This is a genomic window from Paracraurococcus ruber (genome assembly GCF_004353985.1).
Taxonomy (GTDB): Bacteria; Pseudomonadota; Alphaproteobacteria; order Acetobacterales; family Acetobacteraceae; genus Paracraurococcus; species Paracraurococcus ruber.
This window is the reverse complement of record NZ_SMOA01000004.1, coordinates 1-56,640: the sequence shown is the minus strand read 5'-3', so window position 1 is coordinate 56,640 and position 56,640 is coordinate 1. Positions and strand designations below refer to the sequence as shown.

The following is a 56,640-nucleotide window of genomic DNA, read 5'->3' as shown; positions in this document are numbered from 1 at the left end:
ACGCTCTGCGTCCCTTCCCGCGTCGAAAGGCCGCGGGACCAGTCGCCTGCCGGCGGTTCCACCTTCACGACGGTAGCGCCGCAGGCGGCCAGCAGGCTGGCGCAATAGGGCCCGGCGATGCCCTGGCTGGCATCCAGGACGAAGAGGCCCCGGTAGGGCTCGGGCCGGTCGGCCATGGCTGTTTCCTCCTGACGCGTCGCGCCTATCCTGCCGGGAATGGCGGGAAGGGGAAGGGACCGCATGCGTGCCCTGGTCTGCGAGAGCTGGCGCGAATTCGATGCGCTGGAGCTGAAGGACATCCCGCCGCCGCCGCTGCGGCCGGGCGGCGTGGCGATCCGGGTGGAGGCGGCCGGCGTGTCCTTCGCCACCCAGCTCGTCGTCGCCGGCAAGTATCAGCGCAAGCCGCCGCTGCCTTTCGTGCCGGGCACGGAGGTGGCCGGCACGGTGCTGGAAAGCGCCCCCGACGTGCCGGACCCGCTGCCGCCGGGCACCCGCGTCTTCGCCGTGCTGGACTGGGGCGGGCTGGCGGAACAGGCCGTCGCGGATGCCATCCATGTGGTGCCCATCCCGGACGGATTGCCGCTCTCGCCCGCCGTCGCCATGCCGATCAGCTACCCCACCGCGGCCAGCGCCCTGATCTGGCGGGCGCGGCTGGCGGCCCATGACTGGGTGCTGGTGCATGGCGCCGCGGCGGGCGTCGGCCTGGCGGGGGTGGAGGTGGCGAAGGCGCTCGGCGCCCGGGTCATCGCCCGCTGCGGCGCGGCCAAGCGCCATGTGCCGGAGTCGCGCGGCGCCGACCTGGTGCTGGACAGCGCCGCGCCCTTCCGCGAGGCGGTGCGCGAGGCGACGGGCGGCGCAGGGGTCGCGGCGGTGCTGGACACGCTGGGCGGTCCGGTCTTCGACGACAACCTGCGCTGCCTGGCCGATGGCGGGACCCTGGTGACGGTCGGCTTCGCCGCCGGCGGCATCCCGACCTTGCCGATCAACCTGCTGCTGCTGAAGAACATCGCGGTCGCCGGGCTCAACTGGGGGACCTATGTCGGCTGGTCGCCCGGCGACAACCGCGCGCTGCATGCGCCACGCGCCCGGGGATTGTGGCAGCGGCTGGTCGCCTGGTGGGCCGAAGGGAAATTGCAGCCCGAGGTGCATGCGAGCTTCCCGCTCTCCGGCTTCCGCGAAGCGATGGCGGAGGTGCGCGGGCGCCAGGCGATCGGCCGCGTGGTGCTGCGGCCCGGCGAGGCGTGACGCAGGGGGCACGGAGGGGGCTCTGCCCCCTCGCGCTCCCCCCCACCGGGCCACCGCCGTGGCCCGGACCGACCCAGGTGGTCGCCACCGACGGGGCCTTGCCCGAGGCAATCGGACTCTCGCCGGGGTCCGGGGCCTCGCCTGTGGCCCCGGCTGGGTGGTTCCTGGAGGGGCGGTGTCCATCCCGCCACCGGTGCCGGGCTGACCGATTTGCAATGCGGCATCGGCGCCGCGGCCGTTCCCGGCGCGCCGCCATGGGACTAGTTTGGTCGCATGACCACCATCGGCGGGGCGGATCCCGCCCAGCCCCGCAAGGCCGACCCCCGCCTGGTCGCCGCCATCGTCGCCAGCGCCTTGTTCATGCAGAACCTGGACAGCAGCGCGGTGACCACCGCCCTGCCGGCCATGGCGCGGGACCTGGCGGTGGAGCCGGCGCGGCTGGGCGCCGCCATCACCGCCTACCTCGTCGCGCTGACGGTCTTCATCCCGGTTTCCGGCTGGGTGGCGGACCGGTTCGGCGCCAAGCGGGTCTTCATGGCGGCAATCGTCGTGTTCACCACCGCCTCCGTCCTGTGCGGTCGCGCGACCGGCGTGCCGGAACTGATCGGCGCCCGCGTCCTGCAGGGCGTCGGCGGCGCCATGATGGTGCCGGTTGCCCGCCTGCTGCTGCTGCGGCAGATCCGGAAGGAGGAGATGCTGGGCGCCATGGCCTGGCTGACCATGCCGGCGATGATCGGGCCGATCAGCGGCCCGCCGCTTGGCGGCTTCCTGACCGATGCCTTCGGCTGGCGCAGCGTCTTCCTGATCAATGTCCCGATCGGCGCGCTCGGCCTGCTGCTGGTGGCCTGGAAGATCCCCGCCGTGCCGCCCGGCAATCCGGGCCCGCCGGACCGGCTCGGCCTGTTCCTGCTGGGCACCGCGCTGGCGCTGTTCATGTTCGGGCTGGAGACGATCGGCCGCGGCGTGGTGCCGGAGGGCATGTCGCAGGCCGGGCTCGTCCTCGGCCTCATGTTCGGCTGGGCGGCGGTGCGGCATTGCCGGGTGGCGGAGCGGCCGGCCCTCGATCTCTCGCTGCTGCGGATCGAGACCTTCAACCAGTCCACCCTGGCGGGCAGCCTGTTCCGCATCGGCGCCGGCGCCACGCCCTTCCTGGTGCCGATGCTGCTGCAGGTGGGCTTCGGGAAATCGGCGTCCGAGGCGGGACTGGTGTCCTTCGCCACGGCGCTCGGCGCGCTGGCGATGAAGCCGCTGGCGCGGCCCATCCTGCGACGCTTCGGCTTCCGCACGGTGCTGATCGGCACGGCGTTGCTGTCGGCGGCGGGCGTTGCCGTCGCCGCCTTCTTCACGCCGGCCTGGCCCTTGCCGGTGATCTTCGGCCTGCTGGCGCTGGGCGGGCTGTTCCGCAGCCTGCAATTCACCTCGCTGAACACGCTCGCTTTCGCCGATGTGCCGCAGGCGCGGCTTTCGGCCGCCACCAGCTTCTCCGGCACCGCGCAGCAATTGGCGCCCGCGCTCGGCGTCGTGCTGGCAACGACGACGCTGGAGGCGAGTGCGCTGATGGCCGGCCGGCATGCCCTGGCGGTGCCGGATTTCGGCGTGGCCTTCCTGGTGGCCGGCGCGGTGGTGGCGGCATCCGCGCCCTTCTTCGCCCGGCTGGCACCGGATGCGGGGGCGACCGTCAGCGGCCACCTGGCCGTGCCGACGGCGAAGCGGCTGCCGGCGGAATAGCGGCCCGCCACCGGGCCGGCGCGGCGGCGGGCCGCCCCAGCCCTGGGTGGGCCGACGGGTGAACGCAGTCAGCGAGCGTCCAGCACATGGCCGCAGCGGGGCCGGCTGGCGATGCTGCCCGGGTCGTGGCTCGGATGGGAAAGGGCTGCCGCTGGAATGCGTATGTGCGCGGTTGCCCGCAGCGGGCTCGGCACCGGCGGATCGGACCGTGCCGCCGCGCTGCAATCAAGCCGCTTGAGCGGCCGGATTTCAGTCCTGGCCGCGGCGCCGCATCGCGGCGGTCCGCAGGTCCTGGATGCCCGGCAAACCGGCGCTGCGCGGAATGTGCCAGGAGCCCGCGCGGTGCAGTCCACCCACTGGCCGGAGCACCTGCCCCGGGCAGCCGGGTCCGGATCAGTCCACGATGAAGAGCTTCGCCCCCGTGCGGGTCGAGGACCGGTGGGCAGCGTCGCCGAAGTCGGAAACCTGGTAGCTGGTCCCCGGCCGCAGCGTGAAGCGGCGGCCATCCCGCAACTCCGTCTCCAGCTCGCCTTCCAGCACCAGCAGCACATGGCCGCGGTCGCACCAATGATCGGCGAGGTAGCCCGGCGAGTACTCCACCATGCGGACGCGCAGGTCGCCGACCTCCAGCATGCGCCAAACCGCTTCCCCGGTCTCGCCGGGATGCCGCGTGGCGGGCACCCCGGACCAGTCGGTGACGGTGAAGGGAAGGGTGGGGATCTTCATGCCGGGAATTCCGGGGCTGATCCCCCCTTATCGCGCCGGCGCCGCAATGGCGCCAGCCCCGGCCCGGCGTCGCGCGGGGCGACACCGGCATGACCCTGCCGGTGCGGGCGCCGCCCGCACCGGCCCGATCCTCACTCCGCCGGCGCCGTCGCCGGGGCTTCTGGGACCCGGCCGCGACCGAAGCTGAGCCGCCGCGCCAGGCTGTCGAAGCCGAGATAGAGCACCGGCGTGACGAACAGCGTCAGCACCTGGCTGACCGCCAGGCCGCCGACGACCGCAAGGCCGAGCGGCTGCCGTAACTCGGCCGCCGCGCCCCATCCGGCGGCGATGGGCACCGCGCCGGCGCCGGCGGCCAGCGTGGTCATCAGGATCGGCCGGAAGCGCAGCAGGCAGGCTTCCCGCACCGCCGTGAAGGCGGGCGATCCGGCGCGTTGTCGTTGCAACGCGACGTCCACGATCATGATGGCGTTCTTCTTCACCAACCCGATCAGCAGCAGCACGCCGATGACGGCGATGACCGATAGGTCCAGGCTGAAATAATGCAGAGTGAGGAAGGCGCCGAGCGCCGCCGCCGGCAGGCCCGACAGGATCGTTAGTGGGTGGATGAGGCTCTCGTACAGGACGCCCAGCACGACATACATGATGCAGATGGCGGCGATGACCAGCACGCCCTGGCCGGCCAGCGCCTGCTGGAAGACCTGCGCCGCGCCGGAGAAGCCGGTGACGATGGTGGGCGGCATGCCCATGTCGCGCTCCACCGCGCGGATGGCGTTCACCGCATCGCCCAGCGCCACGCCGGGCGGCGTGTTGAAGCCGATGACGACGGCCGGCAGCTGCCCCTGGTGGGAGACGTTCAGCGGGCCCGAGCGCCGCTCGATCGTGGCGACGGCCGAGAGCGGCACCAGCTTGCCGGTGACCGAGCGGAGATAGAGCTTGGCGAGGCCGGTCTCGTCGCGTTGGTCCTCGGGCAGGGCCTCCAGGATCACCGGATAGGCATTGGCCTGGCCGTAGATGGTGCTGATCTGCCGCGCGCCGAAGGCGGAGAACAGCGCCTGCCGCACCTGGTCCACCGTGACGCCGAGGGTGGTGGCGCGGTCGCGGTTCACGTTCACCTGCACCACCGGGGCGTCGAGCTGCAGGTCCGTGTTCACGTCCTGCAGCTGCGGCAGCTTCTGCAGCCGTTCCTCCAGCCGCGGCGCCCAATCGTACAGCTCCTCCAGCTTCAGGCCTTGCAGCGTGTAGAGGTACTGGGTGCGGGTCTGGCGGGCGCCGAAATTGATGTTCTGGATCGGCTGCATGAAGACCCGCAGGCCGGGGAAGGCATTCGCCGTCCGCCGCAGGTCCTGGATCACGTGCTCGACAGCCGGGCGCTCGCTGCGCGGCTTCAGCTCGACGAAGAGGCGGCCCTGGTTGATCGAGATGCTGCCGCCGACCGCGCCCAGGTTGGACACGACATTGGTCACATAGGGTGTCTGCCGCAGCGCCTCGACCAGGCGGTTCTGCACATCGGCCATCGCAGTCATGGATGACCCGCGCGGGCCTTCGGTGTTGACCAGCAGGAAGCCGGTGTCCTCGACCGGGAAGAAGCCCTTCGGGATGTGCACCGCCATCCAGCCGGCGGCGATGCAGGACGCGATGAAGGCGCCCCACACCACCATGCGGAAGCGGAGCGCGAGGTCGAGCATCCAGGCATAGCCGCGCTCGATGCCGACGAAGCCGCGTTCCAGGGCGCGATCCCACAGGGGCGGCTTCTTGTGCAGCGAATGCCCCTTCAGCCGGCTGGCCATCAGCGGCGTCAGCGTCAGGGAGACGACGCAGGAGGCGATGACCGCGAGCGAGACGGTCGCCGCGAAGGCGTTGAAGACGCGCCCCACGACGCCGCCCATCAGCAGGATCGGCAGGAAGACGGCGATGAGCGACAGGGTGATCGAGAGGACGGTGAAGCCGATCTCGCGCGACCCGCGGATCGCCGCCTGGATCGGCGACATCCCCTCCTCGATGTGGCGGACGATCGCCTCCAGCACCACGATGGCATCGTCGACCACCAGGCCGACCGCGATGGTGAGGCCCAGCAGGGTCACGTTGTCGATGCCGTAGCCCATCACATACATCAGGGCGAAGGCGACGCAGAGGCTGATCGGCACCGCGATGGTCGGGATCAGCGTGGCGGTGATCCGCCGGAGGAAGAGGAAGCACACCAGGATCACCAGCCCGATGGCGATCAGCAGGCTTTCCTGCACGTCATGCACGGCGTCGCGGATCGAGAGCGAGCGGTCGAGCGTCACGGTCAGCCGGGCACCCGGCGGCAGGGAGGATTCCAGGGCCGGAAGGGACGCCTTCACGCCATCCACGACCTCCACCGTGTTGGCGTCCGGCTGACGCAGCACGGCGAGCACCAGCGCCCGCTGGCCGTTCCGCCAGGAGGCAATGCGCTCGTTCTGGACGCCATCGGCGACCTCGGCGATCTCGTTCAGCCGGATCGGCGCCTGGGCCCGGCCGCCGACCACCAGCCGGCCGAATTCCTCGGCGCTCTGCGGCTGGTCGTTGGCGCGGAGCGTGAGCTGCTGCCGCTGGCCGTTCAGCAGGCCGACCGGGGTGTTGGAATTCGCCTGGGCCAGGCTCTGCTGCACGGTGTCGAAGGCCAGCCCCATGGCGGCGATGCGGTCCGGGTCCAGCCGGACGCGGACGGAATAGAGCTGCTCGCCGAACACCTGCACCTGCGCCACGCCGGGCACGCGCGACAGGGCCGGGCCGATGATCGTGCTGGCGATGTCGTTCAGCTTGTAGAGCGGCGTCTCCCCGCCCGACAGCGCCAGCAGCACCACCGGGGCATCCGCCGGGTTCACCTTGCGGTAGCTCGGCGGGATGGTCATGTCGATCGGCAGGCGCCGCTGGGCGCGGGTCATCGCCGCCTGGACGTCCTGCGCCGCGGCGTCGATGTTGCGGCCCAGGACGAATTGCAGGGTGATCTGGGTGGTGTCCTGCCCGTTGATGGAGGACATGGATTCCAGCCCGGCGATGGTGCTGAACTCCCGCTCCAGCGGCAGGGCCACGCTGGTCGCCATGGTCTCGGGGCTCGCGCCGGCGAAATTGGCGAAGACGGTGATGACCGGGAAGTCCACCCGCGGCACCGCCGCGACCGGCAAGCGCAGATAGGCCACGATGCCGATGACCACCGCCGCGATCGACAGCAGCGACGTCATCACCGGCCGACGGATGCAGAGTTCCGAGATGTTCATGCGTCCCGCTCCTGTCCGTCGGCTATTGCAGGGCCGAGACACGCTGTGGCGTGGGCGCGACATTCCGCTCCACCGCCCGGCTGCCGTCGGTCACCCGCTGCGCGCCATCCACGATCACCTTCTCGCCCGCCGCCAGCTCGCCGCGCACCACGGCGCGGTCCCCCGCGGTGCGCAGGAATTCCACCGGCCGGCGCCGCGCCGTGCCGTCCTGCGTCAGGACGAAGACGAAGCGGCCCTGCTGGCCGGTCTGCACCGCGGCCGAGGCCACCGTAATGGCATTCGGGTCCACCCGCGGCGACATCATCACCTGCACATACTGGCCGGGCCAGAGCTTGCCGTCGCTGTTCTGGAAGCGCGCCTTCAGCAGGATGGTGCCGGTCGTCGTGTCGACCGCGCTGTCGACGAAGACAAGCTGCCCCTCCACCCAGGGGCCAGGGTCGGATTCGGCATGGGCGCGCACCACCGGCGGATCCCCGCGCAGCGCGGCACGGATGGTGGGCAACCAACGTTCCGGGACCGCGAACTGTACGAGAACCGGGTCCACCTGGGTCAGGGTGGTGATGGCCGTGTTTTCCGCCTGCCGGACGAAATTGCCGGCCCGCAACGGGATGGCGCCAAGCTGGCCATCCATTTCCGCAGTTATCGTCGCAAATTCGACATTCAGCCGGGTCTGGGTGATGAGCGCCTCGGTCGCCCGCACCGTGGCCGCCGCGGCCAGCGCATCCGCCTGGGCCTGCTCGAACCGCTGCTGGGATGCGAAGCTTTCCCCTCGCAGCGACTGGTAGCGCTGCGCATCGGACTGCGCCCGGGCGGCCTGTGCCCGATCCCGCGCCAGCTGCGCCTCCTGCTGCGCCAGCAATGCCTGGTTCTGCCGGCTGTCGAGGATGAACAGCGGCTGGCCGCGCCGCACCATCTGCCCTTCATTGACCAGCACGCGCTCGATCTGGCCATCCACGCGGGTCCGGATGGTCACGACGGATTCCGAGGCGACGATGCCGTTGGCCAGGATCTCGACCGGCACCGGCCCGATGCGCACCTGGTCGGTGGTCACCGGCACCCCGCCGCCGCCGCTTCCCTGCGCAAGCGCTGCCCCGGCCGGCGCAAGCCCCAGGATCGCGGCACAGAGGAACCGCCGAAGCGGCGAGAGGCGTGGCATCATCCGTTCCGTTCCCCGGCAAACCCGTCGCGCGCCCTCTGCGTGAGGGCCGTCAAGCATCCTGATACGGCCGACTATCGGCTACCCCACGCGTCCGGTCGATCACAGAACGAATGGGGCGGTGCCTCCCCGGTGGCGGTGGCCCAGGGGCGGAGCAAGCTGCATGCCAAATGATCGCGGTATCTTCTTCCCGCAAGGGTCGCATCGGGCGGGCATGTCATCGGTGCCCGGCGCCGGCCGTGCCATGCTGGCCATCCGAGACTTCCCACCGCGAGGCTGCCCGCCCATGCGCCTGATCCTCCTCCTGCTGGCCCTGCTCGCCAGCCTGCCCCAGGCCCGCGCACAGGATTTCGACCTGCCGGGTCTCGCGGGCGACGCCGCGGCCTATCAGCGGGACCTCGGCCGCCGCTTCCCCGCCGGCGCCACGCCGCAGCAGCGCCAGGCGGCCGAGACCCGCGCCGCGCAGGCCGAGCGGCAGCAGAACTGGGCCGCCGCCGCCCAGGCCTGGGAGGAGCGGGTGGGCGGCGGCGAGCCGCGACCCGAGCATTGGCTCGCCCTGGCCCGCGCCCAGCTGCAACGGACCCCGCCGGAGCCGGCCCGCGCCCTGCAGGCCGCCTGGACGAATTTCCAGATGGTCCCGGCCGGCGCACCGGAGATCCCCTCGCTCCTTCTCATGGCCGAGGCCTTGCAGCGGCTCGACCGCCCGGCGCAGCAGCTGAAGGCCCTGCAGGCCGCGGTGGAGCGGGCGCCGGAGAACCCCCGCTACCGCCAGATGCTGGCCGAGGCCCGCCGCGCCGCCGGCCTGCTGGTCGCCGGCATCAATACCGAGCCCGAGGCGGAGCCGGCCCGCGCCTGCCTGTCCTTCACCGTGCCGCCGGCCCGCCGGACGGACTGGCAGCCCGGCGACTGGGTGCGGACCGACCCGCCCGTGCCTGGCCTCGCCGTGCTGCGGGAGGGCGACCAGCTTTGCCTGGCCGGCCTGCCGCATGGCCAGTCCACCCGCATCCTGCTGCGGGCCGGCCTGCCGGGGGAGGATGGGCTGCGGCTGAACCGGGAGGCGTCGCTGCGCGTCGCCATGCCCGACCGTGCGCCGCGCCTCGTTTTCGATGCCAGCCGCTTCATCCTGCCGCGTGGCCAGGCGCAGCAGGTGGGCCTGGCCACCGTGAACCTTTCCGCCCTGTCGCTGAAGGTGGTGCGGGTGACGGAGCGCAACCTGGTCCCCTTCAGCCGCCAGGCCTGGACGCCCGGCGAGGGCATCCAGGGCTGGGAGGCGGAGACCCTGCCGGACAGCTGGGGCCGCACGGTCTGGGAAGGCCGCGCCGAATTGCCGCGCTTCGAGGCCAACCGGACCCAGCGGCATGTGCTGCCCTTGCCGGAGGCGCTGCGGACCGCCGGCCCCGGCCTCTACGCCCTGGTCGCGGCGCCGGCCGATGGCCGTCGCGGCACGCCGGTGGCCTTGCCGGTGATCGTCACCGACCTCGCGCTCACCGCCTGGCGTGGCCCGCAGGGCCTGGCGGTGCAGGCGCGCGCGCTGGGCGCCGGCCGGCCGCTGGCGGGGGTGCAGGTGCGGCTGCTGGCCAGCGGCAACGACATCCTGGGCGAGGCCATGTCCGGCGCCGATGGCGTGGTCCGCTTTGCCGCCCCCCTGCTGCGTGGCCAGGGGCCCATGGCGCCGCGCGCCCTGCACGCCGTGCTCGGCGACGACCTCGTCTCGCTCGACCTCGACTCCGCTTCCTTCGACCTCTCCGACCGCGGCGCCGCCGGGCTGCCGCATCCCGGGCCGATGGATGCCTTCGCCTGGCTCGACCGCGGCATCTACCGCCCGGGCGAGACCGTGCAGGCCGCGGTGCTGCTGCGCGACGGCGGCGGCGCGCCGCTCGACATCCCGGCGCGGCTGCGGGTGCGGCGGCCGAATGGCAGCGTCCTGGCCGAGAGCGTGCCGGCGCGGGAGCGCGGCGCCGCCTTCCTCTGGCCCATCCCGCTGCCGGCCGGCGCGCCCGCCGGCGTCTGGACGCTGGAGGTGCTGGCCGACCCCGATGCCCCGCCGATCGGCCGCGCCGAGTTCCGGGTGGACGCCTTCGTGCCCGAGCGGCTGGAGGTGACCGCCGGCCCTGCCCCCGGCCCGCTGGTGCCGGGCCAGCCCCTGGTGGTCCCCGTCACCGCCCGGTTCCTCTATGGCGCGTCCGCGGCGGGTCTCACGGGCGATGCCGAACTCCGCCTGCTGGCCGATCGCTCCCCGTTTCCGCAGCACAAGGAGTTCCTGTTCGGGCTGGAGGACGAGCAATTCGCCCCTGACCTGCTGCCCTTCGAGATCGAGGCGCTGGACGACCAGGGCCGCGGCAGCCTCACGCTCGCCCTGCCACGGGCCCCCGACACCACGCGGCCGCTGCGGGCGGAGGTCGCCGTGTCGATCGACGAGCCGGGCGGCCGTGCCTCCCGCACCACGCTGTCCTTGCCGGTGCGGGCCGACCATCGGCTGATCGGGGTCCGGCCACTGTTTCCCGACCTGGCGGTGGATGCTGGCGCGGAGGCGGGCTTCGAAGTCATTGCCCTGGATGGCGCCGCCAGCCCGGTCGCCGCCCGGCTGCGCGCGCGGCTGGTGCGGGAGAGGCCGGACTGGCGCGTCGTCATCCGCGGCGCCCAGGCCCGCTACGAGACGGTCTGGCGGGACGAGGCGGTGGACAGCGCCGACCTGGCCGTCGCCGCCGGCACCCCGACGCGCTTTGCCCGGACGCTCCCCTTCGGCCGCTACCGGCTGGAGGTGGCGGAGCCGGGCGGGCTTGCGATCACCTCCGTCCGGTTCCGGGCCGGCTGGGCGGGTGGCGAGACGACCGAGGTGCCGGACAAGGTGGATGTCGCCACCGACCGCCGCGCCTATGCGCCGGGCGAGACCGCGAAGCTGCGCATCACTCCGCCCTTCTCCGGCCCCGCCAGCCTCGCCGTGCTGACGGACCGGCTGGTCCAGGTCCGGGAGATCGAGGTGACGGAGGGCGGCACCGAAGTGGAGGTGCCGGTGGACGCCGCCTGGGGACCCGGCGCCTATGTCGCCATCACCGCCTTCCGGCCCGGCGAGGCCAGGCAGGGGCACCCCGGCCGCGCCCTCGGCCTGGCCTGGCTGCAGCTCGACCCCGCCTCCCGCCGCATCGCGGTCGAGATCGGCACGCCGGAGCGCGTGCGCCCGGCGCGGCGGCTCGCGGTTCCGTTGCGTCTCGCCGATGCCGGCGCGGAGGCCATGGTGACCCTGGCGGCGGTCGATGAGGGCATCCTGCGCCTGACGCGCTTCGCCTCGCCCGACCCGCTGGGGCATTTCCTCGGCAAGCGGCGACTGGGCGTGGATATCCGCGACGATTACGGCCGCCTCATCCCGCCGCCGGAGGGGGAGGCGGCGCTGCTGCGCCAGGGCGGCGACGAGCTGTCCATGGCCGCGATCGACATCCCGCAGCGGACGATCGCGCTCTTCTCCGGCCCGGTCGCGGTGGCCCCGGACGGCACGGCGACCGTCGTGCTCGATATCCCCGACTTCGCCGGCGAGCTGCGGCTGATGGCGGTCGCCTGGTCCGGCAGCCGCATCGGCGCCGCCAGCAAGCCGCTGACGGTGCGCGACCCCGTGGTGGCGGAGGCGCTGCTGCCCCGCTTTCTCGCCCCCGGCGACGAGGCGCGGCTGCCGGTCCTGCTGCACAACCTAGACCTGCCGGCGGGCGAGGTCAGCGCCATGCTCTCGGCCGAGGGCGCCATCGCGCTGGCGGGGCCGGAGCGCGTGACGGCCACGCTCGCGCCCAACGCCCGCGCCCTGCCCGCGACGGCGCTGCGCGCGACCGGGGCCGGGCAGGGCGTGCTCCGCCTCGCCGTGAGCGGGCCGGACGGCTTCACGGCGGTCCGCGAGGCGCGGATCACCATCCGCTCCTCCCGCCCCATCACCACCGAGGTCGCGGCACAGGAGATCCCGCCGGGCGCCGAGCGGCCGCTCTCCCTTGACCCCGCGCGCTGGGTGCCGGGCACCTGGGTGGCCCGCGCCGGCTTCGGCGGGCCGGTTCGCTACGACGCCGCCGGCATGCTGCGGCAGCTCGAGCTCTACCCCTTCGGCTGCCTGGAACAGTCCTCCTCCCAGCTGCTTGCCTTCGCGCTCATGCCGGGGTTCGGCGAGGCGGCGGAGGCGCGCGCCGCCCGGCTGCAGCGCGCTGCGGAGGCGGTGCTGAACAAGCAGCGCTTCGATGGCAGCTTCGGCCTCTGGTCGGCCGGGGGCGAGCCGCAATGGTGGACCGGTGCCTATGCCGCGGAGGCGCTGCTCCGCGCCCGCACGGCCGGCGCCGCCATCCCCGACGCCGCGCTGGACCAGGCGCTGCAGGCGATTGCCGAGCAGCTGGAGGATGTCTCGCCCGACGGCGCCGAGGAGTTCGCCGCGCAGGCCTACCGGGTGCATGTGCTTTCCCTGGCCGGCCGTCCGCGGCTCGGCGCGGCGCGGCGCCTGCTGGAACGGCTGGACGACCTGCCGACGCCTCTGGCCAAGGCGCAGCTCGGCGCCGCCTTCGCCCGGGCGGGCGACCGCGCCCGGGCGGAGCCGGCCTTCGCGGCCGCGCTCGCCGGCATCCTCGGCCCCGGCGCCCGGCAGGGCTGGGTGTACGACTATGGCAGCGCGGCGCGCGATGCCGTGGCCGTGGCGCTGCTGCTGAAGGAAAGCGGCGTGCTGGCCGAGCGCCTGCCTGAGGTGATTGGCCGCCTGCCGGGCGCCGAGTTCACGCCAGCCCTGGCCAACACCCAGGAACTGGCCTGGGCGGTCGGCGCCGCCGCCGTGCTGGGCCGCGACGGCCGCCCGGTGCGTGTCGCCGTGAACGGGCGGGAGGAGGCGTCGGCGCCGCAGCTCGCCGTCGCGCTCACGGCACCCGGCACGGCGAGGAATCTCGGGCCGGGGCCGCTCTGGTCCGCGGTTTCCGTCACCGGCATCCCGGCCCAGCCGGCGCCGGCCGGGCGCAGCGGCCTGCGGATCGCCCGGCGCTTCCTCGACCTGGCGGGCCAGCCGCTGAATCTCGACCAGCTGCGGCAGAACCGCGTCTTCGTGCTGTTGCTGGAAGGCCGCGCCGAGACCGGCCAGCGGCTGCGTGCCCTGGTCCAGCAGGGCCTGCCGGCGGGGTGGGAGATCGTCGGGCGCCTGGGGGAAGGCGAGGTGGCGGGCATGCCCTGGCTCGGCACCCTGACGGGCGCCGAGGCCATGCCGGCGCTCGACGACCGCTTCGCCGCCGCGCTGGAGCTGACGCCGGAGGCGCCCGAATTCCGCCTGGCGGTCCGGCTGCGCGCGGTGACGGCGGGGCGGTTCGAGCTGCCCGGCGCGCAGGTGGAGGACATGTACCGCCCGGCGACCTATGCCCGGCAGAATACCGGGCGGGTCGCGGTGCTGCCGGCGGAGTAGCGTGCCAATGCGCCGCGTCATCGAGGGGGGCGCAGCCCCCCATCGAACGCTTGCGTTCGGTTCGCCGCCGAAGGCCGATGGGCCAGCGGACCCCTCGGGTCCGGCCGGAACCCCGCACCCACAGCGACGGCGTCCCCGCATGGCTTCGACGGCGTCGGAGGCGATCATGGCCCATCGCCCTGGCCGGCGGGCGCGGCGCGCCCTCCTCGCCAGCGCCGCCCTTCTCCTTGCGGCCCTGGCACTGGACAGGCTGGCCCCGCCCGACCTCTCCCGCCTGCACGCGGTCGGCACCGAGGTGCTCGACCGCGAGGGCCGGACCCTCTCCGTCCTGCCCGTCCCGGGCGGCACCTGGCGGCTGGCGACCACCAGCGCCGAGGTGCCGCCCCACCTCATCGCCATGCTCATCGCCGCGGAGGATCGGCGCTTCCATGCGCATCCCGGCGTCGATCCGCTGGCGCTGGCACGCGCGGCCGGCCAATGGCTGCATGCCGGCCGCGTTGTCTCCGGCGGCTCGACCCTGACCATGCAGGCCGCCCGCCTGCTGGAACCCCGGCCGCGCACCCTTCGCAGCAAGGCGATCGAGATCCTGCGCGCCCTGCAGCTGGAGGCCCGCTTCACCAAGGACGAGATCCTCGGCATCTGGCTCACCCTCGCCCCCATGGGCGGCAACCTGGAAGGGGTGCGGGCCGGCTCCCTCGCCTGGTTCGGCCGGCCGGCGCAGCAGCTCGACCCCGCCGAGGCGGCGCTGCTGGTCGCCATCCCCCGCCGGCCGGAGGCGCTGCGGCCGGACCGCCACCCCGCCGCGGCGCTGGCCGCCCGCGATGCCATCCTCGCCCGGCGCGCCGCCGGCGTGCCGGGGCTGGGCGCGGCTGACCTGGCGCTCGCCGAACCGGTGCCGGCTGCCCGCCGCCCCATGCCGCGCCACGCGCCGCATCTGGCGCGGGAGCTGGCGTCGCCATCATCCCTGGCCCCGGGCGGTCGGAGCGGCTCTGCCATGGCCGCCGCGACCGCGGCGCGCCTGCCCGCGGCCTTGGAGACGGCGGTCGACACAAAGCCTGCAAGCGCCGGACCCGGGCGCAGCGCGCCCGGCATGCCGAGCGGCCAGCCTCCCGCCCGCACCCCTCGGCAGGGCGGCGGCCGGATCGGCACCACGCTCGACCTGCCATTGCAGCGGGCGGTCGAGGCCATTGCCGCCGAGGCGCTGCGCGGCCTGCCGGAGCGTGCGTCCCTCGCCATCCTCGTCGCGGACCTTCGCAGCCGCGAGGTCCGCGCCCTGGTCGGCGGCGCATTCGGCGCCGAGGCGCGTGCCGGCGCGCTCGACCTGACGCGGGCCATCCGCTCGCCTGGCTCCGCCCTCAAGCCTGCGCTCTATGCGCTGGCCTTCGAGGCCGGGCTGGCCGCGCCGGAGACCCTGATCGCCGACCTGCCGCGCCGCTTCGGCGCCTATGCGCCGGAGAATTTCGACCGCGGCTTCGCCGGCCGCATCACCGTGGCGGATGCCTTGCGGCAATCGCTGAACCAGCCGGCGGTGGCACTGCTGAACGAGCTTGGCCCCATCCGCTTCGCCGCCGCCCTGAAGGCCGCCGGCGCGCCGCCGCGCCTGCCGCCGGGCGCCGACCCCTCCCTGCCCCTGGCGCTCGGTGGGTTCGGGACCACGCTGCGGGACATGGTCGCGCTCTATGCGGCGCTCGGCGATGCCGGGCAGGCCATGCCGTTGCGCCTGGTGCCGGGCCCGCCGGAGGCGCGACGCCCCGCCTTTGCGCCACGCGCCGCGGCTTCGGCCACCGCCGTGCTGGTGCAGCCTTTCCCCGGCGGCGGCCCGCCCGGCATCGCCTGGAAGACTGGCACGAGCTGGGGCGGACGCGATGCCTGGGCGCTCGGCCTCGATGCCCGGCATGTGGTCGGCGTCTGGGTCGGGCGGCCGGACGGCACGCCGTTGATCCATGGGTCCCTGGGCGCGACCGGCGCCCGTACCGCCCTGCCGATCCTGGCCCGCATCATCGAACGGCTGCCGCCCGCGCCACGCGAAGGGCTGCCGGTCCGCCTCGCCGCCCCGCCGCCGACGGCCGAGGCTGTGGACCGGCTGCGCCTGACCTTCCCGCCGCCTGGCGCCGTGCTGGCCGACCCCGGCGCCGCGGTGACGCTGCGCGCCGCCGGCGGCCGCCGGCCACTGACCTTCCTGGTGGATGGCACGCCCCTGCCGGCGGAGCCGGCCCGGCGGGAGGCGGCCTGGACGCCGCCCGGACCGGGCTTCTATCGGGTGACGGTGCTGGACGCGGCGGGCGCCGCGGCGCGGGCGGAGGTGCGGGTGCGGTGACGGTGATCTATGTGGATGGCGATGCCTGCCCGGTGCGCGACGAGGTGTTCCGCGTCGCCACCCGCCTGTCGCTGCCGGTGAAGGTCGTCAGCAACGGCAGCCGCCCGGTGCGGCCGCCCGGCCTGCCGAATGTCGAGATGGTCGTCGTTGCGGAGGGCGCCGACAAGGCGGATGACTGGATCGCCGAGCGGGCCGGCCGCGGCGATGTCTGCGTCACCGCCGATATCCCGCTGGCCTCCCGCTGCCTGGCGCGCGGCGCGCGGGCGCTGGGCTTCAAGGGCCGGCCCTGGACGCCGGACAATATCGGCAATGCGCTCGCCGGCCGCGCCGTTTCCTCCGAGATGCGGGAGCGGGGGATGGTCACAGGCGGCCCGGCGCCGCTGACCGTCGCCGACCGCTCGCGCTTCCTCTCCGCGCTCGATGCCGAGATTGCGGCGGCCCGGCGCGACCTGTCGGCCCCGCCGCCGCGGCCCTGGGTGAGCTTCGAGTAGGAAAGGGCCGCGGGCATAGGCCCATGGGTCCGTGCCGATGGCCGGGTTGAATGAGCGCCGCCTGCGATCCGCCCAGCCGCCTTTTGGGATTTCGATGATCGCGGGAGGGGCCCTGGCGCTGCCGGCGGGGGCCGTGCTGCGATGCCGGCAGCCGGTCGGCAGGCCCCGAGGTCGCGTGCGATGGCGTTGCGGTGGCGCCGTTGCTGCGCATCCCGCGCGGCCGGACTGGCGAAGCCGGCGGCGCGTTGCTGCTGCTCGACCGCGCCGCGCCGGCTTTGCTGACCGCCGCCCTGGCTGGCCCTGGCCTTCTGCCGCCGCGGGGCCGGTGGTCGCGCCCCTGCCGGTGGCCGAGAGCGCACCCGCACGCCTCGAGGCGACCCTGCCGCTCGGCGGCGGAGCGGCCGGGCCGGCGTCGCTGCCGGAGGAACCGATGATCCCGGCAGCCTCCGGGGCGCTGCTCGGTGGCGCGGCCAGCACCGCGCAGGCCGCCGCCGAAGGCGCCCCGCGGACGTACAGGCCCGCCGGCGGCAGGCCGGGCAGAGAGGGCGAGGGGCGGGGAGGATCGAAGACCCTCCATCGCGGGCTGGCCATGGGCGCGAAGCGCTGCGTCCCCCCTTGGCTGGGAGCGGCTTCAGGCCCGGCGGCAGTGTGCCGCGCCGCGATCCGCTCGAGCCTGCCGCGAGATCAGCCGCAGCCGCTTCGATCGATGATCCGGCGCGCTTCCTCCAGCGTGAATCGGATGCGGCCAAGCGGGCGCCGCAAGTCATCGAGGCTGGTCTCGAACCGCGCCTGCTCCGCCAGGCCGCGCGAGGCGCGCGCTTCCTCGGCAACCCGCGGACAGCCGCACCCGGCGAAGCGTCGGGTCGCTTCCTCCAGCCGCTCCGCCGCGGCCTCGGCCGCTGCCCGCCCGGCCAGGAGGTCGTCTGCAGCAAGGCCCGCCTGCACCTGCCGGCCGGCCTCGCGCAGCGCCTCCAGCCCCTGGCCGAAGCCGCAGCGGGGCGTCTGCGCCGCGGCTGGTGCGACCAGGGCCAGGAGCGCGAGGACCAGCGCCGCGATCATGTTGCGTCCCGCCAGCCGCAGGCGGCCAGGGCGGCCCGCATATGCGGCGGCGGCGGCGCCGTGGCCGCGACCGGCGGGTCGAGCGGCAGGGCAATGCCGCGCGCCAGCAGGTGCAACCGGCCCTCGCCGCCGCCGTAGCGCGGGTCGCCCAGGATGGGGCAGCCGAGATGCGCGCAATGCACGCGCACCTGGTGCGTGCGGCCGGTACGCGGGTGCAGTTCCAGCCAGGTGAGGCCGTCGGCCGCGCCGAGGACGCGCCAGGCGGTGCTGGCCGGCTGTCCGGCCGGGTCCACCACCATGCGCCAGCCCTCCTTGGCCGTGCTGCGCTTCAGCAGCGGCGCCGCCACGACGCCATCCGCTGCATCGGGCGCGCCTGCATTGGGCGCGCCGCGGACCACTGCCCAGTAGGTCTTGGCCACCTGCCCGCTGGCGAAGAGGGCACCGAGTTCGGCCAGCGCCGGCTTGGTCCGGCCCAGGACCAGGCAGCCGGCGGTATCGGTATCCAGCCGATGCGCCGGCTGTGGGATGCGGCGCTTGCCCAGCGCCAGCGCCGGCAGCCAATCCTCGAGCGAGGGCCCGCCCCGAGGACCGGCATGCACCGGCAGGCCGGCCGGCTTGTCGAGGATCAGGAGCCGGTCGTCCTGATGCAGCAGCCGTGTGGCCAGGCCCGCCGCCGCACCCGAAGGCTGCGGGGAGGCCGACCCCGCGAAAGACTGTCCCGCGAAGTCTGGCCGCCGTCCTGTCTCAGGCGGGAGCCGACGGGCAGCCTTCCGCAATCCCTCAGGCCCTGCCGTGGCAGTGCTTGTACTTCTTGCCGCTGCCGCAGGGGCAAGGCGCGTTGCGCGGCGTCCGCGACCAGGTGGTCGGATCCGCGGGGTCCACCGCATCGGCCCGACGCGACGCATCCGCCGCGGCCATCGCCGCCGGCGCGTAGCCAGGGCCGCTGGCGCCGGCCATCTCCATATCCGCCATCGCCGGTTCGGGGTGGCGCATGTCCAGCACCCGCACCGGCTCCGGCATCGGCGGCGGCGCATCCGGGCGCAGCTCGATGCGCATCAGCACGCTCGTCACCCGCTCCCGCAGGTCGGCGAGCATGCTGTTGAACAGCAGAAAGGCCTCGGACTTGTACTCGTTCAGCGGATCGCGCTGGCCATAGGCGCGCAGGCCGATGCCCTGGCGGAGGTGGTCGAGGGCGAGGAGGTGCTCCTTCCACACCTGGTCGAAGATCTGCAGCAGCAGCGACTTCTCGACCATGCGCATCAGGTCGGGGCCGATATTCGCCGCCTTGGCGGCATAGTGCTGCTCGGTCGCCGCCTCGATGCGCTCGCGCACCTGGGTCTCGTCGATCCCTTCCTCCTTCGCCCAGTCCCGCACCGGCAGGTCGAGGCCGAGGAGGTCGCGCGTCTTCGCCTCGAGCCCGTCGAGATCCCATTGCTCGGGATAGGCGTTCTCGGGGATCGCCTTGTCCACCAGGCCGCCGATGCATTCGCGGCGCATCTCCGCTACCGTCTCCTGCACATCGGCCGCCTTCATGAATGCCTTCCGCTGCGCGTACACCTCGCGCCGCTGGTCGTTCATGACGTCGTCGTATTTCAGCAGGTTCTTGCGGGTGTCGAAGTTGCGCGCCTCGACCTTCTTCTGTGCCTTCTCCAGCGCCTTGTTGATCCAGGGGTGGATGATCGCCTCGCCTTCCTTGAGGCCGAGGCGCTCCAGCATGCCGCCCATGCGGTCGCTGCCGAAGATGCGCATCAGGTCGTCTTCGAGGGAGAGGAAGAAGCGCGAGGCGCCCGGGTCGCCCTGCCGGCCGGAACGGCCGCGCAGCTGGTTGTCGATGCGCCGGCTCTCGTGCCGCTCGGTGCCGATGACGAAGAGGCCGCCGGCCTCCTTCGCCCGGGCGCGGCCGGTCTCGACCTCCGCCTTGTGGCGGGCCAGCGCCGCCTCGTACTCGGGCCCCTCTCCCTGGCCCGTCTCCTGCCGCGCCAGCATCTCGACATTGCCGCCGAGCTGGATGTCGGTGCCGCGGCCCGCCATGTTGGTGGCGATGGTGACGGACCCCGGCCGGCCGGCCTGGGCGACGATCACCGCCTCCTGCTCGTGGTAGCGGGCATTCAGCACGTTGTGCGGGATCTTCGCCTGCTTCAGGAGGCTGGAGATCAGCTCCGACTTCTCGATGCTGGTGGTGCCGACCAGCACCGGCTGGCCGCGGGTCCGCGCCTCGTCGATCAGGGTGATGACGGCGTCGTACTTCTCCTTGGCGGAGCGGTAGACCTCGTCGTCGCTGTCCTTGCGGGCCACCGGCACGTTGGTCGGGATCTCGACCACCTCCAGCTTGTAGATCTCGGCGAACTCGTCGGCCTCGGTCGCCGCCGTGCCGGTCATGCCCGCCAGCTTGGGATAGAGCCGGAAGTAGTTCTGGAACGTGATGCTGGCGAGGGTCTGGTTCTCCGGCTGGACAGTGACGTGCTCCTTCGCCTCCAGCGCCTGGTGCAGCCCGTCCGAGTAGCGCCGGCCTTCCATCATGCGGCCGGTGAACTCGTCGATGATCACCACCTTGTCGTCGCGCACGATGTAGTCGACGTCGCGCGCGAACAGCACATGCGCGCGCAGCGACTGGTTCACGTGATGAACCAGCGTGACATTGTGGAAGTCGTAGAGGTTGCCTTCCTCCAGCAGCCCGGCCTCGCGCAGCGCCTCCTCCACCCGCTCCGACCCGTCCTCGGTCAGGTTGCAGGTGCGCTGCTTCTCGTCCTTCTCGTAATTGGCCTTGTCGGCCGCCAGGACCTTCACCACCGCATCCACCCGGCGATACAGGTCGGAACTGTCGTCCGACGGGCCGGAGATGATCAGCGGCGTCCGCGCCTCGTCGATCAGGATCGAATCGACCTCGTCCACGATGGCGTAGTTGAAGTCGCGCTGGACCATCTCCTCCAGCCGGTATTTCATGTTGTCGCGCAAGTAGTCGAAGCCGAACTCGTTGTTCGTGCCGTAGGTGACGTCGGCGGCGTAGGCGGCCCGCCGCTCCTCATCCGTCAGGCCATGGACGATGACGCCGGTGGTCAGGCCGAGGAAGCGGTAGATCCGCCCCATCCACTCGGCATCGCGCCGGGCCAGATAGTCGTTTACCGTGACGACATGGACGCCCTTGCCGGTCAGGGCGTTCAGGTAGACCGGCAGGGTGGCGACCAGGGTCTTGCCCTCGCCGGTCTTCATCTCGGCGATCTTGCCGGTGTGCAGGACCATGCCGCCGACCATCTGCACGTCGAAGTGCCGCAGGCCGAGGACACGCCTGGCGGCTTCCCGCACCGTGGCGAAGGCGTCGGGCAGGATGTCGTCCAGCGTCTCGCCCTTGGCGAGGCGATCCTTGAACTGGGCCGTGCGGGCCTGCAGCGCCTCGTCCGACAGGGCGGCGAGGGTCGGCTCCAGCGCGTTGATCTGCGGCACCCGCCCCTGCAGGCCCTTGAGGGCGCGGTCGTTGGAAGTGCCGAAGATGGCGCGGGCGATGCGTCCGAACATGCGGGCCTTGGAACTCCGGGGAGGGCGCCGGCCGGTCCGCGTGGGCCGCGGCCGCACCGGCGCCGCAGGCGAGACGGCTTGGTAACGGTCGGGGAAGGGGGCCTGTCCGGGCCCCAGGCCCTTCCGGGCGGCGGGTGCTGCGCGACCCCGGCGCTGCCGCGAGAGATAGGCAAGCGGGGCGGCCGGGTCAACGTCGACGGCGCCTCCGCCGGTTGCCGCGCCCGGCGGCATCCGCCATTGTCCCGCGCCGTCCGAAGGGTTTTGTTCCGCATGCGTGCCCGTTCCCTGACGCTGACCGCCGCGCTGCTCCTGCCGCTCGGCCCCTTCGGTGCCCTGGCCCAGCCCCAGTCCCAGACCCAGTCCCAGCCCCCTGGCGCGCCGAATGCCGCGCCGGCCGCCGGCCCCGCCGCCGAGGACCCCCTGGTCGCCCGCGTGGATGGCCAGCCGGTCCGCCTGTCCGACGTGCTGGAGACCGCGCAGGACGTCCTGCCGGCCGACATGAAGTCGATGCCGCCCGCCCTGCTGCTCCAGGTCCTGCCGGCCGAGGTGCGCCGCCAGCTGGTCGAGCGGACGATCACCGAGCGCGCCATCACCGCTGCCGCCCGCGCCGCCGGCCTCGACAAGGACCCGGAGGTGCGCCGCCGCGTCCAGCGCGCCGAGGAGCAGGAGCTGCAGCAGGCCTATATCGGCCGCGAGGTGGGCCCGCAGATCACTGACGCGGCGGTGCGCGCCCGCTACGACCAGGAGAGCGGCAAGCGCCAGGGGGAGGAGGAGGTGCGCGCCCGCCACATCCTCGTCCGCTCCGAGGCCGAGGCGAAGGCGGCCATCGCCGCGGTGCAGGGCGGGGAGGATTTCGCCGCCGCCGCCCGCCGGCTCTCGACCGATCCCGGCTCGCGCGAGGGCGGCGACCTCGGCTTCTTCAAGCGGGCCGACATGGTGCCGGAATTCGCCGAGGCCGCCTTCGCCATGAAGCCCGGCGAGGTCAGCGCCACCCCGGTCCGCAGTGCCTTCGGCTGGCATGTCATCAAGCTGGAGGAGCGGCGCAGCGCGCCGGTGCCGGGCTTCGAGGAAAGCCGGCAGCAGATCCGCAACCAGCTGGTGCAGGAGCAGGTGGACGCCCTGGTCCAGCGCGTGCGGGCGAATGCCAAGGTCGAGCGCCTGGACCTGCCCGCGCCGGCCGGTGGCGGTTCCCTGCTCGACAACGCCGCACCGCCGCCGGCCCAGCCCGGCGCCCGCCCGGCGCCGCAGCGGCGCTGAGCATGATTGCCTGACGGCGGCACCGCCGCCGCCCCGAGAAGAGGACAACGCCATGGCCGGCAAGGACCTGCCCGTCTCACCGCTTGCCCTGCCCCTGCCGGGGATGCCCCCGATCGCCGGCATCCGCCTCGGCGTCATCGAGGCGGGCATCCGCTACAAGGGGCGGGCCGACCTGACCATGATGGAGTTCGCCCCGGGCACCACCGTGGCGGGTGTCTTCACGCGCAACCAATGCCCGGGCGCGCCCGTCGAATGGTGCCGCCAGGTGTTGCCGGGCGGCACGGCGCGGGCGCTGGTGGTGAATGCCGGCAATGCCAATGTCTTCACCGGCCGGGCAGGGCGGGTCGCGGTGCAGGCGACCGCCGGGGCCGCGGCCGGCCTGGTCGGCTGCCGGCCGGAGGAGGTGTTCCTCGCCTCCACCGGCGTGATCGGCGAAACCATGCCGCACCAGAAGCTGACCGCGGCGCTGCCGGCGCTGCATGCCGCGCTGACGCCCGCGCGCTGGCAGGAGGCGGCGCGCGGCATCATGACCACCGACACCTTCCCGAAAGGGGCAGTGCGGACGGCCGAGATCGGCGGCACCCGCGTGACCATCGCCGGCATCGCCAAGGGCAGCGGCATGATCGCGCCCGACATGGCGACCATGCTGAGCTTCCTGGCGACCGATGCCGCCATCCCGGCGCCGGCGCTGCAGGCGCTGCTGAGCGCGGGATCGGAGCGCAGCTTCAACTGCGTGACTGTCGATTCCGACACCTCGACCAGCGACACCGTCCTGCTCTTCGCCACCGGCCAGGCACGGCACCCTGCGGTGCCGGAGAGCGGCGGTGAGATCCTGGCGGATTTCCGCCGCGCCCTGGACGAGGTGCTGATGGACCTTGCCCTGATGGTCGCGCGAGACGGCGAGGGGGCGCAGAAGCTGATCGAGATCACCGTGACCGGCGCGGTCTCCGACGCCTCGGCCAAGCGGATCGCCATGAGCATCGCGAATTCACCCCTGGTGAAGACCGCGATCGCCGGCGAGGACGCCAATTGGGGCCGGATCGTCATGGCGGTGGGCAAGGCCGGCGAGCCGGCGGACCGCGACCGCCTGTCCGTCGCGGTCGGCGGCACCTGGATGGCGAAGGAAGGCGGCGTGGTGCCCGGCTATGACGAGGCGCCGGTCGTCGCCCACATGAAGGGCCGTGAGGTCGAGATCACCGTGGATATCGGCCTGGGCCAGGGCCGTTCCACGGTTTGGACCTGCGACCTGACGCATGGCTACATCGACATCAACGGATCCTACCGGAGCTGAGGCGCCGGCTCAGCGGGCTGGCCGCCGGTCATGCGCCGGCGTCGGCAGCGGTGGCGGGGCCCCGGGTGCGCCTTCCAGGACGGCACCGCCGCCGCGATGCGCGGCATTCGCCTCCGCGTCGCGCGGGCCCTGGTCGATCGGCGGCCCGGGGGACCGGGTGTCGGATCGTGCCTCGAGCGGGGCGGGGCGGGGTGCCTCGGCCCGCGGCACTTGTCCCAGGGCCGGCAGGGCGATGAGGCCCAGGACGAGGGATGGCAGCAGCCGCATGCAGATCTCCGCCGGATGTCGTGTGGTGCGCCACTGGAACGAGCTGGGATGCGGACGGTTGCCGTTGCCTGCCGCGCCGGGGTGGCCGGCCGGGCCCGACCTCGTTCCCTGCCGTTGACAGCGGGACTGGCCTGCCCCTCCCTGGCAGCCCCGCCAGCGAGCCGTCGCGCCCCGTGACTCCCTCAATTCCCGATTTCGCCCCGCTCCGGACCGAGCGGCTGGTCCTGCGGCCCCTGCGGACCGCGGATGCCCCGGCGCTGCATCGCCTGGTCAATGACTGGGAAGTGGCGAAAACCCTGGCACGCGTGCCCTTCCCCTATCCGCGCGACCTTGCCGATACCTGGATCGCTTCGACCTGGGCGCAGATCGCGGCCCGGGAGGCCTGGCACCTAGCCATCGTTGGGGAGGAGAACGGCGCCGAGGTCCTGGTCGGCTGCGTCGCCCTGACGCGCAGCCGCGACGGCAAGGCGGCGGAGCTCGGCTACTGGGTCGGCCGCCGCTTCTGGGGCCACGGCGTGGCGCCGGAGGCGGCCGCCAGGCTCTGCCGCTGGGCGCTGGCGCAGCTCGATATCGCCACCATCCGAGCGAGCGCATTGAAGGACAACCCACGGTCCCAGGCCGTGTTGCGGCGCATCGGCCTGCGGCCCGCCGGCGAGGGGGTGCAGACCTTCCTCTCCCGTGGTGGGCCGATGCCGGTGCTGCTGTTCGAGGGTGGGCGGGAGGAAATCACTGGCGATGCCGCCCCCCCGTCGCCGCCCGCCGGCGCGGCGACGCCGCCTGGGAAGCCGGTGCTGCTGGTCGCCGCCGTCGCGCTGGTCGATCCCGATAACCGCGTGCTCCTGGCGCGCCGGCCCGAGGGCAAGCCGCTCGCGGGGCTATGGGAGTTTCCCGGTGGCAAGGTGCAGCCCGGCGAGACGCCGGAGGCGGCGTTGATCCGCGAGCTGAAGGAGGAGTTGGACATCGACGTCTCGGCCGCCTGCCTCGGCCCGTTCACCTTCGCCTCGCATGGCTACGAGAAATTCCACCTGCTGATGCCGCTCTATCTCTGCCGACGATGGAACGGCACGGTCCGCCCGGTGGAAGGGCAGGCCCTGGCCTGGGTCAGGCCGCAGCAGCTGGGCGCCTATGCGATGCCGCCGGCGGACAAGCCCCTGGTGGCGATGCTGCGGGATTTCCTGTGACCCTGCGCGGCGCGGCATCCGCAGGTCGGTGCATCGGCGAAGGCCCGGGAAGGCCGGCACCCGGAACGCGATCGCGTCTGGCACGGCCGGTGCGTGTTCCCGGGCGCGGCCCGGGGTGGACGCCCCGGGACGTGGTCTGCAAGCTTCGCTCATCAGCGGTCGAACCGGTCCGCCAGGAGGATTGCCGATGGCCCAGGACATGAACCCTACCGCCTGCCTGCTGATCATCGGCAACGAGGTCCTCTCCGGCCGCACCCGCGACGCCAACCTGCAATTCCTGGCGACCCGGCTGGGCGAGATCGGCATTCCGCTGCGGGAAGCGCGGGTCATCCCAGACGTGCCGGAGACCATCATTGGCACGGTGAACGAATGCCGGGCGGCCTTCACGCATGTCTTCACCACGGGCGGCATCGGCCCGACGCATGACGACATCACCAGCGAATGCGTGGCGCGGGCCTTCGGCGTGCCGTGGGAGGTGCATGAGGAGACGCGGGCGCTGATGGCGGCCGACTATGCCCGCCGCGACCCGCCGGTGGAGTTCAACGCCGCGCGGCTGCGCATGGCGACCTTGCCGCGCGGCGCGGTGCCGATCCGCTGCACGGAAACGACGGCACCCGGCTTCAGCATGGGCAATGTCCATGTGATGGCCGGTGTCCCCCGGATCATGCGCAGCATGTTCGAGGCATTGGCCCCGACCCTCGAAGGCGGGCGGCCCATCCTCTCCCGCACGGTGCATGCCCACCAGGTCTATGAGGGACAGATCGCCGAAGGCCTGTCCGCCATCCAGGCGGCGCATCCAGCGCTCGATCTCGGTAGCTATCCCTATTACCGCGGCACCGGTGGCGGCGTCGCCCTGGTGGCGAAGGGGACGGATGCCGCGGCGGTGGAGGCGGCCGCCGCGGCCTGCTTCGCCCTGCTCGCCCGCTTCGGCGAGGCGCAGCAGGGTGAGCCGTCGGCCGACCAGGTCTCCACCTGACCCGGGTCATCGCGGGCCGGCAGCGGTTCTCACCGCCACGCCGCCTCGGACGCCGTCCCGGTGGTCGCGCCTGCCGCCTGCGGCCGTCGAGGGCTCGAGGCGACGAGCGGCTGCTCCGGCGGCGCGCGTTGCAGGCGTGAGACCGGACCGGGCCCGGCGAAGGCACGGGGCCAGGTCATCAGCGGATAGCGTCACCCGCTGACCTGTCCGACATCGTCGGCGCCGCGGCCATGCCGGGCGACCGGCGATCCGGCGGATGTCGTGGCGGCGATGGCCCTTGGCGCCGCGGCGATGACGCCGGCTTGCGGTCGCTGCCCGGCCCTCGGCCCGGTCAGGCGCCGACGAAGCGCGCCATGCGCACCGCGGTCTGCCCCGGCATGGTCCGCAGGCTGGGCATCACCAGCAGGCAGTCGTCATGCGGGGTGCGAATCTCCTCCTCGCCATCCAGCGCGATCAGCGTGTTCCGCGCGGGCACCACATGGCCGCCGCGGAAGGGGCGCAGGAACGCGAAGCCGGGCGTCCGTGCCGTCACCGTGCGGGTCACGGCGGCCAGGCGGGGCGCCGCCGGCCGCGGCTCCGGCATCGCTTCCGTCATCAGGCCGGTCAGGCGCAGCAGCCGTGCCGCCGCCTGTTCCATGACCGCGACCGTCGGTTCTTCCCAATGGGCGCCGGCTTCCAGAAGGATCGCGGTGCGGTCGCCCTCGGGTTCGGCGAAGGGGCCGTAGTCGATCAGGCGCAGCCCGGCCGCATGGCCCTCATCCGCCACGACCAGCGGCGGCATGCCAAGCCGCAGCGCGAGATCCGCCGCCCGCCTGGGTCGGCCCGTCAGAATCAGCGGGTCGGAAGGCCAGAGCATCGAGTGCAGGTCGAGCAGCACGTCCACCGTGTCGAACAGTGGCCGCAACGCCCGTGCCCGCCGCAATTCGCAGGACCGGCGCCCGCTCGACAGCGTCTCCTCGTCCCAGAGCCGGTTCAGGTCCTCGTCGATGAAGCGGCTGGCCGTCGGATCCTCGGGGTCGAAGCGCCCGAGCGCATCGAGATTGGCGAAGACCAGGGAAAGCCGCCCGCATGCCGGCCGCAGCCCGGCCCGCAGCCACCGGTCCAGGAGCACGGCGCCGCCGATCTCATTGCCATGCGTCGCCGCGACGATGGCGACATGCGGGCCGGGCGCGGGCGCCGGGAAGCTCCAGACCCCCGGCAGCGCATTGCCGGCCACCCAGGGGCCGAGGTCCGGCAGGGCGATGCCCACATCCATCCGTGGCGGCCGGCCGGAAGGCGCGGCGGCCAGGAAGGCCGCAAGGGCCGGCGGCAGCGAGTCCGGCTCAGCCATCACGCCTCGGTCAACGTGCCGGCGAGGCGGTCTAGCAGATCGAGGCAGGCCGCGATCTCGCTCTCGGCAATCCATTCCTCGGGCTGGTGCGCCTGGGCGATATGCCCGGGGCCGCAGACGATGGTGGCGATGCCGGCCGCCTGGAAGAACCCAGCCTCAGTGCCGTAGCTGACGCGGCCGGGGCGGTTGCGGCCGGTCAGCCGCTGCATCGTCAGGGCGAGCGGCGCATCCTCCGGCAGGTCGAAGCCTGGCATCGCCGAGCGCACCGCCACCTCCAGCCGTGCCTCCGGCGCGACGGCGCGCAGCCGGGGCAGGACGGTGCCCTCCATGAAGGCGTGGAAATCCGCCAGGATCGCGCCTGGGTCGTCGCCCGGGACGCTGCGGACCTCGAAGGTGAACTCGGCGCGGTCCGGCACGATGTTCAGGATGCTGCCGGACCGGAAGGTGCCCACATGCACCGTGGTCCAGGGCGGCTCGAAGCCCTCCACCCGGCGGCCGCTCTCCGCGAGTGCCCGGGCGCGGGCCGAGAGCCAGGCGACGCCCTCGGCCGCCGCATGCAGGGCATTCGCCGTCTCGGTCGTGCGGGAGGAATGGCCGGACAGCCCGGTGACCGTCACGTCCCAACTCGCATAGCCTTTCTGCGCGATCACCGGCGCGAGCCCGGTCGGCTCGCCGACCACGCAGAGCGCCGGCGGCGGCTGGTCCTGACCGAGCATCGGCACGAGGCGGCGGGCGCCCTCGCCGGTCGTTTCCTCGTCATGCGTGAGGCAGAGATGCACCGGGCGGCGCAGCGGCAGGGCGGCGAGGCGCGGCAGCATGGCGATCGCGCAGGCCGCGAAGCCCTTCATGTCGCTGGTGCCGCGGCCGATCAGCCGGCCGTCCTCCTGACGCAGGGTGAAGGGATCGGCGAGCCAAGCCTGGCCCTCGACCGGGACGCAGTCCACATGCGCGGACAAGGCGACGCCGCCCGGCACGCGCGGCCCGACCAGCGCATGCAGGTTGGCTTTCATGCCCGAGTCGTCGGGCAGGATCCGGCTCTCGACGCCGCGCGCCGCCAGCCAGGATCCGACCCATTGCAACAGGGCCAGGTTGCTGTTGCGGCTGGTCGTGTCGAAGGACACGAGCCGCGCCAGCACCGCGACCGCTTCGTCCTGCATCCCTTGTCTCCCGCCGCCAGTCTATACGCCGCGGGCGGGCGGGCAATCCGTCCGGGCTGGCCGCGGCGCCGTGGCCGGCTTGGTCTCGGCACCATCCGATCCACCTGCGGTTCGCCATGCCGGGGCATGACGCGCTGACGCAGGGCATGGTGCGCATGCCCGCCGGCTCGCGGCGCCGGGCTTCGCGGCACCTGCCGAGGGCCGCGGGCGATGACGTGGCGGGACGGGTATCAGGGCTCCGGCATGCTGTAGAGCCAGGCACAGTAGCGCTCGGCGCTGCGCGCCAGCGCGCCCTTGCCGTCGGCGAGGATCTCCCGCTCATGGAAGGCGCCGTAGATCGCCTCCCATTCCAGCGCCAGGCACTGGTCCGCCATGCGCCGGACCTCGGCCGCGGGCAGCGGGATCAGGCAGGGATAGCTGCGCATGAAGCCGATGAATTTGCGGTCGGGCAGCACCTGCAGGATGTCGCCCGACAGCAGCGCGCCCCGGCCCTGCGCGCCGTCCCGCCAATGCGCCACGGCGGCGCCGGCGAAATGCCCGCCCAGCCGGTGCAGCGTCAGGCCGGGTAGCGGTTCGGCCGTCTCGCCCTCCCAGAAGCGCAGGCAGGCATCCGGCCGCGTCACATGTCCTCGGTCCGCCGCATGCAGCCAGACCTGCACGCCGAATTCGCGGCCCCATTCGACCATGGTCGAATAGTAGTGCGGATGGCTCAGCGCCACGCCGGCCAGGCCGCCGAGCGCCCGGATGATGCCGATGGTGGCATCGTCGAGCAGCGCGATGCAGTCCCACAACAGGTTGCCGGCCGGCGTCCGAACCAGCAGAGCACGCTGGTCGATGCCGAAGGCCGGCACGGTGCGGATGGCGTACAGCGCCGGTTCCAGCCGCCGCCAGGTATTCGCATGGCCGCCGCGCAGCGCCGCCAGCGTGGTCCAGTGCTGGCCCCGTGCCGGGACATATTGCCGCTCATCCTCGCAGATGGGGCAGCGGTCAGGCGGCGCCGCGCTCTCGGCGAACTGGATGCTGCAGGTCTCGCAGAGGAAATGCGGCATGGCTCTCCCCCCTTCGGCGGCTCAGGGTTGTGACGATGTCGGATGCGGGAATGCAGGCCGGCGGCGACCCACAGCCCGCTTCGCTGGGCGCGGCGCCGGCCGGCCTCCTGTCACGAGCGCTCAGCCCCCCGACTTCGCGCGCGCCTCCGCCACCAGCCGCTCCAGCGTCGCCAGGTCCACGGCCCCCGGCACCAGCGTGTCGCCGATGACCAGGGCCGGCGTGCCTTCGATCCGCAGCGCACCGGCGAGGCGGGTATTGGCCTCCAGCCGGCGGCCGATGGCGGGATCGTCCATCTCCCGCCGCAGCCGGGCCCAATCGAGCCCCACCCGCTCCGCCTCCCGCCGCAGCACCGGCTCGGCCGGCTCCTCGCGCAGTGCCAGCAGGGCGTCGTGCAGCTCGGCATATTTCCCCTGGCGCTGCGCCGCCAGCAGGGCGCGGCTGGCCAGCAGGCTGTTGGGGCCGAGGATGGGCAGGTCCTTCAGCACCAGCCGCACGTCGCGCTGCCGCTTCAGCAGCTGCTCCACCACCGGGTGCAGCTGCTTGCAGTAGCCGCAGCGGGCGTCGAAGAACTCCACCAGGGTGACGCCGCCCCGTGGGTTGCCCTTCACCGGGTCGTCGGCATTGCGGAACAGCGCCTCGGCGTTCTCGAGGATGGCGGCGCGCTGCGCGCCCACGCGGTCGAACGCATCCGCCTGCTCCAGCGCCACCAGGGCGTCGCGCAGGATGCTGGGGTCCTGGCGCAGCGCGTCGCGCAGCACCTCGACGATCTCCCGCCGTTGCTCCGGCGTGAAGCCGCCCGGGGTCCCCTGCGCGAGGGCGGGGAAGGCGAGGCCCAGGCCCAGCAGGGCAGCCAGCAGGGGAAGGCGCATCAGCGTTGTCTCCGGCGCATCGCGTCATCCTGCGCGCGCTGCTCGGGGGTCAGGTTGTCCCGCTTCGCCGCCTCGCGCAAATCCTGCGCCCGCAGCCGGGGCGGCCCGGGCGGCAGCGTCTCCTCGGCGCGGCGGGCCAGCATGCGGGCGCCGGGGAAGTCGCCCAGCAGCATCGCCTCCTCTGCCAGCGCCAGGTCGGCCTGCGGCATCTCGCCCAGGCGGCCATGGGCGATGCCCAGCTGCCGCCAGGTGAAGGCATTGTCCCGCTCCAGCCGCAGGCTCGACTCGAACTCGCCGATGGCGGCGCGCAGGGAGGCCGGGTCGCCCGCCTCCAGCAGCGCCCGCCCCAAGGCCGTGCGGATCAGCGCCTCGGCCGGGGCGAGCCGCGCCGCATCCCGCAGCGGGACCAGCGCCTCGGCCGGTCGCCCTGCCTCGAAGAGGATCTGTCCCTGCAGCTCGCGCAACCAGGGATTGCCGGGCTGGTCGCGGACCAGCGGTGCCAGGATCTGGAGCGCGAGGTCGGCCCGGCCGGAACGGTATTGTGCGATCGCCCGGGCATAGCGGGCAGCCGCGGCGGGATCGGTGTCCGGATACCGCCGCCCGGTCGTCAGCGGCGCCTCGATGAAGCCATCCAGCTTGGCCCGCACCATGCGGAACCCGGCCTCGAGCGCCGGCGGGTAAGCTGCGTCGCCGGCGCGGCTGCGCGCCGCATGCTCGGTCACGAAGGCGAGGCGGTCCCGCGACAGGGGGTGGGTGCGGAAATACGGGTCCTGCCGGCCGACCGCGAGCAATTCCTGGTCCTGCATCCGCCCCAGCAGCCGGACCAGCCCGCGGGACGACCAGCCGAGCCGGTCGAGATAGGCGACGCCGGCCTGGTCCGCCGCCTGCTCCTGCGCCCGGGTGAAGGCATAGAGTTCCCCCATCGCCATGGACTGGCTGCCGAGCATGACGGCGCCGGCGGCGTTGCCGCCGACATTGCGGCCGCCGCCCACCGCGGCGCCCAAGCCCAGCATCATGCCGCCGATGGATTTCAGGAAGGCGTTGCGCATCTCCTCCGGCAGGCGGGCGACATGGCCGCCGGCGATATGCCCCGTCTCATGCGCCAGCACGCCCGCCAGTTCCGCCACGCCCTCCGCCTGCTGGATAAGGCCGGTGTTGATGAACATGCGGTTGCCGGTGGTGACGAAGGCGTTTATGGGCCGCGCCTGCACCAGCGTGATCCGCACCAGGGCGGGATCCACACCGGCGGCGCGGAACAGCGGATGCGCGACGGCGCGGAGGAAGGCCTCCGTCTCGGCATCGCGGATCGTCACCACCGGAGCCGCGGCGCCCTGGGCCCGCGCCGCGACCGGCGCGAAGAAGGGGACCAGGGACGCCAGCATGACCAGCAGCTTCAGCAGGGACCATGCCGGCAGGCACCATGCCGAGCGCATGTCTGGGAGGGACCACGCCTTCCGCATGCCCGGCCTTCTACCGCGCCCCGCGGCGTGCCGCCCAGGGGCGGCGCCGGGGCTTGGCGGCCGGCTGCGGGCCGGCGTGCTGGCGCTGGGCGCCCTGGCCCTGCCGGGCTGCGAGACCCTGTCAGGGCTGAATCCCTTGGGCAGCGCCGGCCCGGCCGAAGGCACGCCCGGCTTCGTCCGCGGCTTCCTCGGCGGCATCGCGGCGGAGGATCCGGCGGCAGCGCTGGTCGGGCGGCAGGTCCTTTCGGCGGGCGGGACGGCGGTGGATGCCGCCGTCGCCGCCGGCTTCGCCATGGCGGTCACGCTGCCGTCCCGCGTCGGGATCGGCGGCGGCGGCGCCTGCCTGGTCTTCGACCCGGCCAAGGCGGCGACCGAGGCGGTGCTGTTCCTCCCCGGCGCCCGCCAGACGGTCCCCGCCGGGGCGGACCGGCCGGCGGCGGTGCCGCTGCTGGCCCGCGGCCTCTTCGCCCTGCACACCCGCAACCCGCGCCGGCCCTTCGAGGAGCTGATGGCGCCGGCGGAACAGCTGGCGCGCTTCGGTACGGAAGTCAGCCGCGGCCTGGCCGCCGACCTGGCTGCCGTGTCCGGCCCGCTGCTGGCCGACCCGGCGGCGCAGGCGATATTCGGCCGGCCCGGTGGCGGCGCGAAGCAGTCCGGCGAGCAGATGCTGCAACCCGAGCTGGCCGCGACGCTCGGCCAGCTGCGCCTGGCCGGCGTGGGCGACATGCACCAGGGCGTCCTGGCGCGACGGCTGGAGGATGTCTCGCGCAGCGCCGGCGGCCACCTGACGCTCGAGGAGCTGCGCACCGCCCTGCCGGGCCTGGCGCGGCCGATCGACCTGCCCAGCCGCGGCGGCGACCGGATCGCCTTCCTGCCGCCGCCGGCCGATGGCGGCCTCGCCGCCGCGGCGGCCTTCGAGGCGATGCGGGGCGGCGCCGACCTCACGGCCGCGACCGAGCGCGGCCTGGCCGCCGTCGCCGCCTGGCGGCAGCAGGGTGGCGATCCGGTGCGGCTGGTGGGCAGCGGCGACCTGCCGCCGGCGCGCTTCGCCGCGCTGCCGGCGTCCGCCGGGCTGATCGTCTTCGACCGCACTGGCCTCGCCGTCTCCTGCGCCTTCACGCTGAACAACCTGTTCGGCACCGGCCGCGTCGCGCCCGGCCTCGGCTTCCTGCTGGCGGCGGCGCCCGGCACCGGCGCGGTGCAGCCGGCGCTGCTCTCGGCGGCGATCGCCTACAACGCGAATATCCGCGGCTTCAAGCTGCTGGCGGTGGCCTCCGGCCAGCAGGCGGCGCCCATCGGCGTGGCCGGCCCGGCGGCGCTCAGCCTGCTGCGCGGGGACCTGCCGGAATCGGCGCTCGACCGCGGCTCGCCCGCGCCGGCCCGGACGCAGCTGGCGGTCTGCGCCAACTACCTGCCGGGCCGGCCGGACCGCTGCATCGCGCTGACCGACCCGCGCGGTGCCGGCGTCGCGCTGGGCGCGGTGGACCAGTAGGAGGGGGCGGCGATGGCGCTGAAGATCGGCCGCGGCGCCGAGGCGCCGCCCTTCCTGGTGATGGACGTCATCACTGCCGCCAACGCCAAGGCGGCCACCCTGGCCCCGGGCGACCCGGGGGTGATCCGGATGGAGGTCGGCCAGCCCGGCACGGGCGTGCCGCGCGGCGCGGCCGAGGCGGCGATCCGCGCCCTGCAGGCCGGCGACCCCATGGGCTACACCGAGGCCTTCGGCCGGCGCAGCCTGCGGGAGCGGATCGCGCAGCATTATGCCGAGCGCTACGGTGTCCCGGTCCCGGCCGACCGCGTGGCGGTGACGGTCGGCGCCTCGGGCGCCTTCCCGCTGGCCTTCCTGGCGGCCTTCGATCCGGGCGATGCGGTGGCCATGGCGGCGCCCTTCTACCCGCCCTATGCGAACATCCTGACCGCGCTTGGCATGCGCCCGGTGCTGCTGCCCTGCGGGTCGGAGACGCGCTGGCAGCCGACGGTGGCCATGCTGGAGGCGATGGACCCGCGCCCGGCCGGGCTGATCCTCGCCAGCCCCTGCAATCCGGCCGGCACCATGCTGCCGCCCGAGGAATTCGCCGCCATCGCCGAATGGTGCGGGACCAACGGCGTGCGGCTGGTCTCGGACGAGATCTATCACGGCCTCACCTACGGGGCGGTGCCGGAGACCACGGCCGCCGCCATCCCGGGCGCGATCGTGGTCAACAGCTTCTCCAAGTATTTCTCCATGACCGGCTGGCGCATCGGTTGGCTGGTGCTGCCGGAGGATCTGGTCCGGCCGGTGGAATGCCTGGCGCAGAACCTTTTCATCTCCGCCCCGCATGTCGCGCAGGTCACGGCGGAAGCGGCCTTCGGCTGCCGTGAGGAATTGGAGGCCAACATCGCCCGGTACCGCCGGTCCCGCGCCGGGCTCCTGCAGGCGCTGCCGCAGGCGGGGTTCGACCGGCTCTCCCCGGCCGATGGCGCCTTCTATCTCTGGGCGGATATAGGCCACCTGGCCAACGACTCGATCGAGTTCTGCCGCCGCATGCTGGCGGAAGCCGGCATCGCCGCGACCCCCGGGGTGGATTTCGACCGTGACCGCGGCCGCCGCTTCCTGCGTTTCAGCTATTGCGGGCCGGAAGCGGACATGGCCGCGGCGCCCGGCCGGCTGGCGGCCTGGCTGGGGCGCTAGTTTCGGCCCTGGAAGGCCGGAACACATTGAGCACACTGGCATTTTTTTTGGGCATGCGATGCCGCGGGACGCGCATGTCTCGATTCATAACAAGATAGCTTGCTCACAACCCCAAAATACAATCTATGATTGAGCACGTATTTCGGTAATCTGCAAAGGCGGGTGCACGCCCGCGAATCGCCCATCCGCGAGCGGCTTCGGCTCGGCGGTGAACGTCAGGGTTGCAGGCGGAAGCCGAAGGCATCGCCCAACCGCCGCGCGCCCTCTGGCGTGATGGTCAGGCGCCGCCGCGCCAGCGCGTCGCCCCCATCCTGGCCCGACAGCCGCGAGACCCAGTGCCGCCGCAGGCAGCAGGCGGCCAACTCCCGCCCCAGGCCGCCGGCGAGATGCGCCCGGCGCTCCGACCAGTCCATGCAGTCGCAGGCGAGGCGTCTGGCGCTCCGGGCCGCCGCGAGGTCGACGCCGAGATCGGCCAGGTGCGCCTCTCCGGCCGGCGTCGGCGCCCAGCCGCCGGGGGCCGGCGCCATCCAGCCCCGGTCCACCAGGCCCGCATGCAGCGCCACCCCCAGCCGCCCCGCCAGGTGGTCGTAGCAGAGCCGCGCCGTGCGGAAGGCCTCTCCATGCGGCCAGCGGCGCGGCGGCGCCACCCGGTCGGCGAGGCCCCCGAGCATCTCGATCGCCGCCGCGACGTCCTCTGTCGCCAGGCGGTGGTAGCGATGCCGGCCCTGGGGATGCACCGTGACCAGCCCGCCCTCGACCAGCCGCGCCAGATGCGCGCTCGCCGCCGGAGCCCCGATGCCGGCCACCCGTGCCAGCTCGCCGGCGGTCATCGCCTCACCGGAGAGCAGGGCCTGGAGCATGGCCGCCCGCGGCGGCTCGGCCATCAGCGCGGTGGTGGCGGCGAAGGCGGCGGGGGTCGTCATGGCCCGCAGACTAGCGGCGCCGTCGTCCGCGCGCTTCGGGCCAGGACGAAGGACAGGCCGCGACCGGGCGTGACAGCATGCGGCAGGACAGGGGAGTGCTGGCGATGATTGCGGTGATCTTCGAGGTGGAGCCGGCCGAGGGCCGGATGGACGAGTACCTGGACCACGCCGCCCGCCTGAGGCCCGAGCTCGAGAAGGTGCCGGGCTTCATCTCGGTCGAGCGCTTCCGCAGCCTGAGCGATCCGCGCAGGCTGCTCAGCCTGTCCTTCTGGGAGGACGAGGCCGCGGTGACCTGCTGGCGGACCCATGGCCTGCACCGGCAGTCGCAGGCGGCGGGCCGGGACGGGGTCTTCGCCGGATACCGGCTTCGCGTGGCGGCCGTGCTGCGGGACTACGCCATGGCCGAGCGGCGGGATGCCGCGCCAGCGGATTCACGCGCATTCCACGGCTTCTGATTCCACGCCAGGATTGATGGATTCCAGGTTGCACGGCATCTCACATTTTCGTATTCAATCTACAGATCGCGTTTTCGTGAGGTCAGGCAGAGCAACGCCGCCCCCTCGCCACGGTCGGGTCCTGCCGGACCGCTGCGCCTTTCGGATTGCCTGTACCCCCCGCTCGATACCGATGCCGCGGAGCCATTTCATGTCGCACGTTATCCCTTTCCGTCCCCAGGCCGCTGCCTACACCGCGCCCGACGTCCAGGCCCTGTCGGCCCGCCTGCTGCAGGTCGAGACCGCCGAGACCGCGGACGAGGAACTGCTGGACCTCCTGCTCGAGGCCGAGATCGCCGCGCTCGGTGCTCTGGCCAAGGCGCGCGCCGTCTCGGTCGGCGATGTGGTGCTGAAGCTGGCGACGGTGGTGCGGCGGCTCGGCGAGGAGCGTGACGGCCCGCTGCTGGAAGGCGAGATCGGCCTCCTGCGCTCGACGCTCTGCGATCTGCAGCGGCTGTCGAAGGAGCCGGCCAGCGCCGTCTCGGCCTGAAGGCGCGTGGACGGAGGCCCGGCGGCACCCGCCGGGTGAGGACGGCGGATTTCCGCACCGGGCCTTCCGCCGTTCATCAATGGAATGACCGGCTGCCGGGACCGGGTGCCGGCAGCCCGCCGGGACGGGACGATGCCCCGGCGCTCGCCCCTCGACGGCCTGCCATGGCCCATGCCGGCCGCCGGCGAGGCGTCCGGCCCCGTCGGCGCCCTGACCGGCAAGTCGGGCGCCAACGCGTCCCCGGGTGCCGGCATGGCCTCCCATGGCCCTGACCGGCGATCGCTCACGAGGCCGCGACCAAACCCTTGGCTCTGCCCCGCCGGGGCGGCATTGTCCGCCGCATGGTGCGCTTCGCCGAGGTCGGGCTGCGGTATGGCGAGTCGGCGCCCGAGGTGCTGCGCGACCTGTCCTTCGTGCTGGAGCCCGGGAGCTTCCACTGGCTGCTCGGGGCCTCGGGCGCCGGCAAGACGTCCCTGCTGCGGCTGATGCACCTGGCGGCGCGTGCCACCCGCGGCGAGGTTGAGGTGCTCGGCGTCGCGCTTTCCCGCACCAGGCGGGCAGCGCTGCCGGCGCTGCGGCGCCGCGTCGGCGTCGTCTACCAGGATTTCCGCCTGCTGCCGCACCTGCCGGTCTTCGACAACGTGGCGCTGCCGCTGCGGGTGGCGGGCCGGGCGCCGCACCAGATCCGCGCCGATGTCACCGAGATCCTCCGCTGGGTCGGGCTGGCGCCGAAGGCGGATGCGATGCCGGCCGCGCTGTCCGGCGGGGAGCAGCAGCGCGTTGCCATCGCCCGCGCGGTGGTCATGCGCCCGGCCCTGCTGGTGGCGGACGAACCGACCGGCAATCTCGACATCCCCCAGGCTCGCCGGGTGCTGTCCCTGCTGCGCGAGATGCATCGGCTCGGCACCACCGTGGTGGTGGCGACACATGCCGAGACCCTGGTTGCGGAATATCCGGCGGCTTCGCTCCGGCTCGATGCCGGGCGCCTGGTGTCGCATGGCTGAGCCGGGAGCGGCGCCGGCGTCCCGGCGGCAGCCGAGGGGGCGGGACGATGCGGCAGCCCGTGCAACGGCGCGGCGCGGCATGGGGGTGTTCCCGTGACGCTGCGGCGCGCCCGCGGGCGAGATCCGCTCGGGCTTCGGAGGGTCCTCTCCGACCGCCTGCTGCCCGCGCTGGTCGGCGCCATGGGCCTGCTGGCCGCGCTGACCCTGGCCGGCGCGCGCGGCGCGGCCGATCTGGCGTCGCGCTGGGAAGGTGGGGCGGCGACCGCGCTCACCGTCCAGCTCGCCCCCGGTGCCGCGACCGATCGCGCCCTGGCCGTGCTGGAAGCCATGCCGGAGATCGCCGAGGCGCGGCTTGCCGATCCCGCCAGGCTCGCCGCCCTGCTGCGCCCCTGGCTCGGCGACGCCATCGCCATTCCCCTGCCGAAGGTGATCGAGCTGCGCCTGGCGCGGCTGCCGGCTGATCCCGCCGCGCTGGCCGGCCGCATCGCCGCGCTGGTGCCGGGCGCGCAGGTGGAGGCGCATGGCGTCTGGGTGGCCCGGCTGCTTGCGCTGGCGCGCAGCCTGCAGGCGGTTGCGGTCGCCGCCCTGGTGCTGGTGGCGGGGATCGCCACGGCGGTCATCGCGGTGGCGGTGCGCGCCGGCATCGCCGCGCGACGGGACGCGATCGCCGTGCTGCATGCGCTGGGCGCCACGGATGCCGATATCGCCGGCCGCTTCGCCGGGCGCGTGGCCTGGCTGGTGGGGCTGGGGGCCTTCGGCGGCACGGTGGTGGCGGCGCCGATCCTGGCCGGCTTCGCCGACATGGCGGCGCCGCTCTCGGGCGGCCGCGTGGCGGAGGGGCTCCTGGACCTGCCCTGGCAACGCCTGCCTTGGGCGGAGCTCGCGCTGCTGCCGCCGGCTGCCGCGCTGATCGGCTGGGTGACCGCGCAGGTCACCTTGCGCCTCTGGCTGCGGCGGCTGCCCTGATGCTCGCGGCCCAGGCGACGAAGTCGCCGCCGCGGCGCAACCGCCGCCTGCGGTGGCTGCTGCTGCCGGTCCTGCCGGCCTTGCTGCTGCTGGCCAGCTTCGCGTGGTTCCTGCGCCAGGCGGCGGCGCCGCCGGCGGAGGCCTGGCGCGACACCGACGGCATCGCCGTTCTGACCGGCGGGGCCGAGCGCGTGGAAACCGGCCTGCGGCTGCTGCGGGAGGGTCGGGGACGTGTCCTGCTGGTGTCCGGCGCGCATCGGCTGGTCGGGCTGCCGGAGGTGGCACGGCTGGCGGCGATGGAGACCGAGGATTTGGCAGGCCGCGTCGCGCTGGGGCATGAGGCGGCGACGACGCGCGGCAATGCGGCGGAGATCGCGGCCTGGGCGCAGGCGGCAGGGTTACGGTCCGTCCGCATCGTCACCGCTGGCTACCACATGCCCCGCGCGCTGCTGGAACTGCGCCGGGCCATGCCGGAGACGGAGTTGGTGCCGCACCCGGTCACGCCCGCGCCGCTGCGGGACGCCGGGGCGGCCGCCCGGCTGCGGACCTGGTCGCTGCTCGGCCGCGAATACCTGAAATGGCTCGCGGTGCTGGCCGGCCTGCCCGGCCCGGCTGCGCCGCCGGTGGATGCAAGACGATGATCTGGCTGCGGTCGCTGTTGTTCAACATCGCCTTCTGGGGCACGACGATCGGCTTCGGCCTGATCTGCCTGCCGTTGATGCTGGCGCCGCGGCGCTGGCTGCTGCTGCCGATGCGCGTCTATGCCCTGATCGTGATCGGCTGGCTCCGCCTGCTCTGCGGCGTGCGATTGGTGGTCGATGGGCGGGAGAACCTGCCGCAGGGGCCAGGGCTGGTTGCTGCGAAGCACCAGTCGGCCTTCGACACGATCGTCTGGTTCGCGCTGCTGCCGGATGCGGCCTATGTCCTGAAGCGGGAACTCCTCTTCATCCCGATCTGGGGTTGGTACTGCTGGAAAACCCGGCACATCGCGGTCGACCGCGCCGCCGGGGCGAATGCCCTGCGCCATCTGGTGAAGGCCGGAAAGGCCGCCGTGGCGGAGGGCCGGCAGGTCGTCATCTTCCCCGAAGGCACGCGGGTCGCACCCGGCCTGCGGGTCGGCGTCCAGCCGGGCATCGTCGCGCTGGCCGCGGCGACCGCCCTGCCGGTGGTGCCCGTGGCGACCGACAGCGGCCTGGTCTGGGGGCGCCGCGCCTTCCGCAAGCAGCCGGGGACCATCACCATCAGGGTGCGTCCGGCCATCCCGCCCGGCCTGTCGCGGCCCGTCCTGGTGACGCGGCTGGAGGCCGCGATCGAGCTTGCCGAGGATTCGACAGGACAGGTGCCGCTTGTGGATAAACCAGTGGAAAGCCCTGCGTGAAGGCTGCGCCCGGACTCAAGCCGCTGAAGCCAAGTGGCTGCAAAAGACCGGTTTTCCGCACTGCCGCCTAGGGTCCGGTGGCCTTGTCCACAGCCGGTGATTCCGCATAAATATCTGAATTGATTGATTTGTTCGATTGCCAAGGCGGGGCGGGCCTGTCACGCCCTCCCGCGCGCGGCCGCGGCGATCAGGCCTGCGCGATCCGGCGGCAGTTAGAGTTCATGACTGTGGACAATCCGTGCGGGTTGCGAATCGGTCGCCATCAAGCAGCGTCAGGTTGTGGCGGGAGAAGTTCGGCGATCCTGTCGAGCCCCGCATCCCGGACCCCCATGGCCTGCAGATGCGCCAGGGTGTTCAGCAGGTAGTCCCGGTTCGGTCCGGCCCGGCCGATGCCGCGGGCGATGGCCCGCGCCGCCTCCTCGGCCGCGGGTCGGCAATACTGCGCTGCCCGGCGATCCACCACATAGGCCACGGCCATGACCATGCGGTCGCCGTCGAGGAGCCGCACCGGCAACCGGCGGCGCGTGTAGACGACCTCGCCGCCGATATTCTCCCGCTCGTCGAGATAGGCCAGGACCGCGGCTGCCTCTGCACCCGGCACCCGGAAGGCGATGCCCCGGCAGGCACCGCCGCGGTCCAGGCCGAGCACCAGGCCCGGCGTTTCCGGCGAGCCGCGGTAGAACCGGCTCCAGAGGCAGAAGCGGCGGTGGAACCCGCGCAACAGGGCTGGATGGGCCGATGCGTGCGCGAAGCCCGGACGCCAGATCAGCGAACCATAGGCAAAGACGTAGAGATGCCCATCGGGATCGAGGGCATGGTCGGCAGGGGCGTGCGGGGTGGCCATCGTCGTTCCGGGGCGGCGTCTCGCCGTCGCCGCGCCGACCGCCTATAGGCCCCGGCGGAATGACCCTCAAGCAGCCAGGCCCGCATGGCCGCCCTGCCGCAGGTGGCCGGGGCGGCGCCGGCCGCCTGGTGCTGCGCGCGGCCTTGGGCACCGCCCTGCTCGGCGCCCTGCTGGTGGCGGGGCATGCCCTGCTCTGGCGGTGGATGGGGGCGCAGCTCGAGGCCGGGTTCCGCGACTGGGCGGCGCAGCGCCGCGCGCTTGGCTGGCGGGTCGAGCATGGTCCGCCGGATCGCGGCGGCTGGCCCTTCGCCGCCACGCTCACCCTGCCGGCCTTTCGGCTGGAAGGGGGTGCGGGCACCCTGCCCGGCGGGCTGGACTGGCAGGCGGAAGCCCTGGTGTTGCGCCTGGCGCCGCCGCGGCTCGACCGGCTTGCCGTCCTGATGCCCGGGCGACAGCGGCTCCGCCTCGGCGCGCTGGACCTGCCCTTCGCCGCCGACCGGCTGCAGCTCAGCCTGCCGCTCGAGCGCAACGTCCTGCCGAGCGAGGCACGGCTGGAGGCGGACCGCCTGCGCCTCGGTACGCCGCTGGGCACGGTGGAGGCGCGCAGTGCCGAGGCCGAGGTGGAGGCGCGCCTGACCGCCATCGAGGGCGAGCCGGCGCTCGCCTTCCGGCTCTCGGCGCTGGAGGTCTTGCTGCCCCCTGCGGCAGGGCTGCTGGGCCGGATCGTGCAGGCGGCCTCACTCGACGCGGCGCTCAGCGGTCCCGTCCCGCCCGGCCGCGGCCCGGCGGCGAAGGCGGAGGCGTGGCGCGACGGCGGCGGCACCTTCGAGCTGCGCGAGCTGGACCTCCGCTGGGGATCGCTGGCCGGCACGGCGACCGCGACGCTGACGCTCGACGAGGCGTTGCAGCCCATGGGCGCGGGCGTTCTGCGGCTGACGGGCGCGGCGGACGCGTTGCAGGCGGCGCGGGAGGCGGGGCTGCTGACTCGGCAGGCCGCGGCGGCCGGCACCATGGCGGTTCGCCTGCTGAGCCGGTCGCCGGCCGAGGGCGCACCGGCGCAGCTCGAACTGCCGCTGACCCTCGAGTCGCGGGTGCTGACCGCGGCCCGCCTGCCGCTGGTGACCCTGCCGGCCTGGCGCTGGCCGGCACCGCCACCGCTGCCGGATGCCGTCCAGGATCCCTCGCTGCCGGCGCGGGACTGACGCCGGGGCCGCATCCTAGGGCCCTCGGCAGGGCGCCCGTCGGCCGAACGCATTCAATCCGATAACATTATGGTGGTCGGCCGCGATGCCGGGCCGAGAGGCGGGGCGCCCCGGCATGCGCGACGCGGATGGCGGGTGTTCGCCGTGCGCTGCAACCATGCTCTCCTGCGGCGAGGAGGACGCATGGACCCGAACCCGCCCAGCATCGAGAGCCGCGCCTCCTGGGCCGCCGCCGTCGCCGCGACCGCCATCCTCTCCGTCTCCTTCGGCGCGCCGCAGCTGCTGGTGGTCGCGCTGGTGCCGATCGCCGCGGATCTGGGGTCGGCCCGCGCCGTGCCCTCGCTCGCGGCCTCGGTCGCCTATTTCGGGGCCGGCGCGGGCGGCATCCTGATGGGCTGGATCGCCGGCCGGACCTCGGCGCGGCTGACCGCCCTGCTGGGCGGCGCGATGCTGGCGGCCGGCTGCGCGCTGGCCAGCGGCGGCACGGCCTGGCAACTCGTCCTCGGCTACGGCCTGCTGATCGGGCTGCTCGGCAATGGCGCGCTCTATGCGCCGCTGGTGACGCATGTGTCCCACTGGTTCGACCGGCGGCGCGGCACGGCGCTGGCCCTCGTCTCCTCCGGGCAATACGTCGCCGGCGCCCTCTGGCCGCCGATCTTCGAGCGGGCCGTGGCCGCCTGGGGCTGGCAGCGCACCATGCTGGGCTTCGGCGTGCTGGCGGCGGCGACCATCCTGCCGCTCGCGGCACTGCTACGGCCGGCCCCGGCGCTGCCGGCGCCGGGCAGCGCAGCGGCGGGGCCGGCGCCAGGCGCGCCGGTGCTGGGCCTGCCGCCGAACCTCGCGCTGCTGCTGCTGGCGGTCGCGTCCTTCCTCTGCTGCATTCCCATGGCGATGCCGGCGGCGCATCTGGTCGCCTTCTGCGGCGATCTCGGCATCGGCGCGCGGACCGGGGCGCTGATGCTGTCGCTGCTGCTCGCCATGGCCTTCGTCGCCCGGCAGGCCTGGGGCTGGGTCTCCGACCGCATCGGCGGGCTGAACACGGTGCTGGCCGGCAACCTGTTCCAGGCGGCGGGCATGGCGGCCTTCCTGGCGACGCAGGCGGAGGCCGGCCTGTTCCTGGTCGCGGCGGTGTTCGGCCTCGGCTTCAGCGGGATCATCCCCGCCTATGTGCTGGCGGTGCGCGAGCTCTTTCCGGCGCGGGAAGCCGCCTGGCGGGTGCCCTGCCTGCTGTTCCTCTCGCTGTCCGGCATGGCGGCGGGCGCCTGGCTGGCGGGGTGGCTGTATGACGGCTTCGGCAGCTATGCGGTGGCCTGGCAGCTGGGCATCGGGGTGAATCTCCTGGCGCTGGTGATCCTGGGCGGGCTGGCGCTGCGCCAGGGCGGCCGGATGCGCATGGCAGCAGCCTGAACGCGACCGGGGCGGCCGGCGCATTCGTCGGAAGACCGGAACCGCTTCAGGTCATCGATCCTGCGGTGGTGTCAGGCTGCGTGGCCATGGCGCCAGTCCGCGCTCCGCCCGACCTGGCGCTCGTCGGTCGCCGCGTTCCTCCAGCCGCCTGGCCGGGCAATCGAAGTCGCATGCGGCGACGATGCCTGCGCCTCGCCTTCCCGTCGGCGCCGGTGTCCGGGGATGGCCTTGCGGCCCGCCCCGGGCACTGGCCGCCTGCACCCCGCCGGGGCGCGGAGCCGGCCGATCACATAGGCATGGCCGCGCTGCGGCGCATGGTCTGAACCGCAAGGCGCAGGGGGGCCGCTGCCGATGCATCGCCGGGTCGACCCGATGCCCGCGCCTGCGGCATGGCTGCGGTTGCGACCGGGCACCCCGGCGCGGGCGGTGCGCCCCGCCGGCAGAAACCGCCGGGCGCTACCGCCGCATCAGCGTCCGCGCATTGGCGTGCACCCGCCGGCGCGCCGGGGCCAGGGCCGCCTCCATCACCTCATATGCCGCGGCACCCGAGAGGGCTGCCTGGCCCGCCGCCACGGCCCCCGCCGCAAAGGCCTTCTGCTTTTCGAGCGCATAGGCGGCGAGACGCGCCTGCGCTGCCGCCGGCTCGGTCCAGAGTTGCAGGCTGCGCAGGGTGAAGACGAAGGTCGTCTGCCAGGCAAGGGTGGCGGCGGCGAAGGGATTCAAGGCCGGCAATCTCCAAGCGGGGCAGGGCGCCGGACGCGCCGTTCCGCCCCAATACGAATGCCCTGGCGCGCCGCGCGGTCCTGACCGGCGCAGCACACCGGGATGGCGGCCAGGAACGAAAAGGCCGGCCCGCGGCGGGTTCCGCGGGCCGGCCCAGTATAGGCCCGGGCGTCGCCCGGGCGAGGCATCAATGCGGTCAGAGGGCGCCGAGAACCGCCTCGGCCCTGCTCACCTCGAAGGCGCCAGGCGCTTCCACGGCCACATGGGTCACCTTGCCGTCCTTGGCGACCAGGGCGAAGCGCTGGCAGCGGATGCCGAGGCCCCGCGCGGTCAGGTCCAGCTCCAGCCCGAGCTTCTTGGTGAAATCGGCGCTGCCGTCGGCGATCATCACCACCTTGCCGTCGACGCCCTGGTCCTTGCCCCAGGCCGCCATGACGAAGGCATCATTGACCGCCATGCAGGCGACCACGTCGGCGCCCTTGGCCTTGAGCGCGTCGAAATTCTCCACGAAGCCCGGCAGGTGCTTGGCGGAGCAGGTGGGGGTGAAGGCGCCCGGAACGCCGAAAAGCACCACGGTCTTGCCGCCGAACAGCGCCTCGGTCGAGGTTTCCTGCGGGCCGTCGGGCGTGCCCTGCATCAACTTGGCGGACGGGATGGCGTCGCCGACCTGGATCGTCATCTGGGGGGTCTCTCCCTCGTTCGGGTCCCGAGGCATGTACGCGCTTCGCGGTCGCCTGTCACCGCAGCCGCCGGCCAGGCGCCTCGGTCCACATGTCCGGTCCGCGGCGGCGGGCGGGGTGACAGGTCGCGGCGAGCCCCGGCCGGCCTGCTTGCGCCTGCGCAGGGCTGCCGCCATCTTCCTGCCATGGCAAGACATGCGCGCCCCGGGCGGCGGCCCGGACCATCGGGAGAAGGCTATCTCGGCGGGCAGGTGCTGATCGCCATGCCGTCGATGCAGGATCCGCGCTTCGCAAAGACCGTCATCTGCCTGTGCGCCCATTCGCCGGATGGCGCGATGGGCATCGTGCTGAACAAGCCCCTCGATGGCCTGTCCTTCGACGAACTGCTGAAGCAGCTGGGGCTGGAGCCGGTGCCGCCGCAGCGCCGTATCAGGTTGTGCCAGGGCGGCCCGGTGGAGGGCGGCCGCGGCTTCGTCCTGCACACGCTCGATTGGTCGAATGACCAATCCCTGCGGGTCACCGATGACCTCGCCCTGACCGCGAGCGTGGACATCCTCTCGGCCATTGCCGGAGGCGGCGGGCCGCGGCAGGGCATCCTGGCATTGGGGTATGCCGGCTGGGGCCCCGGCCAGCTGGAGGAGGAGATACAGGCCAATGCCTGGCTATCCGTGCCGCCGGACGAGGGCCTGCTGTTCGGCGAGGATGGCGACCGCAAGTGGTTCCAGGCGCTGGCCAAGCTGAAGGTGGACCCGCTGCTGCTGTCCGGCGCCGCCGGGCACGCCTGAACCACGGCCCAGCGCCCCGCGGCAGGCCGGCGGGCCGCTGGGGCGATCGACGCGGAGACTGCGATCCCGTCCAGGTTAAGCGTTCCGCAGGATTGCCGCGTCGTGGCGGACGCGCCAGCCTGAACCGGCGCCCTGGACCTCGGCTGGCTGCCGCGTCGGATCGTGTTCGGGTCTGCGCGCCGGGCCGCTGCCGCGCCGCCGATTGGCGTCCTGATTCGCGCCGCGTCTGCCGCGCCGCGACGCGGCCTATCCGCCGTGCCGCCGCACCAGCATGAGTCCGGCTTGCGCGCCGAGGGCGCCTGCCAGCATCCAGGCGCCGGTCGCCAGCCCCGCGCCGCTTTCCGTCACGCCGGCCAGCACGGTGGCCAGTGCGCCCGCCCCCATCTGCAGCGACCCGAGCAGGCCGGAGGCGGTGCCCGCGAGTTGCGGCCGGACGCTGATCGCCGCCGCGATCGCGCTTGGCTGGGTCATGCCGTTGCCGAGCGCGACGACGGCCATCGGCAGGAAGAACAGCAGCAGGGTCGGCGCGGCGAGGGCCGGCATGGCCAGCGCCAGCAGCCCGCCGGCCGTGGTCACGACCGTGCCGATGCGCAGCATCCGCGCGGTGCCGAGGCGCTGCACCAGCCGCGCGGCGGTGAAGGTGCCGCTGCTCCAGCCGACCGAAATGGCCATCATCGCCACGGCATAGGTCGTCGCGGAATGGCCGAGGCCCTGCACCACGACCATTGGCCCGCCGGCGGCGAAGGCGAAGAACATCGAGGTGGCGCAGGCGGTGATGACGCAGTAGCCGCGGAACAGCGGAATGCGCAGCAGCGTGCGGTAGGCGCCTATCATGCCGCCGAGGCCCGGCAGCGGCGCCGGCTGCGCCAAGGTCTCCGGCAGCCTGGCGCGCACCGCCAGCAGCAGCGGCAGGCCGAAGACGAGGCAGGAGAGCATGCTGGCGCGCCAGCCGACATGTTCCTGCAGCAAGGCGCCGATGAGCGGGGAAAGCATGGGCGCCACCGCCATGGCGGTGGAGACATAGCCGAGGACGGCGGCCGCCTGTTCCCGCGGGTAGCTGTCGCGGATCATGGCGCGGCCGAGCACGAGCCCGGCGCAGCCGCCGAGCGCCTGGGCGATGCGGGCGGCGATCAGGAAGCCGGCGCTGGGTGCGAGCGCCGCGGCCAGGCTGCCGGCGAGATAGATGACGAGCCCACCGATCAGCAGCGGCTTGCGCCCGAAGCGGTCCGACAATGGCCCGTAGAAGAGCTGACCGACCGCGACGCCGACGAGAAAGAGCGTGAGCGTGAGCTGGATGGTGGCGTAGGGCACCGCCAGGGCGATCGCGAGCGCCGGAAGGCTGGGGATCAGCATCTGCATGGTGAAGGGGCCGAGCCCCGTCATCGCCACGAGCAGGAGGATCGAGGGCTTCGGCCGCGGCGGCGGCATGGCCTGGAGCGGCGGAGCGGACGCGCCCTCCGGGATGTCACGTGGACTCACCGTGTGGCTTCTAGGCCAGAACTGGCGCCGGCGCGAACGCCCGAACGCGTGATCGCGGGCCTGCGCCATGGTGCTTCATGCGGGGCTGGGTCCCAACACCTGCCGCGAAGGGACGCCGTGCTGCGGGCGAGCGCTGGCGCGGCGTCCTCGGCGACGGCGGAATCCGACCTGAGCCGGGCCCGGCACCCGGGCCGCGGGCCCGCCCAGGTGTCAGGCCGACGGGATCCTCACGTCTTCCCATCGCCCGCCGAGCCGCTCCTCCGCATCCTCGAAGGCGGTTTCCGCCGCCGGAAAGGGGCCGAAGGCCGGGCTGAGAACCTGCCCGGCGGCGTTGAAGCGCATCCAGGCCCAGTTGGCGAAGGTCGGCTCCCAGCACACGCCGATCCGCGCATAGCGGCGCACCAGCAGGCCCGGCTCGGCCGGATCATCGCGTTCGATCACGAGAGTGCGGATATGCATCGGCCAGGCTCACCCGATCCCATGCCTGCACTATCGCCCGGGGCCGCGCCCGGGTGCCGTGTCGTTTCGCTTGCTGCGGCGTGACAAGCGCGCAATCGCCGAGGTTGCGGGCGATCCCTCCCTGCCCGGGTACCGCCTCCTGCCGATCTGCTCTAGCCTGCCGCCCGCAGCACTGATGCGCACACCCAAGTGGGGGAAGCGGGATGCCGAACAAGGTCAAGGACGCGTGGAAGGCCGGCAAGGCCGTGGTGAATGGCTGGCTCGCCATCCCCAATGCCTTCTCTGCCGAGATGTACAGCCAGTGCGGCTGGGACAGCGTGACGGTGGACATGCAGCATGGCGTGCAGGACTACCTGTCCTGCGTCGCCTGCTTCCAGGGCATCCAGCCTTCCGGCGCGCTGCCCATGGTGCGGGTGCCGTGGAACGAGCCTGGGATCATCGGCAAGGTGCTGGACGCCGGCGCCTATGGCGTGATCTGCCCGATGGTGAACACCCCGGACGAGGCCGCCCGGCTGGTGCAGTACAGCAAGTACCCGCCGCAGGGCACGCGCAGCAACGGCCCGATCCGCGCCGGCGTGTATGGCGAGGCGGGCGGCTACCAAAAGACCGCCAACGACAACATCCTCGTCATCCCGATGATCGAGACCAAGACGGCGATCGAGAATATCGAGGCCATCCTGGACGTCCCCGGCATCGACGGGATCTATGTCGGGCCGTCCGACCTCAGCTTCTCCTACGGGCTGGAACCCAAGCTGGATGTCGAGGATCCCTTCATCCTCAAGATCTACGAGAAGCTGCTGACCGAGACCGGCAAGCGCGGCATCGCGGCCGGCCTGCACAATGGCAGCCCGGCCTATGCCAACCGCATGATCCAGATGGGCTTCAAGCTGGTGACCATCAGCAACGAGGTCGGGCTGATGGTGAATGCCGCCAAGGCGGCGGTAAAGACCGCCCGCGGCGGCTGATACCCGCTGCGTCGGGTCCCGGCCGGCGGCAGCCGGCCAAACCCGCGGATGCGGTCCGCGGCACCTGCCGCGAGGCCGAGCGCCATGGGGCGCGGGCCGCCGTGCCTGCGGGCGGCAGCGCGTCCTGCGCCCGGCGCGCCCGCTTGGCGCGCCGGTTACCGCCCCGCCGCGGTCGGGGTGGACAGCTTCGCCTCGGTCTGCCGCAGGATGCTCGGCACCAGGCGTTCCGAGAATCCGGCGACGAAGCTCCAGACCACCAGCAGGGCAAGGTCCTTCTCGGGCGGCACGGTTTGCAGCGGCCGGTCCCAGGCCAGGGTCGGGAACAGCGTGCCGCCCAGCAGCCCGGATTGCAGCAGGAACAGGAGGATGAGGGCGCCGGCCATGCCAGCGGCGCTGCGCGCCAGGATCGACTCGGTCGACTGCGCGTCCTCGAGCGCGCCCAGGCTCAGACGGTTCCAGTTGCTCTGCAGGTATTGCAGCCGGCTGAACATCGCGCCGAAGAAGCCGGCGGTGAGCGGGGTCCAGAGCGCCAGGCTTTCCATCTGCTGGCCTAGCCGGGGCAGGGCGTAGGGCAACAGGAACAGGGCGAAGGCGAACATGCCGTACCGCATGACCCGCTTCGTCGCGGCGCGGTGCATGGGTCGGGCGAGGAATTTGCGCTGCAGCGTCCAATGGGTGTCCTCGAGCGTGGCAACCAGCAGGTTGCGCGCCTGCGCCGCAGCGGCACTGGCCGGCTCCGCCGAGGCAATCCCGGGCGATGCGGTCGCAGGTGACGCCGTGGCCGGGGCGGGTTGCGGCTGGAGCACCGGGTCGGCGGCTTGCTCCGGCACCCCCGGCCGCGACGACGAGGCCGGGGATGGCGGCGCAGGCAAGGGCATGGCGGCATCGGCAGTCGCCACCACGGTCGCCGGTGGGGCGAAGAGCGCCTCATGCGCGGCGCGCAGGCGCGTCGCGCCCGGCACCCGCTCCGCCGCCGCCTGATCCACGCGGCGGGTGAGTTCGCCGCGCAGCTGGTCGTCCGGCAGCAGCAGGGCCAGCAGGCGCTCCAGCCGGTAGGCCTCGGTCCAGGCCTGGTCGAGGCTCGGGAAGGCCAGGGGCCCGTCGGGCTCGGGCGGGAAGAAGCCCTCGATCCGCTGCCGTATCTCGTAGAGCAGCATCGGGTCGCGCGGTTCGGCCGGGACCATGCGGAGCCGCACTTCGAGCACCGACAGGAAGTAGCGGAGCATGGTCAGCTCCGCCTGCGAGGGCAGGGTCGGCCGCGCTGGGCGGCGGCCTGTGTCGTCGGGCATGCGGCCTCGCCATGGAGAACGTCCTTGCGAGGCTGGCACGATCCCCGATGCCCGGGCAATCATTCCACCGCAGGCATTGCCCGTGCCTGGCGGCGGCGCGATGCGCGAAGCCCGTTCCGGCTGCCCGCATTCTGGTCTAATCAGCCTGCCATGAGCCCGCGCCGCCGCCTGCAGCCTGCCCTGCCCGTCCTGTTCGCCCTCGGCCTGCTCGCGGGCTGCGGGCCCGAGACGTCCCGTACCTTCGGCTTCACGCGGGAGGCGCCGGATGAGTTCCAGGTGACCACGCGCGCGCCGCTGTCCATGCCGCCTTCCCTGGGCGACCTGCCGGTTCCGCGGCCCGGCGCGGCGCGACCGCAGGAACTCACCTCCCGCCTCGCGGCCGAATCCGCCCTGGTGCCAGGGGCGGCGCTGGCCACGGGTGGCGTCGGCCGCCAGAGCCAGGGCGAAAGCGCGCTGCTGTCGCAGGCCGGCCGGCCGGCCACGCCCGATATCCGCCGTCGGGTGGACGAGGAGAGCCTGCGGCTGGACCAGCCCGACCGCGGCCTGGTCGACCGGCTGATCTTCTGGCGGGAGCCGGAGCCGGCGGGCGTGGCCCTGGATGCCAGGCGGGAGAGCCAGAGGCTGCGGGAGAATGCCGCGCTGGGCCGCGAGGCGACCGAGGGCGAGACGCCGATCATCCAGCGCAGCCAGAGCGGCAACCCGGTCACCCGCCTGTTCGAGAGCATCTTCTAAGCGTGGCGCCGGCTGCCCGGATCCTCACCTGGAATATTGAATGGGGACGGCGTGGCCCGGCGGCAATCGCCAACATGCGGCATGTAATCGAAGCCTTGTCGCCTGACATCATCTGCCTGACGGAGATGACGCTCGATTTCGTGCCCGCTGCTGGTCACCTTATCACCGCCTCGGAGGATTGGGGTTATCCTCTTGTTGAAGGGCGGCGGAAAGTCGCTTTGTGGAGCCGAGAACCGTGGAGCGAGGTCGACGCATTCGGCAATGCGGCGCTGCCGAAAGGGCGTTTCATTGCCGGTGAAACGGTGACGCCCATTGGTCCATTGCAAGTGATCGGCGTTTGTATCCCATGGCATGGAGACCATGTCTCGTCGGGTCGCCGTGACAGCACGAATTGGCAGCAGCATGAGGCCTTCCTCACTGGCCTCGCCGAGGTTCTAGCGGCGCGTACGAACAGGGTCGTCCTCGTCGGCGATTTCAACCAGGCCATCCCGCCGGCGCGGCAACCACGGAGGGTGGTGGCGGCGCTGGAGGCCGCCCTGGCGCCGCATCTGCGCATCGCGACAGCCGGGCCCTTACCGCCGCTCGATCGGCCGGTGATCGACCACATTGGCCATACCATGGATCTGACACCACGGCGGGTCCAAGCAACACCGAACGGTCCGGTGGAGGGTCCGGCGTGGACGGACCATCTCGGGGCTCTCGTTGAGCTTGAGGCCACGGCGTGACGATGGGCCGCATGGCGCATTTGCGCTTCTCCGGGCATCACCCACATGCTGCGGCATGCCCCGCGTGACTCGCCGCACCGCCATCGCCTCCGCCGCCGCCCTGCCGGCCGCGCTCTCCCTCACGCCCGGTTCCGGGCTGGCGGCGCCCGCCGTGCAGCCGGCGCCTGAGGACCGTGCCAAGCTCGCCGGCGACCGCCCGCTCTTCGGCGCCGTCACCTGGACGCTGCCGAACGGCTTGCGCGTCGTCTTCGCCGAAAGCCGCCGGGTCCCGGTGGTTGGGCACTATCTCTTCTACGCCGCCGGCTCGGGCGAGGACCCGGGCGGCCGCTCCGGCGCGGCGCATTTCTTTGAGCACATGATGTTCAAGGGCAGCCGCAACGTGCCGCCCGGCCAGCTGTCGCTGGTGGTGGCGCGGGAGGGCGGGCAGGACAACGCCTTCACCTCGCGCGACGTCACCGCCTACCACCAGACGGTGGAGGCGAGCCGCCTGCCGCTGGTGATGCGCATGGAGGCGGACCGCTTCGCCGGCCCCCTCATCCCGCCCGACACCGTCGAGCCCGAGCGCCAGGTGGTGCTGGAGGAGCGGCGGCAGCGCACCGACAGCAACCCGCGCGCCCGCTTCTGGGAAGCCTTCGAGGCCGCGCTCTGGGGGCCGCAGCACTGGCGCGGCCGGCCGATCATCGGCTGGGAGGAGGAGATCCGGGCGATCACCCGCCAGGACCTGCTGGACTTCTACGCTCAGCGCTACGCCCCCGCCAACGCCATCCTGGTCGTCACCGGCGATGCGCGGGAAGCCGAGGTGCGCCGCCTGGCCGAGGAGTTGTACGGCGGCGTGCCGAGCCGCGCGGTCACCCCGCGCGACCGCGGCGCCCCGGCGCCGCAGCCGGCCGAGGCGCGGCTGATCCGCCACGACCCGGCAGTGCGGGAGGCAAGCTTCCTCCGTGCCGCCATGGCGCCCTCCCTCACCTTCGGCGACCGGCAGCAGGCCTGGGCGCTGGAGGCGCTGTCCCATCTGCTCGGCGGCGGCCAGGGCAGCCGGATGCACAAGGCGCTGGTCGAGACCGGCCTCGCAACCTCGGCCAATGCCTCCTATGACGGGGAGGCGGTGGGGGCCACCGCCTTCACCCTCTCCGCCACGCCACGCCCTGGTGTCGAGCCGGCGAGGCTGGAGGCGGCGGTGGATGCGGTGGTGGACCGCCTGCTGCAGGATGGTCCGACCGAGGCCGAACTGGCCCGCGCGCAGCGGCAGATCACCGCCGGCGCGCTGCTCGCGCTGGATGGCATCGGCGCCGCGCCGCGCATGCTGGGCTCGGCGCTCGCCTCCGGCCTGCCGCTGGAGACCGTGGAGTTCTGGCCGCGCCACCTGCGCGCCGTGACCCTGCCGCAGGTGGCGGCTGCGGCCCGCGCCGTGCTGGGCGGCGCCCCCGCCACGACCGGCTGGCTGCTGCCCGAAGGCGCCCCGGTCCCGGAGCGCCGGACGTGACCGGCGCGGCTCTGACCCCTGGGCTGACCCCCGCCACCGAGGCGCCGCGCGCCTTCGCCCTGCCCATCCAAGTGGTCGAGGCGAACGGCATCACCGCCTGGCTGGTCGAGGACCATGCGGTGCCGGTGGTCTCGCTCGCCTGGTCCTGGCGCGGCGGCGCCGCGCTGGACCCGCAGGGAGAGGAAGGGGCCGCCGCCATGGCCGCCGCCCTGCTGACCGAGGGCGCCGGGCCGCTGCGCGCCGACGCCTTCGCCGATGCCCTGCGGGACGAGGCCATCAGCCTCTCCTTCGGGGCCGACCGCGACAATTTCGAGGGCGGCTTCCGGGCGCTTGCCGATGCGCTGCCGGAGGCGGTGCGCTTGGCGCGCTTGGCCATGACCGCGCCGCGGCTCGACGAGGATGCGGTGGAGCGGGTGCGGGCGCGCGCCGTCGCCAGCGCCCGCCGCGCCCTTGAGACCCCCCGCGGCCAGGCCGGCCGCGGCTTCTGGGCTCGCGCCTATCCCGAGCATCCGGCGGGCCGCCCCTCCTCCGGCACCGCCGAGAGCCTGACGGCGCTGCCCGCCGCGGCCATCCGCGGCGCGATCGGCCGGCAGATGCGGCGGGAGGGGCTGCTGGTCTGCGCCGCTGGCGCCATCGGGCCGGAGGCGCTGCGGGCGCTGATCGGCGAGGTCTTCGCCGGCCTGCCCGAAGGCGCGCCGCCGGCGCCGGCGGCGCTGCCCGGCTTCCGCGGCTTCGGCCAGCAGGTCATCCCGGTCGCTTCCCCGCAATCCGCCGTGGTCTTCGGGCAGGAAGGCCTGCCGGCCGAGGACCCGGACTGGGAGGCGACGCAGGTGATGCTGCGCATCCTGGCCGGGGGCGGCTTCGCCTCCCGCCTCATGCATGCGGTGCGGGAGCAGCGCGGGCTGGCCTATGGCATCGGCGCCGGGCTGGACGTGATGTTCCGCCGCGGGGTGATCGTCGGCTCGGTCGCCACCGAGAATGCCCGGGTGGCCGAGACGCTGTCGGTGACCCGCGACGAGTGGCGCCGCATGGCCGAGCAGGGGCCGACCGATGCCGAGCGGGAGGATGCGGTGGCCTACCTGACCGGGTCGCTGCCGCTGCAATTCGCCGACAGCCGGCGGGTGGCGGATTCGCTGCTGACCCTGCGGCAGAACGGCCGGCCGGTGGACTGGCTTGCCGGGCGGGCGGCGCGGCTGCGGGCGCTCTCGACCGCGGACCTCACCCGGGCGGCGGGGCGGGTGCTGCGGGCGGATGGGCTGTCGGTGGTGGTCGCGGGGCAGCCGGTGGGGCTCTGAGCCTCCTTGGCGAAGCTCATCCCGTAGGTGCGGGCGAGAGCCGGAGCATTAACCGGTCTCGGATGACGGGATCGGGCACGGCGCCGTGCTTTCCTGGCGGCGAGGTGCAACCAGGCCGCCGCCGCGGCGATTGCGGCAGTCTGCCGCCCAGCCTATGCGGCGACCGCATCAGGGAGGCACCGTGATGGCATCCGATCTCCAGGCCACCTGGGCAGCCGTGACGGCGCTGGCGCGCACCCCGCGCCCGGACGGCAGCGCCCCCCACAGCATCCGCCCGCTCTTCGCCGCCGATCCCGGCCGCTTCGCCCGCTTCTCCCGCACCGCCGACGGGCTACTGCTCGACCTCTCCAAGACCGCGCTCGACGACCGCGCGCTCGCCGCCCTGCTCGCCCTCGCCGGCGTCGCCGACCTCGCCGGCAAGCGCGACGCCATGGCGCGCGGCGAGGCCATCAACGCCACCGAGCGCCGCGCCGTCCTCCACATGGCACTGCGCGGCGAGGGTGGCTTTCGCGCCGGGGAGGAGGACGCCTCGGCCGAGGTCGCCGGCGTCCTTGCCCGCATGCGCGAATTCACCGAAGGCGTGCATGCCGGGCGCATCGCCGGCGCCGGCGGCCGCTTCACCGATGTGGTCAATATCGGCATCGGCGGCTCCGATCTCGGCCCGGCCATGGTGACCCGCGCGCTCTGGACGCACGCCGCGCCGCTGCGCGCCCATTACCTCGCCAATGTGGACGCGCATGCCTGGGAAGCGCTGCGCCCCGCGCTCGACCCGCGCACCACCCTGGTCCTCGTCGCGTCCAAGACCTTCACCACGCAGGAGACCATGACCAACGCGGCGCTGGTCCGCGCCTGGCTGGCGGCGGGCGTGGGGGAGGCGGCGGTGGGCAACCACCTCGCGGCGCTGTCGACCAACCTCAAGGCGACGGCGGCTTTCGGCATCGCCTTCGACCGGGTCTTCCCGTTCCGCGACTGGGTGGGCGGGCGGTTCTCGCTCTGGTCGGCCATCGGCCTCTCGATCGCCCTGGCGCTGGGCTGGGAAGCCTTCGCCCGGCTGCTCGCCGGCGCCCGCGCCATGGATGCGCATTTCCTCGGCGCCCCGCTCGACCAGAACCTGCCGGTCCTGCTGGCGCTGGCCGAGGTGTGGCACGTCAACGGCCTCGGCTACCCCACCCGCGCCGTGCTGCCCTATGACGAGCGCCTGGCCCGCCTGCCCGCGCATCTCCAGCAGGTCGAGATGGAGAGCCTCGGCAAGCGCGTCGCCCTGGACGGCTCGCCGGTCGCGCATGCCACCGGCCCGGTGGTCTTCGGCGAGCCGGGGACCAATGCGCAGCACAGCTTCATGCAGTTGATCCACCAGGGCACCACGCCGGTGCCCTGCGACATCATCTTGGTGGCGCGTCCGGACCACGCGCAGGCCGACAGCCACCGCAAGCTGCTGGCGAACGGCCTGGCCCAGGCCCAGGCGCTGATGCAGGGCAAGACGGCGGCGCAGGTGGAGGCCGAGATGCGCGCCGCCGGCACCGATGCGGCCGAGATCGCCCGCCTGCTGCCGCACCGCGTCTTCCCCGGCGACCGGCCGAGCGCGACCCTCCTCCTGCCGCGGCTCGACCCCTTCACCCTCGGGCAACTCGTCGCCCTCTACGAGCACAAGGTGTTCAGCCTCGGCGCCCTCTGGGGGATCAACGCCTTCGACCAGTGGGGGGTGGAACTCGGCAAGCAGCTGGCCGGGCCGATCCTCGCGGCGCTCGAGGGCGGTTCGGCAGCGGGGCAGGATGGCTCGACCGCCGGCCTGCTCGGGGCCATAGAAAAGCTATGGATGGCTGGCTAAGCCCGAGTCGCCCCGAAGCGGGGGAACCGCCCAGGATGCCCGTCCGCCTGCTGCCCGAGACCACGGCCAACCGCATTGCCGCCGGCGAGGTGGTGGAGCGTCCGGCGGCGGTGGCGAAGGAGCTGGTGGAGAACGCCCTGGATGCCGGCGCTACCCGCATCGCGGTGGCGCTGGAAGGTGGCGGGATCGAGCGGATCCTGGTCGAGGATGACGGCGCCGGCATGGGCCCGGCCGACCTGGAGCTGTCGGTGGAGCGCCATGCCACCTCCAAGCTGCCGGAGGAGGCGATGCTGTTCCGCATCGCCAGCCTCGGCTTCCGGGGGGAGGCGCTGCCCTCCATCGGCGCGGTCTCCCGTCTCCTCCTTACCTCCCGGCGACGCGATGGCGATGCGCACAGCCTGGCGGTGGAGGGCGGCCGCAAGGGGCCGGTGCTGCCGGCCGCCGGCGCCCCCGGCACCCGGGTCGAGATGCAGGACCTGTTCTACGCCGTGCCCGCCCGGCGGAAATTCCTGAAGACCGCGCGCAGTGAGGCCGAGGCGGCGGTCGAGGCGGTGCGCCGCCTGGCGCTGGCCTGGCCGGAGGTCGCCTTCCGCATGACGGTGGATGGCCGGGAGGTCCTCTCCCTGCCGGGACAGAGGCGCGAGGCGCGGATCCATGCCCTGCTCGGGGCGGATTTCGCCGCCGCGGCGCTGCCGGTGGCGGGGGAGGGGGCTGGGGCGACCCTGTCCGGCCTGCTGGCGCAGCCTGCCTATACCCGCGCCACGGGGACCGAGCAGCATCTGGTGGTCAATCGCCGCCCGGTGCGCGACCCGGTCCTGCGCACCGCCCTGCGGGTCGCCACGCGCGACCTTATCGCCGCCGGCCGGCATCCGGTGGCGGCCCTCTTCCTCGACCTGCCGCCCGAGGCGGTGGACGTGAATGTCCACCCGATGAAGACCGAGCTCCGCTTCCGCGAGGAGGCGGCGGTGCGCGGCCTGATGATCTCGGCGCTGCGCCGCGCCCTGGCGACCGGCGCCGGGGAGGCTGTGCCTACCCCGGGGCTGACCCAGTACCGGCCGGCCGCCGGCGGCGCGCGCGGCGCCTGGCCGGGCTGGCGCCCGCG

47 protein-coding genes (1 of these 47 only partly in view) are annotated in these 56,640 nt (G+C 73.5%); 27 read left to right on the top strand and 20 right to left on the bottom strand.

Annotated features, from left to right (window positions below; genetic code table 11):
* Positions 1-176, bottom strand: partial view of a CaiB/BaiF CoA transferase family protein gene (locus E2C05_RS02210; protein WP_158291895.1) — the 5' portion only. The gene continues 955 nt to the left of window position 1, outside the view; only the first 176 of its 1,131 coding nucleotides appear in the window; its start codon is at positions 174-176; its stop codon lies beyond the left edge, outside the window.
* 64 nt (positions 177-240) lie between these two features.
* Between E2C05_RS02210 and E2C05_RS02205 the strand changes: the two genes are divergently transcribed.
* The gene (locus E2C05_RS02205) at positions 241-1,245 is read left to right on the top strand and encodes an NADPH:quinone oxidoreductase family protein (RefSeq protein ID WP_133217963.1); all 1,005 of its coding nucleotides are present in this window, start codon (positions 241-243) and stop codon (positions 1,243-1,245) included.
* A gap of 273 nt (positions 1,246-1,518) precedes the next feature.
* Complete coding sequence (locus tag E2C05_RS02200) at positions 1,519-2,973, top strand: MDR family MFS transporter (protein ID WP_133217962.1); 1,455 nt, start codon at positions 1,519-1,521, stop codon at positions 2,971-2,973.
* Between the two features lie 393 nt (positions 2,974-3,366).
* Here the strand turns inward: E2C05_RS02200 and E2C05_RS02195 are convergent, their stop codons facing one another.
* The 3 genes from E2C05_RS02195 to E2C05_RS02185 all read right to left on the bottom strand — a co-directional run bounded on the left by E2C05_RS02195 (position 3,367) and on the right by E2C05_RS02185 (position 7,989).
* On the bottom strand, positions 3,367-3,699 hold the full coding sequence (locus tag E2C05_RS02195; RefSeq protein ID WP_133217961.1) for a DHCW motif cupin fold protein: 333 nt from the start codon (positions 3,697-3,699) through the stop codon (positions 3,367-3,369).
* Positions 3,700-3,830: 131 nt separating this feature from the next.
* A complete protein-coding gene (locus E2C05_RS02190; protein ID WP_133217960.1) occupies positions 3,831-6,938 on the bottom strand; it encodes an efflux RND transporter permease subunit in 3,108 nt (1,035 codons plus the stop codon).
* 22 nt (positions 6,939-6,960) lie between these two features.
* Positions 6,961-7,989, bottom strand: a complete 1,029-nt coding sequence (locus E2C05_RS02185; RefSeq protein WP_200305298.1) for an efflux RND transporter periplasmic adaptor subunit — start codon at positions 7,987-7,989, stop codon at positions 6,961-6,963.
* A gap of 391 nt (positions 7,990-8,380) precedes the next feature.
* On the opposite strand from E2C05_RS02185, the gene E2C05_RS02180 reads away from it, so the two are divergent.
* The 3 genes from E2C05_RS02180 (at position 8,381) to E2C05_RS02170 (ending at position 16,306) form a co-directional block, all read left to right on the top strand.
* Entirely contained in the window at positions 8,381-13,498 is a 5,118-nt protein-coding gene (locus tag E2C05_RS02180; RefSeq protein WP_133217958.1) for an alpha-2-macroglobulin family protein, read from the top strand.
* Between the two features lie 166 nt (positions 13,499-13,664).
* Positions 13,665-15,815, top strand: a complete 2,151-nt coding sequence (locus tag E2C05_RS02175; RefSeq protein WP_158291893.1) for a transglycosylase domain-containing protein — start codon at positions 13,665-13,667, stop codon at positions 15,813-15,815.
* Positions 15,812-16,306 carry a YaiI/YqxD family protein gene (locus E2C05_RS02170; RefSeq protein WP_133217956.1) on the top strand — a complete coding sequence of 165 codons (495 nt, stop codon included), beginning with the start codon at positions 15,812-15,814 and terminating at the stop codon, positions 16,304-16,306. The genes E2C05_RS02175 and E2C05_RS02170 overlap by 4 nt, the downstream gene beginning before the upstream one ends.
* Positions 16,307-16,990: 684 nt before the next feature.
* Here E2C05_RS02170 and E2C05_RS02165 read toward each other — a convergent pair.
* From E2C05_RS02165 to secA, 3 genes are all read right to left on the bottom strand, one after another.
* Positions 16,991-17,365 (bottom strand): hypothetical protein, encoded by a 375-nt coding sequence (locus tag E2C05_RS02165; RefSeq protein ID WP_133217955.1) that lies wholly within the window; start codon positions 17,363-17,365, stop codon positions 16,991-16,993.
* Positions 17,362-18,030: an RluA family pseudouridine synthase gene (locus E2C05_RS02160; protein ID WP_274607332.1), complete on the bottom strand. Its 669-nt coding sequence runs from the start codon at positions 18,028-18,030 to the stop codon at positions 17,362-17,364. Before E2C05_RS02160 ends, E2C05_RS02165 begins: the two co-directional genes overlap by 4 nt.
* 115 nt (positions 18,031-18,145) lie before the next feature.
* The gene (secA, locus tag E2C05_RS02155) at positions 18,146-20,878 is read right to left on the bottom strand and encodes a preprotein translocase subunit SecA (protein ID WP_133217953.1); all 2,733 of its coding nucleotides are present in this window, start codon (positions 20,876-20,878) and stop codon (positions 18,146-18,148) included.
* Between the two features lie 270 nt (positions 20,879-21,148).
* Here secA and E2C05_RS02150 point away from each other — a divergent pair, with 270 nt between their 5' ends.
* Both E2C05_RS02150 and argJ read left to right on the top strand, forming a co-directional pair.
* Positions 21,149-22,135, top strand: a complete 987-nt coding sequence (locus E2C05_RS02150; RefSeq protein ID WP_133217952.1) for a peptidylprolyl isomerase — start codon at positions 21,149-21,151, stop codon at positions 22,133-22,135.
* 52 nt (positions 22,136-22,187) lie between these two features.
* Positions 22,188-23,426, top strand: a complete 1,239-nt coding sequence (argJ, locus tag E2C05_RS02145; RefSeq protein WP_133217951.1) for a bifunctional glutamate N-acetyltransferase/amino-acid acetyltransferase ArgJ — start codon at positions 22,188-22,190, stop codon at positions 23,424-23,426.
* Positions 23,427-23,435: 9 nt separating this feature from the next.
* Here argJ and E2C05_RS02140 read toward each other — a convergent pair whose 3' ends face one another.
* Positions 23,436-23,693: a hypothetical protein gene (locus E2C05_RS02140; RefSeq protein ID WP_133217950.1), complete on the bottom strand. Its 258-nt coding sequence runs from the start codon at positions 23,691-23,693 to the stop codon at positions 23,436-23,438.
* Between the two features lie 173 nt (positions 23,694-23,866).
* Between E2C05_RS02140 and E2C05_RS02135 the strand changes: the two genes are divergently transcribed.
* Entirely contained in the window at positions 23,867-24,874 is a 1,008-nt protein-coding gene (locus E2C05_RS02135; RefSeq protein ID WP_240046518.1) for a bifunctional GNAT family N-acetyltransferase/(deoxy)nucleoside triphosphate pyrophosphohydrolase, read from the top strand.
* A 187-nt stretch (positions 24,875-25,061) separates the two neighbouring features.
* Entirely contained in the window at positions 25,062-25,850 is a 789-nt protein-coding gene (locus E2C05_RS02130) for a competence/damage-inducible protein A (protein ID WP_240046517.1), read from the top strand.
* A gap of 331 nt (positions 25,851-26,181) precedes the next feature.
* Here E2C05_RS02130 and E2C05_RS02125 read toward each other — a convergent pair whose 3' ends face one another.
* From E2C05_RS02125 to E2C05_RS32740, 5 genes are all read right to left on the bottom strand, one after another.
* Positions 26,182-27,180, bottom strand: coding sequence for a M14 family metallopeptidase (locus tag E2C05_RS02125; protein WP_133217948.1), 999 nt, complete (start codon positions 27,178-27,180; stop codon positions 26,182-26,184).
* Positions 27,180-28,337, bottom strand: coding sequence for an acetylornithine deacetylase (argE, locus tag E2C05_RS02120; protein ID WP_133217947.1), 1,158 nt, complete (start codon positions 28,335-28,337; stop codon positions 27,180-27,182). Before argE ends, E2C05_RS02125 begins: the two co-directional genes overlap by 1 nt.
* 230 nt (positions 28,338-28,567) lie before the next feature.
* The gene (locus E2C05_RS02115) at positions 28,568-29,386 is read right to left on the bottom strand and encodes an MBL fold metallo-hydrolase (protein WP_133217946.1); all 819 of its coding nucleotides are present in this window, start codon (positions 29,384-29,386) and stop codon (positions 28,568-28,570) included.
* Between the two features lie 120 nt (positions 29,387-29,506).
* The gene (locus tag E2C05_RS02110) at positions 29,507-30,256 is read right to left on the bottom strand and encodes a DsbA family protein (RefSeq protein ID WP_133217945.1); all 750 of its coding nucleotides are present in this window, start codon (positions 30,254-30,256) and stop codon (positions 29,507-29,509) included.
* The gene (locus tag E2C05_RS32740; protein ID WP_205082690.1) at positions 30,256-31,689 is read right to left on the bottom strand and encodes a M48 family metalloprotease; all 1,434 of its coding nucleotides are present in this window, start codon (positions 31,687-31,689) and stop codon (positions 30,256-30,258) included. Before E2C05_RS32740 ends, E2C05_RS02110 begins: the two co-directional genes overlap by 1 nt.
* A 25-nt stretch (positions 31,690-31,714) precedes the next feature.
* On the opposite strand from E2C05_RS32740, the gene E2C05_RS02100 reads away from it, so the two are divergent.
* Positions 31,715-33,208 carry a gamma-glutamyltransferase gene (locus E2C05_RS02100; RefSeq protein ID WP_205082687.1) on the top strand — a complete coding sequence of 498 codons (1,494 nt, stop codon included), beginning with the start codon at positions 31,715-31,717 and terminating at the stop codon, positions 33,206-33,208.
* Positions 33,209-33,220: 12 nt separating this feature from the next.
* Positions 33,221-34,387, top strand: coding sequence for a pyridoxal phosphate-dependent aminotransferase (locus tag E2C05_RS02095; RefSeq protein ID WP_133217943.1), 1,167 nt, complete (start codon positions 33,221-33,223; stop codon positions 34,385-34,387).
* 215 nt (positions 34,388-34,602) lie between these two features.
* Here the strand turns inward: E2C05_RS02095 and E2C05_RS02090 are convergent, their stop codons facing one another.
* Positions 34,603-35,310 carry an ArsR/SmtB family transcription factor gene (locus E2C05_RS02090; RefSeq protein ID WP_133217942.1) on the bottom strand — a complete coding sequence of 236 codons (708 nt, stop codon included), beginning with the start codon at positions 35,308-35,310 and terminating at the stop codon, positions 34,603-34,605.
* A gap of 104 nt (positions 35,311-35,414) precedes the next feature.
* Between E2C05_RS02090 and E2C05_RS02085 the strand changes: the two genes are divergently transcribed.
* The 6 genes from E2C05_RS02085 (at position 35,415) to E2C05_RS02060 (ending at position 39,642) form a co-directional block, all read left to right on the top strand.
* A complete protein-coding gene (locus E2C05_RS02085; RefSeq protein ID WP_133217995.1) occupies positions 35,415-35,765 on the top strand; it encodes an antibiotic biosynthesis monooxygenase family protein in 351 nt (116 codons plus the stop codon).
* Positions 35,766-35,955: 190 nt separating this feature from the next.
* Positions 35,956-36,294 (top strand): hypothetical protein, encoded by a 339-nt coding sequence (locus E2C05_RS02080; protein WP_133217941.1) that lies wholly within the window; start codon positions 35,956-35,958, stop codon positions 36,292-36,294.
* A gap of 341 nt (positions 36,295-36,635) precedes the next feature.
* Entirely contained in the window at positions 36,636-37,298 is a 663-nt protein-coding gene (gene ftsE / locus E2C05_RS02075) for a cell division ATP-binding protein FtsE (protein ID WP_133217940.1), read from the top strand.
* Positions 37,299-37,391: 93 nt separating this feature from the next.
* Positions 37,392-38,264 (top strand): cell division protein FtsX, encoded by an 873-nt coding sequence (locus tag E2C05_RS02070; RefSeq protein WP_158291890.1) that lies wholly within the window; start codon positions 37,392-37,394, stop codon positions 38,262-38,264.
* Complete coding sequence (locus tag E2C05_RS02065; protein WP_133217939.1) at positions 38,264-38,905, top strand: YdcF family protein; 642 nt, start codon at positions 38,264-38,266, stop codon at positions 38,903-38,905. The genes E2C05_RS02070 and E2C05_RS02065 overlap by 1 nt, the downstream gene beginning before the upstream one ends.
* Complete coding sequence (locus tag E2C05_RS02060; protein ID WP_133217938.1) at positions 38,902-39,642, top strand: lysophospholipid acyltransferase family protein; 741 nt, start codon at positions 38,902-38,904, stop codon at positions 39,640-39,642. The genes E2C05_RS02065 and E2C05_RS02060 overlap by 4 nt, the downstream gene beginning before the upstream one ends.
* Before the next feature lie 262 nt (positions 39,643-39,904).
* Here the strand turns inward: E2C05_RS02060 and E2C05_RS02055 are convergent, their stop codons facing one another.
* Positions 39,905-40,486 (bottom strand): gamma-glutamylcyclotransferase, encoded by a 582-nt coding sequence (locus tag E2C05_RS02055; RefSeq protein WP_133217937.1) that lies wholly within the window; start codon positions 40,484-40,486, stop codon positions 39,905-39,907.
* A 128-nt stretch (positions 40,487-40,614) separates the two neighbouring features.
* Between E2C05_RS02055 and E2C05_RS02050 the strand changes: the two genes are divergently transcribed.
* Both E2C05_RS02050 and E2C05_RS02045 read left to right on the top strand, forming a co-directional pair.
* Complete coding sequence (locus tag E2C05_RS02050) at positions 40,615-41,688, top strand: DUF2125 domain-containing protein (protein WP_133217936.1); 1,074 nt, start codon at positions 40,615-40,617, stop codon at positions 41,686-41,688.
* A 183-nt stretch (positions 41,689-41,871) separates the two neighbouring features.
* On the top strand, positions 41,872-43,095 hold the full coding sequence (locus E2C05_RS02045; protein ID WP_158291889.1) for an MFS transporter: 1,224 nt from the start codon (positions 41,872-41,874) through the stop codon (positions 43,093-43,095).
* 456 nt (positions 43,096-43,551) lie between these two features.
* Here the strand turns inward: E2C05_RS02045 and E2C05_RS02040 are convergent, their stop codons facing one another.
* Positions 43,552-43,818: a hypothetical protein gene (locus tag E2C05_RS02040; protein ID WP_133217934.1), complete on the bottom strand. Its 267-nt coding sequence runs from the start codon at positions 43,816-43,818 to the stop codon at positions 43,552-43,554.
* Positions 43,819-44,014: 196 nt separating this feature from the next.
* Positions 44,015-44,497 carry a peroxiredoxin gene (locus tag E2C05_RS02035; RefSeq protein WP_133217933.1) on the bottom strand — a complete coding sequence of 161 codons (483 nt, stop codon included), beginning with the start codon at positions 44,495-44,497 and terminating at the stop codon, positions 44,015-44,017.
* A gap of 186 nt (positions 44,498-44,683) precedes the next feature.
* Here E2C05_RS02035 and E2C05_RS02030 point away from each other — a divergent pair, with 186 nt between their 5' ends.
* Entirely contained in the window at positions 44,684-45,283 is a 600-nt protein-coding gene (locus E2C05_RS02030; RefSeq protein ID WP_133217932.1) for a YqgE/AlgH family protein, read from the top strand.
* A 246-nt stretch (positions 45,284-45,529) separates the two neighbouring features.
* Here the strand turns inward: E2C05_RS02030 and E2C05_RS02025 are convergent, their stop codons facing one another.
* Complete coding sequence (locus E2C05_RS02025; RefSeq protein WP_240046516.1) at positions 45,530-46,711, bottom strand: multidrug effflux MFS transporter; 1,182 nt, start codon at positions 46,709-46,711, stop codon at positions 45,530-45,532.
* Positions 46,712-46,972: 261 nt separating this feature from the next.
* Positions 46,973-47,221, bottom strand: a complete 249-nt coding sequence (locus tag E2C05_RS02020; RefSeq protein WP_133217930.1) for a hypothetical protein — start codon at positions 47,219-47,221, stop codon at positions 46,973-46,975.
* A gap of 203 nt (positions 47,222-47,424) precedes the next feature.
* Between E2C05_RS02020 and E2C05_RS02015 the strand changes: the two genes are divergently transcribed.
* Positions 47,425-48,186: an HpcH/HpaI aldolase family protein gene (locus E2C05_RS02015; protein WP_133217929.1), complete on the top strand. Its 762-nt coding sequence runs from the start codon at positions 47,425-47,427 to the stop codon at positions 48,184-48,186.
* Positions 48,187-48,341: 155 nt separating this feature from the next.
* Here the strand turns inward: E2C05_RS02015 and E2C05_RS02010 are convergent, their stop codons facing one another.
* Entirely contained in the window at positions 48,342-49,475 is a 1,134-nt protein-coding gene (locus E2C05_RS02010) for a hypothetical protein (RefSeq protein WP_133217928.1), read from the bottom strand.
* Between the two features lie 150 nt (positions 49,476-49,625).
* On the opposite strand from E2C05_RS02010, the gene E2C05_RS02005 reads away from it, so the two are divergent.
* The 6 genes from E2C05_RS02005 to mutL all read left to right on the top strand — a co-directional run.
* Positions 49,626-50,207 (top strand): DUF3035 domain-containing protein, encoded by a 582-nt coding sequence (locus E2C05_RS02005; protein ID WP_133217927.1) that lies wholly within the window; start codon positions 49,626-49,628, stop codon positions 50,205-50,207.
* A 2-nt stretch (positions 50,208-50,209) separates the two neighbouring features.
* On the top strand, positions 50,210-50,932 hold the full coding sequence (locus E2C05_RS02000; protein WP_133217926.1) for an endonuclease/exonuclease/phosphatase family protein: 723 nt from the start codon (positions 50,210-50,212) through the stop codon (positions 50,930-50,932).
* Positions 50,933-50,987: 55 nt separating this feature from the next.
* Positions 50,988-52,415 carry a M16 family metallopeptidase gene (locus tag E2C05_RS01995; protein WP_133217925.1) on the top strand — a complete coding sequence of 476 codons (1,428 nt, stop codon included), beginning with the start codon at positions 50,988-50,990 and terminating at the stop codon, positions 52,413-52,415.
* Positions 52,412-53,710 (top strand): M16 family metallopeptidase, encoded by a 1,299-nt coding sequence (locus E2C05_RS35080; RefSeq protein ID WP_275670486.1) that lies wholly within the window; start codon positions 52,412-52,414, stop codon positions 53,708-53,710. The genes E2C05_RS01995 and E2C05_RS35080 overlap by 4 nt, the downstream gene beginning before the upstream one ends.
* Positions 53,711-53,894: 184 nt before the next feature.
* Positions 53,895-55,538, top strand: coding sequence for a glucose-6-phosphate isomerase (pgi, locus tag E2C05_RS01985; protein ID WP_133217924.1), 1,644 nt, complete (start codon positions 53,895-53,897; stop codon positions 55,536-55,538).
* A 35-nt stretch (positions 55,539-55,573) separates the two neighbouring features.
* Positions 55,574-56,640: DNA mismatch repair endonuclease MutL (gene mutL / locus E2C05_RS01980; RefSeq protein WP_133217923.1), on the top strand; the 1,067-nt coding region annotated here is incomplete at its 3' end.

What these genes read in the sequence shown, in the direction of transcription:
- E2C05_RS02055 (WP_133217937.1), bottom strand. Translation starts at nt 40,486, where the DNA reads ATGGCCACCCCGCACGCCCCTGCCGACCATGCCCTCGATCCCGATGGG.
- E2C05_RS02115 (WP_133217946.1), bottom strand. Translation starts at nt 29,386, where the DNA reads ATGCCGCATTTCCTCTGCGAGACCTGCAGCATCCAGTTCGCCGAGAGC.
- E2C05_RS02195 (WP_133217961.1), bottom strand. Translation starts at nt 3,699, where the DNA reads ATGAAGATCCCCACCCTTCCCTTCACCGTCACCGACTGGTCCGGGGTG.
- E2C05_RS01995 (WP_133217925.1), top strand. Translation starts at nt 50,988, where the DNA reads ATGCCCCGCGTGACTCGCCGCACCGCCATCGCCTCCGCCGCCGCCCTG.
- ftsE (WP_133217940.1), top strand. Translation starts at nt 36,636, where the DNA reads ATGGTGCGCTTCGCCGAGGTCGGGCTGCGGTATGGCGAGTCGGCGCCC.
- E2C05_RS02005 (WP_133217927.1), top strand. Translation starts at nt 49,626, where the DNA reads ATGAGCCCGCGCCGCCGCCTGCAGCCTGCCCTGCCCGTCCTGTTCGCC.
- secA (WP_133217953.1), bottom strand. Translation starts at nt 20,878, where the DNA reads ATGTTCGGACGCATCGCCCGCGCCATCTTCGGCACTTCCAACGACCGC.
- E2C05_RS02035 (WP_133217933.1), bottom strand. Translation starts at nt 44,497, where the DNA reads ATGACGATCCAGGTCGGCGACGCCATCCCGTCCGCCAAGTTGATGCAG.
- E2C05_RS02130 (WP_240046517.1), top strand. Translation starts at nt 25,062, where the DNA reads ATGGCCCAGGACATGAACCCTACCGCCTGCCTGCTGATCATCGGCAAC.
- E2C05_RS02110 (WP_133217945.1), bottom strand. Translation starts at nt 30,256, where the DNA reads ATGCGCCTTCCCCTGCTGGCTGCCCTGCTGGGCCTGGGCCTCGCCTTC.
- E2C05_RS02060 (WP_133217938.1), top strand. Translation starts at nt 38,902, where the DNA reads ATGATCTGGCTGCGGTCGCTGTTGTTCAACATCGCCTTCTGGGGCACG.
- E2C05_RS02180 (WP_133217958.1), top strand. Translation starts at nt 8,381, where the DNA reads ATGCGCCTGATCCTCCTCCTGCTGGCCCTGCTCGCCAGCCTGCCCCAG.
- E2C05_RS02150 (WP_133217952.1), top strand. Translation starts at nt 21,149, where the DNA reads ATGCGTGCCCGTTCCCTGACGCTGACCGCCGCGCTGCTCCTGCCGCTC.
- argJ (WP_133217951.1), top strand. Translation starts at nt 22,188, where the DNA reads ATGGCCGGCAAGGACCTGCCCGTCTCACCGCTTGCCCTGCCCCTGCCG.
- pgi (WP_133217924.1), top strand. Translation starts at nt 53,895, where the DNA reads ATGGCATCCGATCTCCAGGCCACCTGGGCAGCCGTGACGGCGCTGGCG.
- E2C05_RS02065 (WP_133217939.1), top strand. Translation starts at nt 38,264, where the DNA reads ATGCTCGCGGCCCAGGCGACGAAGTCGCCGCCGCGGCGCAACCGCCGC.
- E2C05_RS02030 (WP_133217932.1), top strand. Translation starts at nt 44,684, where the DNA reads ATGGCAAGACATGCGCGCCCCGGGCGGCGGCCCGGACCATCGGGAGAA.
- E2C05_RS02095 (WP_133217943.1), top strand. Translation starts at nt 33,221, where the DNA reads ATGGCGCTGAAGATCGGCCGCGGCGCCGAGGCGCCGCCCTTCCTGGTG.
- argE (WP_133217947.1), bottom strand. Translation starts at nt 28,337, where the DNA reads ATGCAGGACGAAGCGGTCGCGGTGCTGGCGCGGCTCGTGTCCTTCGAC.
- E2C05_RS02205 (WP_133217963.1), top strand. Translation starts at nt 241, where the DNA reads ATGCGTGCCCTGGTCTGCGAGAGCTGGCGCGAATTCGATGCGCTGGAG.
- E2C05_RS02200 (WP_133217962.1), top strand. Translation starts at nt 1,519, where the DNA reads ATGACCACCATCGGCGGGGCGGATCCCGCCCAGCCCCGCAAGGCCGAC.
- E2C05_RS02175 (WP_158291893.1), top strand. Translation starts at nt 13,665, where the DNA reads ATGGCCCATCGCCCTGGCCGGCGGGCGCGGCGCGCCCTCCTCGCCAGC.
- E2C05_RS02020 (WP_133217930.1), bottom strand. Translation starts at nt 47,221, where the DNA reads ATGCATATCCGCACTCTCGTGATCGAACGCGATGATCCGGCCGAGCCG.
- E2C05_RS02140 (WP_133217950.1), bottom strand. Translation starts at nt 23,693, where the DNA reads ATGCGGCTGCTGCCATCCCTCGTCCTGGGCCTCATCGCCCTGCCGGCC.
- E2C05_RS32740 (WP_205082690.1), bottom strand. Translation starts at nt 31,689, where the DNA reads ATGCGCTCGGCATGGTGCCTGCCGGCATGGTCCCTGCTGAAGCTGCTG.
- E2C05_RS02085 (WP_133217995.1), top strand. Translation starts at nt 35,415, where the DNA reads ATGATTGCGGTGATCTTCGAGGTGGAGCCGGCCGAGGGCCGGATGGAC.
- E2C05_RS02010 (WP_133217928.1), bottom strand. Translation starts at nt 49,475, where the DNA reads ATGCCCGACGACACAGGCCGCCGCCCAGCGCGGCCGACCCTGCCCTCG.
- E2C05_RS02015 (WP_133217929.1), top strand. Translation starts at nt 47,425, where the DNA reads ATGCCGAACAAGGTCAAGGACGCGTGGAAGGCCGGCAAGGCCGTGGTG.
- E2C05_RS02125 (WP_133217948.1), bottom strand. Translation starts at nt 27,180, where the DNA reads ATGGCTGAGCCGGACTCGCTGCCGCCGGCCCTTGCGGCCTTCCTGGCC.
- E2C05_RS02090 (WP_133217942.1), bottom strand. Translation starts at nt 35,310, where the DNA reads ATGACGACCCCCGCCGCCTTCGCCGCCACCACCGCGCTGATGGCCGAG.
- E2C05_RS02190 (WP_133217960.1), bottom strand. Translation starts at nt 6,938, where the DNA reads ATGAACATCTCGGAACTCTGCATCCGTCGGCCGGTGATGACGTCGCTG.
- E2C05_RS02025 (WP_240046516.1), bottom strand. Translation starts at nt 46,711, where the DNA reads ATGCCGCCGCCGCGGCCGAAGCCCTCGATCCTCCTGCTCGTGGCGATG.
- E2C05_RS02100 (WP_205082687.1), top strand. Translation starts at nt 31,715, where the DNA reads ATGCCCGGCCTTCTACCGCGCCCCGCGGCGTGCCGCCCAGGGGCGGCG.
- E2C05_RS02165 (WP_133217955.1), bottom strand. Translation starts at nt 17,365, where the DNA reads ATGATCGCGGCGCTGGTCCTCGCGCTCCTGGCCCTGGTCGCACCAGCC.
- E2C05_RS02045 (WP_158291889.1), top strand. Translation starts at nt 41,872, where the DNA reads ATGGACCCGAACCCGCCCAGCATCGAGAGCCGCGCCTCCTGGGCCGCC.
- E2C05_RS02080 (WP_133217941.1), top strand. Translation starts at nt 35,956, where the DNA reads ATGTCGCACGTTATCCCTTTCCGTCCCCAGGCCGCTGCCTACACCGCG.